Below are 55,199 nucleotides of genomic sequence, written 5' to 3'. Positions count from 1 at the left end.
GAAAAGACCAGAAAGGAATTTTCCCTTCTTCCGCAAACTTCTCAACTGACCTTCATTCACTTGGGCAGTATGTACAGGAGGGACGCCGTGACCTTTTTGAAACGGTTATTAAAGTGGAAGAATCACGCCATGAGCTTACAATTGAGGAAGCCGAAAACGATCTCGATGGCCTTAACTACCTTGCAGGCAAGTCAGTAGACTTTGTAAATAACAAAGCCTTTGAAGGAACAATGCTTGCACATACTGATGGCGGAGTGCCAAACCTAATCGTTTCCATACCAAAAATGGATGCCTACACATTTGGCTATCTGGTATACTTCTTTGAAAAAGCCTGCGCAATGAGCGGCTACCTTTTAGGAGTTAACCCATTTGACCAGCCTGGAGTGGAAGCATATAAAGTAAACATGTTTGCTTTATTAGGCAAGCCTGGATTCGAAGAGAAAAAAGCTGAACTTGAAAAGAGATTAAAGTAATAAAAGGGAAGAAGCGTCTGCCTGCGGGTAGGCGTTTTTTTCACATCATTCTGCCCAAAATTGAATTCATGATATCCCTTTCTTTGGAGAAACTAAGCAAAAAGCATGGAAAGGGGATGGATGCAGTGATTGAGATACCTTCAAAAGTGGAAGGGAAACACTTTGATCTATATAAGCTTGAACAAGCCCTAAAACCGATTGGCTATTCGATAGGCGGGAATTGGGATTATGACCATGGGGCTTTTGATTATAAAATTGACGAAGAGGTAGGCTACCAATTTTTGCGGGTTCCTTTCAGCGCGATTGATGGACAGCTGGATGATCGAAGCTGTACAGTGGAATTGGGCAGGCCGTTTTTGCTTTCCCATAAATATCAGCGCGGTCTGGACGACCACGCCTATACTGGGAATTTTACCGGCTCCTTTGACCAATTTTCAGAGCCTGTCGATAAGGATGCAAGCTTTCCGAAAGAATACATTGATCTTGGCAAATCGCTGGTCCAGGAGCTGGAATCTGTTTTATTAAGGGGCTAGCCGAGTATGACAATCAGCTGGTCCTCTTGAAGAATTTTAAAGGGCTGGGGAGGATTAACCAATGTTTCTTCCCCTCTTTTTACTCCTATTAAAAGAATGCCGTCTTTCATTAGCTCAGCGCTGAGTTCAGCAAACGTTTTATTTGCTACTTCTTCTGAAGCAGGCTGAAAGGATAATTTCCTTTTATCAAGCTGTCCGAGCAAATCCAGGAAAGAAGTAACCAATTCCTGCGAGGAAATGCTATTGATCATGACAAAGCTTGTAAGGACATTTGTCTGAACAATTTCATCTGCACCTGCTCTTTTTGCATTTGCTGCCTGCTCGGAAGTCAATATTTCTACAATACATTGAATATCCCGGTTCAATCCTTTAATAGCCAGCAGGGTCAAGATGGAATTCATATCTGCATGAAGTTCATCTTTATTCTGATCGGCTGTAATAATCACCTTTTGAGCATCCAAAATATTAGATTTGATTAATACATCATCCCGATTTGAACGGCCTCGGATAAAATGCACATTATTAAATGGGACAGGATTGGTCTTAAGTGTTTCATCTATTAAGGTGATAGAATAATTCATTCCATCCTTCCCATTCCCCAGTGCATTGATTATTTCTCTCGAACGTTCATTCCATCCAATTACAATGATATGGTCTTTGCCTTTGTACTGAACTTTCCCTTCAAGAAAATCATTTTGCCTGGTAACAGCTGCAGTAGCCAGCGATATAAAATAGGTGGACAAAAAGCCTGCACCTGTTAAGATTAATGCTATTCCAACTATGCGGCCAAAGACAGTTTCAGGGACAAAGTCGCCAAACCCAACGGTAGAAGCGGTAACAATAGCCCACCATATGCCATCAAAAATAGTTGGAAAGGTTTTTGGCTCTATGATATGAATTAATCCACCGTAAAAAAGGATAACAACAAGGGCAATAAGCAAGATCCTGATAACTAGCGGCAATCGGATAAAATTGTAATATAGCTGCTGCGGCACAATTATACACTCCCAATTACAAAGTAATTAAAAATAGGCAAGCGGCAAGTTAAACAACCTGCCGCCGCCCCCTTAATATAAAAAAAGCCATGGCAATAGTTACTCAATTAAGAATATCGTCTATTGCACGGCTCAGTAGCTGAATGTCCTTTGATATTTCGTTTTTTACGTCTTCAATCTCGCACCTTTCATATTCATCCATGAGAAGGGAGAGTTCTCTTTTTAAGATGACGGCCTCCTGTTCAAAATCCATGATGACTCCCTCCTTTAGGGATATATAGGACTATCTGCCAGATAAGTTAAAATCCGTGTTATGTTACAATTATGTTACCCTTTTTCCTTGCAATTTAAACGGTTCCGCAGAAATAATCGGATAAAATTTGAACGAATATCATTTACCCTCCTATAATGCTTCTAAACACACATTTTATACTAATCTCTGTTAAATTTGCCTGTTGATTTCCGCTGCAGCCAGTATGCCTGCATCCTGGAAGGATACATGGCGCTGATACAGAACGAATTCTGAAGGTGTACCAATCCGTCCAGCGGCTGCAAGAGCGGTTTCCGGCACAATATTCGGCTGTCCATCAATTGTATTCTTATAAATTGCGGTTGCATTTTCCCGCGCTGTACCTACTATATCCAAGTTGAAGTTTGCAATGCTCCGATCTAATTCATCTTCGCAATTGGCTTACATAATGCTCAGAACCATGCAGTCCAATTTCTCCTGCACCAACAAATGCAAATCTATTATCCTATCAGTTTTTTTTTTTTTTTTGTGAGACAAAAGGATTATTTTTCAATTGAAAGGTTAGAAAAAAGGTAGATTTATAGTACCGATTTGTACAATTTTAGAAAAAATCCGATTTAACCATGACTTTAGAACTGGATCAGAGCCACTTTTCTTAGAACTCTTTTCCAAAAACAGGCCTTTCGACTATCGAATTTTCTACAAATTTCTCCTATTCTGAAAACTATAATAAGGTTCTGATCGTTTACATAGAGGAGGAAGTCTATGAAAAAAACAGCCTTAAAAGTACTGATGACATCGGCAATCGCTTTTCCGCTGATCTCTGGCGGATCGATGTCTGCACAGGGAGAAATCGGAAAGCCAATCACTGCCTCAGCCGAGACACAAATCAAAATTAAAGATGGAATGACACAGCCTGTTTTTTCTTTAAATGAAGCCATTGTTGAAAGGGTTTTCGTAGAAACTGCGACAGACAGTGATGGAGATGGGAAACTGGATCGGGTAAGGGCGGATATTATCAGGCCGAAGGAAACAGAAGAGGGATTAAAGGTCCCAGTCATTTATGAGATGAGCCCTTACAGGTCGGGTATTAAACATGTTCCTGTCTATGACGTAGATGTGGAACTGAATTCCGTTCCGCAAAAGGGGAAGGGGCTCGGTGAAAGAGGAAAGCCGCAGGCAAATCTCCCTGGGTATTATGATGACTACTTTGTTCCAAGAGGGTATGCGGTAGTTCTTGCTGAAAGCGTCGGAACAGGACTTTCGGACGGCTGTCCAACAACTGGTGATGAGCATGAGATCCTTGGCACACGTGCAGTAATTGATTGGCTTAATGGACGTGCCAAAGCCTTTGATGCAGAAGGACAGGAAATACAAGCGGACTGGTCTACAGGGAATGTCGGCATGACAGGGGTTTCCTATAATGGAACATTGCCAAATGCGGCGGCAGCAACAGGGGTTGAAGGCCTGAAAACGATTGTGCCAATAGCTGCAATAAGCAGCTGGTATGACTACTACCGTTCAAATGGGGCTGTCATTGCTCCAGGAGGGTATCAGGGTGAGGATGCAGATAATATGGCTGAAGCCATTTTAACCAGAGAAAACCCTGAAGCGTGCAGCAATGTTATTAAGCAATTAACTGAAGGCCAGGACAGGGAAACTGGGGATTACAACGAATTTTGGAGCAAGAGAGATTATACGAAGGATGCGGATAAAGTAAAAGCCAGTGTTTTTGTAGTACACGGATTAAATGATTGGAATGTAAAAACAAAGCATTTCTCCGATTGGTGGAAAGCTCTTGGGGAAAATGATGTTCCAAGGAAAATGTGGCTCCATCAAGGCGGACATTCCAGCCCCTACAGCTTTAGGCGTGATGTTTGGCTCCCAGTTTTAAATAAATGGTTCGATTACTGGCTTTATGATATTAAAAATGATGTGATGGATGAACCGATGGTTGATATTCAGCGGGAGGATAAAACTTGGCATACAGAGGCAAACTGGCCAGCTGAAGGAACAGATGAAACGAAATTGCATTTTAACCCTGCTTCTGATGGAAGCGGTGGCAGCTTAGAACTGCAGCCGGTGCCAAACAAAAATAAGAACAATCAGCATTTCATAGACGATGCCTCTGCCAAGGCTGAGGAGCTGGCTTTAGATCCTGATTCTGCATCAGCAAATAGACTTGTCTATTTGACATCTCCTTTAGAAAAAAATGTGCGTATGAGCGGGACCCCAGAGGTTGAAATCCGTGCAAGCATTGACCGGAAAACTGCCAACTTAACTGCCCTGCTTGTTAAGTATGGGGAAGGAAAGACGGAAATTGTTACAAGAGGCTGGACGGATCCGCAAAATCTTCATGCTGAAAATAAATCTGCCAGCTTAACGCCAAACCGTGAATACACCTTTACATGGGAGATGCAGCCGGATGATTATGTATTTCAAAAAGGAGACCGGCTGGGAGTAGTGATTCTATCAAGTGATTACAATTATACACTTAGACCGGAAGCAGGCACTAAAATAACCATTGACCCTGAAAGAAGCCATATAGTCCTGCCTGTACAGGGAGGAGCAAGTGCATTACAGTAGGGAATCGGCTTTTGGTCCCCTTCTCTCCTAATATTTTAGGATAAAAGAATCATTGTCACGAATGAATATCTTGAATTAAAATTAATTCTATCTTATAAATATACAAAACTATTTCACCAGGAGGTACATAATGAATAAGAAAAAAGCTCTATCAGGTATTCTAGCAGCAGGCATTTTGGCATCTGTTCCTTTAAGTGCTGCTCATGCAATCAGCCCGAAATGGATAAATGTTAATGTCTCAGAGGAAAAGGACGGAAGTTTATTCAATAACGAAAACTATGATTTTATGAAATTCTCGGAAATAGGTCCAAAGCTTGCCGAGATTGAAAAGCAGTCAAATAGAGTGAAGGTGGAGGTAAAGGGAACTTCCGCAGATGGGTATCCTCTGTATGTCGTCACAATTGCAGACCCTGCATCACAAGGGAAGTTCGGAAAAATCCAGGCATTAAGAAAGCAAATGTTTAAAAACCCAGAAAAAGCTCAGGATTGGATTGCCAATAACCCGGACTTTAAAGTGCCAATCATGATTAACGGCTCTATCCATGGTACTGAGTTTGTGGGAAGCGACGCAGTGATGCAGCTGATTGAACGATTTGCTACGCAGAAGGACGAGGAAACTAAAAATATCCTGGAAAATAACATCCTCATCTTTAACGTGGTGCAAAATCCGGATGGACGAGTTGATGCGACACGTTTTAACGGGGAAGGAATTGACCTTAACCGTGACTTTATTACACAATCACAGCCTGAAACTCAGGAAACCGTTTCTCTAATTAAAGAGTGGAATCCTATGGTGTTCCTTGATACTCATGGGTATGTAAAAAATTATGCGCCAAATAAGCAAGGTCTGATTGAACCTTGTACACCGCCTCATAATCCTAACTATGAGTATGATTTGTACCAGAAATGGGCTTATGGCCAAGCTGAAGCGATGGAAGCCGAAATCATGGGCGACAAGGAGCAGTACACAGGCAACCTGTATAAGAACATGGAAGGCGCCTACATCCCATTGCGTGATGATTCAGCAGGCTGGGATGACTATCCGCCGATTTTCACGCCAATGTACGCTATGTATCATGGTGCCTATGGCCATACGCTTGAAGCTCCTCAGAATGACGAAGACGGGGTGCGCTGGATGTACAATGCCATTATGGGGGCATTGAAATATGCAACTGAGAATAAGGAAGAAATGATTACGGATCAAATTGAAATGTTCAAGCGCGGCATTAACTTTGATCATCCATTCCATGAAGAAGGACATTTCCCGAAAGCCTATATTCTGCCTGTGAATGAGGAAGATCCTACAGTTACGAACAAAGCTGTGAATCATTTAATTAAAAATGATATCGAAGTTGTCCAGGCCTCAAAAGCATTCGAAGCAGGCGGCAAGTCTTATCCGAAAGGAACTTATATCGTTCCGATGGATCAGGCAAAAGCCGGCCTGGCAAATACAATGCTTTGGGATGGGGAGGATATAACTAATGATACGCCTGCCATGTATGATATTTCTGCATGGAGTCTTCCTGAACTATGGGGCTTTGAGGCAATAGCGGTGCAGGACGACTTAAATACAGTTGCATCTAAAGTAAATAATGTAAAAGAACAAGGCTCTCTAAACGGAAAAGGTCCTTATGTAATTCCGAACAGTTCAGTAAAAGCAGTTCAGCTTGTAAATGTCCTTCTCAAGCAAGGGGTTGAAGTGAAACGCGACAGTGAAGGAAACTTCTATGCTGAAGCGGAATCCAGTGCCATTTCAGGTGCAGTAAAAGATTCTGGCTTGCAGATTGAGTCAGGTAAAGTGCCTGCAGATGCAGAGGCGATTGAACATGTAAATGCAGCAATTTTGAAGGATGGGGGCATAAACAAAGCGCAATCTCACTCAGGTACAAAGCTTGCCCTGAAAAGATTGGGGTTTGACGTTACTGAACTGACTCCAACTGAAGTTGCTGAGCAAGGTCTTGCTGCTTATGACGTGTTTGTTTACAGCGGATCAGAAAATTTAATTTCCCTCAATTTAAGTGCAGCCAACAAAGAATTTGGCCTGGAAAATCAGGAAAAGCTGAATGCGTTTAAAGCAAATGTAAATTCTTTTGTTAACGAAGGCGGAAAATATATTGCTGTCGGAGCAGGCGCTTCACGCGCGACAAAAACTTTAGGTCTGACAGACGATGTTATTAATACTGGGGGATCTAACAGCAATGGAATTCTTAAGGTAGATTACCAAGGATCTGGTGCAACAGCAGGCTACAGTGAAGATGACCTTGGTTTTGTTTACCGCCCGGTATGGTATACAGGCACTGATAACGACGAGGTCCTTGCCACGATTGCGGATGGGGAAGATTTCTTTGTTGCCGGACACTGGAAAAACCGAGCTGGAGCCCAGGGCCAGGCCATCATGGTGAAGGAGCAGGATAAGGATGTCACCCTAATCGGTTTGGAAGCTGGCTTCCGTGACCACACTGACTACCTGTTCCGCCTGCTTTCAAATTCAATCTTTGAAAAATAATTTGCATTTCGAGGATGTCCATATTGGGCATCCTCTTTTTGCGTGTACGTCTAGTAGTAGAAAAAAGCTGCTATCGTAAAGTTTGTTGCTTTTCGGGTGGCTAATTATGTTTAGCCAGCTGGCCTAAAAATTAGATCCTAGCAAATAGGAATGCAAAATTCAGCCAAAAATCACCCAAATTAACAATATCTAAACAGCGATCTTGCAGGCCTTCTTCAAGTAAAAGTGAACGGGTTTTGAAGGCCAATGAGGGCTAATGCCTGGAAGGAAAATAGTCTTCCGATGAAAAAATAGATCGTCACATTTGACTAAATGCCTGATGAGACCATATAATTTAATTAATAAAATAGTTCGGATTCTTCCTTAAAGGGGAGTAGCTGCTAAGTAGGGCCGTCAATACGAGATGAACATCTCCGGCTTTACTGGCAACAAACGTTGCTGGCGAGACCTTTACCATTTATTTGGTAAGGTCTCTTTTTATGTAAGAAGGGCGCTGAAACCGGATTAAATGGTTCGGCGCTTTTCGTTTTAGAGCTGGGGGAGTCCGATTGAACAGGGAGGCTTCTCGTATGAAATCTTATAAAGAGCTTGCAAAAAGCGTTAAATACTTCAGAACCCGAAATTGGACCAGGCTGCTTGAGAAGGATGATGCACTGGAATTTATCGGAGCCGGAAGAAGCGCATTTGCTTTTAGAATAAAAGAAACAGATCTCGTATTAAAAGTATTCTTTCCAGAGTTTAAAAGAATTGCACAAGAAGAAGCTGATATTTATAAAGCTCTTCCTGATCATCCGTACTTTCCGTCATTATATGACAACGGGGAAAACTATATTGTGATTGATTACGTTGAAGGCCTTACTTTATTCGATTGCCTGGCAAAAGGGATTCCCATAGAAGAGGATAAAATTAATGAAATCGATGAAGCATTAAAGCTCGCAAGGGAACAAGGCATGAACCCTTCAGATATTCATTTGCGCAATATCATTCTTACTTCTGACGGGCATATTAAAATTATTGATGTAGCCAGGTTTAAACAAACTAAGGAATGTACTCAATGGGATGACTTAAAGCATGCCTTTTATAAATTTTACAAGAAAAAATACTTTCCTAAGAAAATTCCTGTGTTCATTATGAACTTGATCGCTGCTCTTTATAAAAGAAATTTTGTCCGCCTTGGGTCATAAACAGTTCATTTGATATCGGCTTTTTCTTTTGAAATAATGGAAGAATAAATTCGCAAAAGCAGAAAGGGGCAAGATAATGAAGGTTCTAATTGTGGGAGCGAATGGCCAGATTGGGAAAAAGCTGGTTAAGCTGATCAATGAAAGCAGTGAACATACGGTACGGGCGATGATCAGAAAACGGGAACAAGCTGAAGATTTTGAGAAAATGGGTGTCGAAACTGTATTGGAAAGCCTTGAAGGTACTGTCGATGAATTGGCAGATGCTGCAAAAGGCTGTAATGCAATAGTGTTTACAGCCGGGTCTGGCGGGCATACAGGCTATGACAAAACGCTTTTAATCGATCTTGATGGTGCTGTTAAAACGATGGAGGCTGCCCAGAAGGCAGGCATTGAAAGGTTTGTCATGGTCAGCGCCATCCAGGCGAATAACCGGGAAAAATGGAGCGATGCCATTAAACCTTATTTTGTGGCCAAGCACTATGCTGACAGAATGCTGGAAAGCAGCGGTTTAAATTATACAATCGTTCGTCCTGGAGGTCTGACTGACGACCCTGGAACTGGAAAAATTAAAGCAGCAGACAATCTGGAACGGGGATTCATCCCGCGGGAAGATGTCGCGAAAACCGTTTTTGCCGTTTTAGATAAGGAGAATACCTATAAACGTTCATTTGACCTGGTTTCAGGTGATGAAGATGTGGAAACAGCCATAAATAATATTTAGTACCGATATCCCGGTGTGTTTAATGACGCCGGGATTTTTAAATGCTGGTCTTAAATTGGTAAATCATAGTATAAATTACGTCTGTTCGAACAAATTAATAAAAAATGGGTGTCAGCAATCCGGTGGCCAATCTCATATACTGTATTGGAGATACCATGACATACAGCGGAGAAGACCTTAAGCTGCTAAAAAGGGAATGGATGGCTGAGTCAGCTGGCAGAAAATCGTTTATAACTTTAATTAAAAAGATTCTTTACATATATAACGCCATTCGTGTATTTTGCACCTTTTTGGGTGTTTTTTATTTCGTTTTAACACTGCTTTAATTGGGAATTAGAAGGGTGTAAAGAAGATTTACATAAAAGATTTCTCTCACATTTTCCTCATAGAGATGTTATTAAATTGTAACGGGAGTGAGAAGGGAAATGTGGAATAATGTGATGTAGTGAGCAAATATATAGGAGTGGGCGAATGTATAAAAAACAGGAACGAATCTTAATGTGGCTGGCCTTTGCTGTAGCGTTGATCATGGGCCTTTCTTTTATAGGACGTATTTTTGCAGGATAAGAAAAGGGGAATGTTAAATGGGAAATGAAGAATCAGTTTTTTTCAGCCGGGTATTAACAGAGCTGACATTATCCTTCCATATCATATATGCAACCATTGGTGTGGGAATCCCGCTCATGATTATGATTGCCCAATGGGTGGGAATCAAAAAACAGGATGAACATTACATTTTGCTCGCAAGAAGGTGGACGAGGGGCTTTGTAATTACGGTCGCAGTCGGTGTTGTCACAGGGACTGCTATTGGGCTGCAGCTTTCACTGCTATGGCCTAATTTTATGGAGCTCGCAGGCAATGTGATTGCACTTCCGTTGTTTATGGAGACATTTGCCTTTTTCTTTGAAGCCATCTTTTTAGGCATTTATTTATATACATGGGATCGGTTTGAAAATCAAAAGAAGCACATGCTTTTATTAATTCCGGTAGCTATTGGGGCATCATTTTCAGCTATATTTATTACAATTGTGAATGCCTTTATGAATGCTCCGCAGGGCTTTGATATTGCAAATGGGCAGCTTGTTAACATTAACCCGGTTTTGGCGATGTTTACTCCAGCCATGCCAACCAAGGTGGCACACGTGCTGTCGACAGCCTATATGACAGCTGCATTTGTACTGGCATCAATTGGAGCTTATCGCCTTTTGAAAGGATCAAACCATGTGTATCACAAAAAAGCTTTATTCCTAACGATGAAAATTGGGTTAATTTTCTCCATAGCCACTGCTGTAATAGGGGATTTTTCAGGAAAATATTTAGCAGAATACCAGCCGGAAAAGCTGGCTGCTGCGGAATGGCACTTTGAAACCGAAGAGGGTGCTCCTTTAATGCTTTATGGAGTGCTCGATGATGGGGAAGTGAAGTATGCGATAAAAATTCCGTATGCGCTCAGCATTCTGGCGCACAGCAATCCTAATGCAGAGGTAATTGGATTGGATCAATTCCCGGAAGATGAAATTCCGCCGTTGTATATCCATTACTTGTTCGATATCATGGTCACAATCGGCATGTGGATGACTGCCCTTTCACTAGTCTATGTTGTCGGAACCTGGTTAAAAATGCGCTTTGTTGCCTCCAAATGGTACCGCTGGCTTATCGTATTTGGAGGTCCTTTATCAATCGTAGCAATCGAAGCTGGCTGGTGGTTTGCGGAAGTTGGGCGCCAGCCGTGGATTCTCCGAGGCATCATGCGAACGGAAGAGGCAGCAACAACAAGCGGCCAGGTGGATCTCATGCTGCTTCTTTTTGCAGGGCTGTATCTTGTTCTGGCAATCGGAAGTATCGTTGTCCTTACCCGAATGTTCCGCAAAAATCCGGTTGAGCAAGAATTGTCAGATCGTAAACTGGAGAAGGAAGGTGACCTGCAATGACATTAGAGATAATCGGAATTTCCGTACTATGGCTCTTCCTGTTTGGGTACGTCATTGTTGCCTCAATCGATTTTGGTGCCGGTTTTTTCAACGCATACAGTTTATTCCGAAGGAAACAGCATATTTTAACCCGAGTAATACAGCGCTATTTATCGCCTGTTTGGGAAGTCACTAATGTTTTCCTTGTATTCTTTTTCGTAGGAATAGTCGGATTCTTTCCGAAAACAGCCTATTATTATGGGACGATCCTACTTGTACCCGCAAGCATTGCAATTATTTTGCTGGCCATCCGCGGTTCTTATTACGCCTTTACCACCTATGGCGGGCTTAAGCAAAAAAGATGGACCTATTTATATGGACTTTCAGGGCTGTTTATTCCCGCTTCATTATCCATCGTGCTTACAATTTCCGAAGGGGGATTTGTAAGTGAAACAGCATCGGGGATTGAGCTGGATTACTGGGGGCTGTTTACCAGCCCGCTGACATGGAGCATTGTTGTGCTAAGCTTAGCGGCGGTGCTATATATTTCTGCTGTTTTTTTAACCTGGTATGCCCATAAAGCACAGGACGAACCGGCTGCAGAGCTGCTGCGGAAATATGCGCTCTTCTGGTCGCTGCCGGCCATCATTACAGCAACAGGCATTATTGTCGAGCTTCGCGGGCATAATCCAGAGCACTTCAGTCGATTAATGGAATTGTGGTGGCTGTTCGGTATCTCATTTATCTTATTTGCCGGAACCGTCTATCTGATCTGGAAGCGGAAATTATACGGAATCGCATTCGGTTTATTAACAGGGCAATTCCTGGCGGCTTTCTTTGCATATGGAATTTCGCATTATCCATATCTTTTATACCCATACCTGACCATATACGATAGCTTCACAAACGAAGCCATGGCTACAGCCCTTATCATCGCGTTTATTGCAGGGCTGGGACTGCTGCTCCCATCACTTTATCTGCTGCTGAGGCTGTTCTTGTTTAACAAAGACTATGTACAAGGAAAGCGGAATGACCATGCATAGGAGGGAAGAATCTTGGCGGAATTTATTATGTTCTACGCTCCGTTTATTGTAATTATTGGATCCATTGCTGCGGCTTTTTGGCTGGCGGGGAAGGATGAAGGGATAGGGGAGTGACGTGCAAGACCAACCCGATTATGGGTTGGTCTTTTTTGATTGCAAAAACAAAAAAGCTACAAAGCCATTTAGGCTTTGCAGCTTTTCGTTATTATGGAGAATAGGGGGCTCGAACCCCTGACCTCAACGCTGCCAGAACAACAGACGTAGCAGGAGCCAAACAGATGTTCTTGGGTAAATCCTTTTGTATCAAAGGTATTTACTGATACTTTCCTGTTCAAACCAGATAGATTTTGGTTGTTGTTGACGGTGTTCGTCAACAAAATGTCAACAACTCTATTTAGCTTTTAATTTATGAGCAAACAAGTTATCTAGTTTATTCGCAGCCTCCTGGTCTGCTTTTTGAAGAACATGTCCATAAGTATTCATCGTTATTCGAATATCTGAATGACCTAATCGCTCTGAAATAATTTTTGCATGCACACCTTGATTGATTAATAAAGTAGCTGAAGTATGACGTAGATCATGAAGAGTTATATATCTAACTCCTACCCGTTTGGTGAATCGTCTCCACCAAGTAGTTGGAGTATCTGGGTAAAAGTGAGTTCCATCCAAATTGCAAAATACCCATTGATGTTTTTCTTCTATCCAAAGTTCGTCAGACTTCATTTTTTCTTTTTTCCAATGCAGATGATAAGCTTTCATTTCTTCTACAACAGAGGATGGTAAAGAAATTATTCTCTTGGAATTTTTTGATTTAGGACCTTTGATAACAGGTCTGCCGTTTCTCCCTTTGGTAATACCTTGAACGATGTCAATTGTGCCTTTTTCTAAATCTACCCTAGACCATTCCAAACCTAAATTTTCACTTCTTCTCAATCCTGCCGCAAGAGCTAACGTCAAAAACATTCTCCAGTGAAATGGTTCGTTCTCAACTGCTTTAAACATCGCTTCGACTTCTTCCTCGTCATAAACATTAACCTCACGATCATCAGTCGCCTTTGGTTTTTTAACATTCTTAACAGGATTCGATTTTATTACTTCCCACTCGATAGCACGCTCGAAAATATTTCTTAGGGTTAAGTAGGTATCTTGTTTTGTTCGTTCGGAAATCGGTATACTACTACCATCAACTCTCTTCATCTCGTCTAACAAATTGATAATATGCATGGGCTTTATTTGGTCTAATCTTTTAGAACCGATGGCTGGCAATATATGATTCTTAATATGAGATAAATAATTTGAAAGTGTAGTCTCTTCCAACTCCTTTACTGCATATTTAGTTTCCCAATCGGTGATGAAGGTTTCTAATGTCATTTTCTCTGGTGCAATATATTCACCCGCCTCAACTTCAATTTTGAATTTGTGAAGTTCAGATTCTAAATAATCTCGTAGCTTTTTTGTAGTTTTTAACAAAGGTTTATCTTCAACTCTGATTGTTTTAGTTCTCTTTTTTCTTTTTCCTTTAGCATCATATCCTGTTTCAACAACCAAAAGAAATGAATTTTCACCTCTTCTTTGAATGCTTGCCAATTTTTACCCCCTCCTAACAAGAATGTATGTTCTTTTTTATTCCAAAAGAAAAGCCCAAGAAGGGCAATCTTACCTTTCACAAGCATAATTATCTTTGTCTCTATCCATTTTAGATTGATAAGCAGCGTGGGAGCTTGGTACACCATTAGGATAAACTTTCCTAAGTTCGGTACAATTAGCAAAATTTTCGCTCCCACCAGATGTTGTGGTTGCAGAGTTTTGATCAGAATTACTAGATGTTGAAGCATTTGAAGATCCAGAAGTGTTTGAGCTAGCTGTTGTAGATGTCGTATTTTTACTTGCCAGCTGTCCTTTTAAACTACTAACCTCATTGTCTAACGCTTTATTTTTGCTTTCTAGATCTGAAATTTGTTTAGTAAGCCCTTCTTTTTCTTTATCAAAAGCTGCTTTCTGATCGCTAAGCTCCTTTTCTGCTTTTTCGGCAGCTGCTACTTTAGCTGATACTTCCTTTAGATCTTTATCTAATTTTTCTTTTTCCTTCGTTAATTCCTCATTGCTACCTTGTAGTTCCTTTACGTCTTCCTTGAGAGTCTTAACTTCTGCGGTTAATTTTTCATTATCTGCTAATGCTTCATCTAATTGCGCCTGCACTCCTGTGTCCATATAGGAGCCACCGATTATGAATAAGAGTAATCCTCCAATAAATGATGGGTAAAAAATCTTTTTAGAAAGTGTCCGACTTCGATCCTTAAGTTTTCGAATAAAATGAAAAGCTAAGTAGATTAAAGAAAATAAAAATATTAAAAATCCAATTAAGAATATAGCGGTCATATATTACACTCCAATTGTGTTTTTTTGTAGAATAGAAAAATCCTATTTAATAATGGCAATTTTTTGGTTAAATTATCTTTCGCATGCCCAGTTATCTTTGTCACGATCATGTTTAGATGCATATGCTGGATGATCGCTTGGCACCCCATTCGGATAGACTTTTCTTAATTCTGTGCAATTTTGGAAATACTCACTTCCTCCAGAAGATGATGTGGTCGTACTAGCATCATTATTATTAGAATTGCTATTTGTATTAGCTGAACTTGAAGAACTAGAAGAACTAGAAGAACTTGAGTTGTCAGAAGCAGTTTCCACAGTATCCAAATCACCTTTTGTTGTTCCGCTGTCTCCAAATGCCCATAATCCAGTACTATTTTCACGTGCTTCTTTTGCAAACTTAACAAAATAATCACTGTACTTAACATCCGGTGGATAAGTAGAAGGTTCTGCATATCCATTTAAGACCAAATCTGCATTAAACATTTTCGAACGAATTTCTGATTCGTTCATATCGTCTGTGGGTATTGCTAACCAAATAATTCTTAAATAACGGTCATATCTGTCTGTATCAGAAACGTCTTTTTGTAACCATACTTGTTTACCTTCTAGTTTAGAAGAAGTGTAATTGCTTGCTTCCTCCCCATATTCTTCGGTCCTAGTTGTTGATTCAGGAGTATTTACTCCAATTAGACGAACTTTTCTACCATCAGAGAGCTCAATTGTATCCCCGTCAACTACTCTAGCAACAGTAACAGATTCTAATCCTAGACTTGCAGCAAGTTCTTCTTGTTTCTTTTTAGCTTCTTCTTCAGCATTAGCTTTTGCCTCAGCTTCTTGTTTAGCTTCAGCATCTGCTTTCTTCTTGGCCTCTTCCTCAGCTTTTTTCTTAGCTTCTTCTTCTTTTTCTTTTCTAGCTTGCTCGCTTGCTAACTTGTCTTCTTGTTTTGCAACTTCTTTTGTATTTTCTTCAGATGGTTCAACTAGGATCATAGATATTACTAAACTAAAAATTAGTCCAATAGCAACAAACCAACCTGGTTTAGAAAAAGTAATTTTTCCTTTTCTTTTTTGTGCGATTTGATACAATCCGAATAAAACAATTAGTACACCAATCCAGGCAACAGGAGTAATTATAGTCATCGATAATGTAAACAAAATGGCAACTATACTAAGGATCCATCTTAAAATGCCCAATTATAACACCTCACGAATTTAATAACTTTTGTTTTTCAGCTTGGAATTCTTCTTCTGTAATGATTCCTTTTTCTTTAAGGCTACCTAATTGTTCAAGTTGTTTATATTTATCCTCAGTCTTTGGTGAAGATACTTTGGATGATGGTGTTTTCCCTTGATTTTTTGAGGATGCAATTTGTTTCCTTACTTGTTCTAAGAAATGTTTAAAATTGTCATCATTTACAATATCATCGAAAACTTTTTTTCCACGAGAAAAGTTAATATGTAATTCTTTTGATAAAAGCCCATCGTTAGCTAAAGAAATCCCAACCATTTTTTTATAATCAAATGATTCAAAATGCTCTCTATTAATGGTGATTGTTCCAAAAATAAGCTTTTGATCAGTAGCAACCAATACCCCTTTAATTTCCGTTTTTTTGTTTTTGTCATATTCTGCAGGTATAGTAGCTAATACTTTTTCATCTGGAGTAAGAATATTATTTTCCAAGTATTCAAATGTTTTTTTGTAAATAGCGAAGTTTGTTTTTGCTGTAAAACCTGGATTAGGACCAAAGAATTTCTTAACCTTCTCTAGTTCTAATTCCTTCTGCTTTTCTTTTTCAGCTTTTTTTATAGCCTTTTCTCTCTCTCTTTGGTCTTTCCAGGCTTGATATTCTTTTTCCTTTTGTGCTTTTCTTTCTAAAGCTTGTTTCTCACGTCTTTCTTTTTCCTCAGGAGATAAATCTTCCTGGCCTAATAATTTTTTGAAAAAGCTCATATCTGCACCCCTTTTATAAAATTATGTAATTGTGGATAAAAAAACCAATAAAAATTAAAATTTTTTTAGGTGTGCAACTTCCTTTGGCACACCATACATTGCAGCTGTTTCATAGATAGTAGTTTGGTAGTTCTCATTAATTACAGAATCAGGAATAATAAGCTCGACAGCAAAAGTATTAGCTTCAACTTCTATACGGTTTGTAGAGTAAAGAGTGTTTTCCCTTAAAAAGGGTGTATTAACTCTAGGATGAAGCTGCGAGTGCCCTAATTCATGGGCACACACAAATCTTTGTGAAATTTCATCTAAATTACTATTAATAAAAATATACTTATTTCTTTTATCGTATTTGTAGAATCCATTAATTTCTTCATGCAAATTCCAAGGAATTATATGTACATTTTTAAACCTCGCCAGTTCAAATGGATCGTTTGTGTTATATTTGTTTTTCAGGTCTTGTACTATTTTCTTGATCCAATCCAACAAAATCGCCCCCACATCCCTAATCTTTATCTCTATATTTTTTCGGGATGTACTTTTTGTTAATCCTTTGTGTTTGGCGAAAAGCATATTCCATGGCTTCTGCTAAAGATTCAATAGCCTCTTTACTCATCGGCTCGCCATTGAAGCTTAAACCATCTTGCTTGGTTAAATCTTTTCTAAATTCCTCCATTCGTTTTGCGATATCTTTTTCGTCTTTATCAGATAGTTCAGCATTATCAATAGATGTTTTTCCTGTTATTAAGTAATCAGTAGTAACGTTATAAAATTTTGCAAGCCTTCCAAGGATCTCTGAATCTGGTTCGCTTCTTCCGGTTTCATAATGAGACAATCTCGCTCTAGAAATACCGATTTTTTTAGCGGCATCTTCTTGAGACATTTTTCCTCTTAATTTTTTTAATCTATCTCCTATCATAAAAAAATCCCTTTCCTTACCATATATACCAACATTATAGATACAAGATGTATCGAAATAAAGTCATGATAAAAAATGTATCAAAAATCAGTTGACGATACAAAACGTATCATATATAATAACATCAGAAAACGATACAAAACGTATCGTAGAGAGGTGAAACAATTGAGACAAAGACTTGTTAATGAAAGGCTTAAAAGGAACTTAACACAAAAGCAAGTCGCTGGAATATTAGATATTTCAGAAGTTTATGTTAGGAAAATTGAAAAGGGTGTACGTAATCCTGGAAGAGAAACCATGCAAAAGTTCGAACAATTATATGGTGTCTCAGACAGAAAATTGTTTCCTGAGCTTTTTCAGGTATCAATTGATACCGATTGTATCGAAATGATCTGAGGAGGCTACACCATGAACCTTACACAAAAAGTACGATGGATATTCAGATGAAGAAGTCATCGCTCATCTTTTGGGAGCTGTAGAAATTTTGGATAACACTCAACACTAGGAGGTGCTGAATTGGAACTCAAAAGACTAATTGCGCAAAAGCACTTTAAAATGCAGCGCAAAACATTAACTGCCCAAGAAGTCGCTGATTACATCGGTGTTCACATCGACACAATTTACACCATGGTCCGCGAAAAACAAATCCCTCATTTCCGAGTAAGGCGGCGCATTTTCTTTTCAATAGAAACAATTAATGCCTGGATGCGGGATCAAGAACAAAAAAGTTTGGAGGCGATGTAATGAATTCACTACAACCCATTAGCCAGGGAGGAAAGCGAGTTTTAACAACAATCCAACTGGCTGAAGCTTTTGGAACAGATGCAAAAATTATCAATCGTAATTTCCAACGAAATGCAGATCGTTATGAACAAGGTAAGCACTATTTCGCTTTATCAGGTGAAGAACTTAGAGAATTCAAAGGGTCACGTCAATTTGACGACAGCCTAAAATTCACATCAATTCTTTATCTCTGGACAGAAAAAGGAGCATGGCTCCATGCAAAATCTTTAAACACCAATCAGGCTTGGGATGCTTACGAAATGTTGGTTGATGAATACTACTCCATTAAAGAGAACGTTGTTCCTCTCTCAAAAGATCAGGCTCTTGTCACTGTCCTTAGAACAACAGCAGATTTGGTTGAGGATACTCAATCATTAAAAGCTGAACAGCATGAAATTAGAAAGCTCGTCCATGAAATTGACCATAAAGTCGAAGAGCAAATCACTCTTACCAGCGGTGAACAGCGCCGGCTTCAAAAAGGTGTAGCTCACAGGGTCTATGAATTTACGCAAGAAAAGAAAGAAGCTGCCAGGCTTTTTAGAGAACTGTATCGCGAAATCAAAGACCGTTTTGGTGTAGCAAGCTACAAAGATGTGAAGAGAAAGGAGCTTCAATCGGCTCTTCGCTACATAGAAAGCTGGATTCCTAGAAAAGTATCTTAACTAAAATATACCAATTGTCTCAGTCACAAGAATACTTGGTAATTGGTACAAAAGGAGGAACTTTATATGAAGATTGGCGCGGAGCTTGCAAAAGCTCGAAAACGCCAGGAACTCACTCAACAGCAACTGTCGTTTGAACTACCTTGTTCTCGTGAGAGTCTAGCAAAATATGAAACCGGAACTAGAAATTTACCAGAGGATATGCGCCGGCCGATTGCCCAGTCATTGGATGATGTGGAGTTTTACTTCGCCACCTGGCATGATGCGGCTGGCGAAGTCTCCATTCCGTTTTTCAATGGAGAGTATATTGATCAGCACCCAGCCAGCATGGTGTTCCTGGTGCAGGCAGAAACAAAAGAAGCTCTTGATCATCTAAGCAAGGTTTCCTGGGTGAAACCCATACATACACGAACGGAGCAGGAAAGAGAAGAAATGAAGAAAACGGTTTTTGAGATTTTGGATGCGGCAGCAAGCATGATAAATCTTGTCGCAGTTATATGCAGGGAATATCGCTTTTCAATGAAAAAGCTATTCAGAGAATGGCGATTAACTTTGAAGGCTAGGAGGATGCAGAAGTGAGTAAAAGAGAAAAGCTGGACCAATTGATAAAAAAGCTTAAAAGCCAAGGCGTAAAGATAGATTGGGCTGTAAGAATCAGTACCCCAAAGGAGGGTTAAACAGTGGATTTAGGTTATGTCTTGGCAATGATTTGCGGAACTTACTTCGTATTTATTATGGGGATTTTGATTGGGGATTTTACAGCAGAACAAAAAGAAAAGCAGTAAGCTCACCACAGCTCACTGCCACTCAACACCAGGATATATTTCTATTCTACCACCACTAGAATAGTGCGGCAAGAACCTTTGTTCCTGTCGCGATAAGTCGGAGCGGATATCTACCACCCCCACCTCTTACGTTTCGGCTTATCGCGGTGTGAACAAAGCACCAAATACATAGAGAGGAGGAGCATTATGGGAGACCACCCTTTGATCGAACAAGTTCAGCGGACAGGCTTTCCGAATATGGCTGCCCAGCCGGAACATGCGGGCATCGATTATTTTGGAGACGAAATCCTTGATGGTGATGACATAGTGGAATATGACGGTGAAATCATCTTGAAGGACAACCTGGAGCGGTTCTTAACAGAAGTCATGGAATTTGAATTCAAAAATGCATGAAAAAGACTCCTGTTGGCGCAGGAGTCAGGGGTTTAAAGAAATTTTAAAAAACAATTTTAGTACCGTCATTGTAGCATATCGCCTGATGGCGGTAAAGGGAGGACTAATAATGGCAATTAACAATGCAATTCCTACAAAGGATATGAGCCGGTTTGAATGGCTGCAAGAACGCGCAAAGGGAATAGGCGGCAGTGATGCTGGAATCATTCTTGGGGTTAATAAATACCGTACAGCATTTGAGCTTTGGCTTGAAAAAACAGGTCAGGTTGAGCCAATGGAAATTGATAATGAGGCAATTTACTGGGGCAACGAAATGGAAAATGTGGTTGCCAAGGAGTTCGAAAAGCGCACAGGCAAGAAGGTCCGACGGACAAACTTCATGTACAGCCACCGGGATTATCCTTTTATTAAAGCAAACGTGGACCGTTTAATCGTTGGGGAATCAGCCATTTTGGAATGTAAAACAGCCAGTGCTTATCTTGCCAAAGAGTGGGAAGGCGAAGAAATTCCGGCCAGCTACCTTGTACAGGTCCAGCATTATCTTGGTGTTATTGATAAAGAAAAAGGCTATATTGCAGTCCTTATTGGCGGTAACAAGTTCATCTGGAAAGAAGTCGAACGGGACCAGGAACTTATCGATATGATTTTCAACGCTGAAAAACACTTCTGGGAATATCACGTACTAGAAGGACATGCGCCGGAGCTGGATGGATCCAGCGCAGCTGAGCAGTATTTGAAAGAAAAGTATGATCGTGCCGAGAAAAATAAAGAAATTGTTTTTCCGTCTGATTACAAAGACTTGTTAGTTCAATACGAAAAAGTGAAATCGGATGAAAAGCTGATTAAAACAGCCAAGACGGAAATTGAAAACAAAATAAAAGCAGAGCTGAAGGATGCGGAAACCGGAATCACTGATCAGTTTGTTGTCACCTGGAAGAATCAGAGCCGAAATAGTGTAGATTCTAAGGCTCTTAAAGAGAAGTTCCCAGACATCTACAAAGAGGTGCTGAAAGAATCCTCGTTCCGAAAATTTGCTGTAAAGGAGATTAAATAATGCCAGCTAAAATGAGAAAATCAGAAATCGCCGGCCTCATAGAAGCGTTTTTGGACGATAACGAAGACGATTTGAGCCCAAATATGTTTGTTGCTTTAGAAGAAGTTGCTGATGAGATTGATGACCGGGTTCAGGAGTTAGAGGAAAAAATAGAAGAACTTGAAGCGAAGATGGAGGATTAAATATGGCTACAAATTCAGCTTTAAAAAATCAATTAGCCAATAAACAAGAGACGTCAGCAAAGCAAGTTTCTGCTCAGTCTCTTGGCCTTAAGGGCTTACTCAATACACCTACCATGCAAAAGAAATTTGAACAGGTTTTAGCAAAGAAGGCGCCACAATTTATGGCATCGGTTCTTAACTTATATAACGGTGATGTTGGTCTGAGAGAAGCAGAGCCGATGTCCATTGTCTCAAGTGCAATGGTTGCTGCATCCCTTGATCTACCAGTTGATAAAAACTTAGGTTATGCCTGGATTGTCGCTTTTTATGACTCAAAAAGAGGCCATAAGGCGGCACAATTCCAGCTGGGTTATAAAGGCTACATTCAGTTGGCTTTGAGAAGTGGCCAATACAAGGCCATTAACGTTATTCCGGTTTATGAAGGGGAGCTCCTTAAATGGAATCGCCTGACGGAGGAAATTGACCTTGATTTGGATGCTAAGAAGAGTGATAAGGTTATCGGTTACTGCGGTTATTTCAAACTAGTTAACGGCTTTGAAAAGACCGTGTACTGGACCAGAGATGAAGTGGAAGCTCATAGGATTAAGCACAACAAGGCAAAGGATAAGAAGTCTCTCAATAATGTCTGGCGTTCTGATTACGATGCTATGGCTATGAAAACGGTTCTGAGGAACATGTTAGGTAAATGGGGAATCTTATCTATCGATATGCAAAAAGCCTTCACAGAGGACGAGCAGGAACGTGAGGTTAAGGATATTACGGATGAGGCGAATGAATATGACGAGCCTGTCCCATTCGATTCACAGAAGCAGGAAGATCCTTCATCCAATGATGAACCTGAAATCATTGATGCAGACCCTAAGAAGAAAAAGAAAAACGACAAAAAAATGTCCGCCCAGGAATCCATGGACATAGATTTTGAAGATGCATAACAAAACAAACGTCCTCCTTCCAGCTTGGATCTGGGAGGAGGCAAAGGATAAAGAGCATTTAAAAAAGCTTGTACTACAGTATATGCGGCGCTATCCGGATTATGTTGTAAAAGGTATCAAAAACGGATTCGCTGTCTACGAGAAAAATTAATTTGATAGGAAGGAGGTACATAGGTGCAAGGCTGGATAAAGCTTCACAGAAAGATACTAGATAACGAGATATGGCATGATGTCACCACTTTTCGACTTTTCACATTGCTGCTTCTGCAGGCTGTCCATAAGGATGGAGTAAAAGTAAAGGGCATTGAACTAAAGAGAGGTCAGTACCTCCGTTCCTATTCAAAGCTCGCTGAAGATCTCGAATACAAGGAAAAAAGAGGTTATAAAAAGGTCTCAAAAAGCACAGTTTTACGTTCGGTTAAGAAATTAGTTGAAGAAGGAATGGTGTCCGTTAGCGAAACGGATTACGGAACGGTATTCACTATCCTCAAATATCACGAATACCAAGGGTTTGACGATGATAACGAAACGCTAATCGAAACGGTTAATGAACCTTTATCGGAACGAAATCGAAACGTTATCGAAACGTTATCGGAACAAGAACAAGAATTAAAGAATGTAAGAATTAAAGAATGTAAAGAAGATACTACTACTACTGCACCGGTGGAGAATCCCATTCAGCTTTTTGAAAAACTGCTCTGCCGTTTGTCCCCTAATCAGTCGCACTCCTTGTATCAGTGGGTGGATGATTTCGGAGGGAAAACAGAGATCGTTAACGAGGCAATCACAATAGCGGATAACAAAAATAAACGTTATTTCGGCTTTGTTGAATACCTCTTGAAGGAATGGACTAATAACAAGATCGATTCACTAGACCGGGTTAGAGCTTTTGAACAGGAAAAATTCAACAAGGCTAAGATCAAGCCATACCCACGAAAAGGAGCTGTAAGGACGGAAATGCTGCCAGATTGGTTTTATGAATCTAATCAACCTAAGCAGGAAAAGTCAGCAAAGCCAGAGGATGATCTAGCTCGGAAAAAGGCTGAATTACAGGAAAAGCTTAAAAAATTAAAATCGGGGACGGAGAGTTGATCATGGGGATACTTTTTGAATCTGTGAAAGATCCAAGCCTTATTAAGCAAATGATGCGAAAAAATTACCTCGAAAAACTTGAAAAGTTAGGCATCACAGAATCGAGAGACGGCACCTCCATCTATTCACTGGATAATAATTCTTTGAAAAGGGAATTGACTCTAGCCCATTTTAGAAAAACCAACATCGATCATGACAGCAATAAATGGTTCTGAAAGGAGAAAGATTATGAATATCAAAAATGTTAAACCGGCTACACGCTGCCCTAAATGTAGAGCCAATGGTACGGTGATAAGCCATCGCAATGACCTCTTATTACTTGAATGCAGAGACTGCAACCGTCGCTGGAATACCTACTCAAAAACCTGCAAGGATTGCGGAAAGCCTAATTATTACTACGTGGAGGGCCCATGTGTGAAATGTTACTCGGAAAAGCACAACGCAGTATGAATCTTAAAGCCGCAACCTTGGGCCAGTTACTCTACATAGCAAAATACGACGATAAGGATGCGGCACATACTGAACTGAGAAGGAGGATAGCACTTGGAAGCTATGACCCAACCGAAAACGATTATCTGTCCGGGTTGCAATCGGCCACTGAAGAGCAAGAAGAGCATTGCGAAGGGATAGGTCCCATCTGTGAAAGAAAGCTCGAGAAACTCAAAAATGAGCCGGATGAAGACCAGTTGAAAATGGAGTTGAAGGATCAGGAATGAGTAAGTATGGCAACAAGAAAACAATACGCGACGGCCATCAATTCGATAGCTTGGCTGAGGCGAAATATTACGAGCAGCTGAAGTGGCTTATGCAGGCTAAGCAGATAAAATCCTTCAAACTGCAGCCACGATATTTGCTCCAAGAAGGGTTTAAGAAAAACGGCAAGACTATCAGGAAAATTGAATATGTGGCTGATTTTGAAGTGAAGCATTTGGATGGATCCATTGAGGTCATCGACGTTAAGGGCGTAGAGACAGAGGCCTTTAAGCTAAAAGCGAAGCTGTTCGATAAACTTTACCTCTATAGGCTGTAGGTCATTGCCTTTGATGAGAATCTCGGATTCATCGAGCTGGATAAATTGAAAAAACTGAAAAGAAAGGCTGTGAAGAAAGGTGCAAAGCGTACTAATCGTAGACGATCGGCCAGCCTGGGTAAGGCAAGAAGATAAACTGATGGTTTGTTTTTCTCGCTGTAAACAATACAGAAAATGCTCCTCCCGGATGGGAACGGATTGCAAAAAGCTGGGTGGAGCTGAGATACCGAAACTTAGAGGTTAGGAGGATGAAAGGATGCTGCAGGGTGTTTGCATAGATGACAGCCAGTCAGCAGTACTGGAGAAAGGGAAGCAGTATTATCTCTTTCCAAACGGATCCAAACATTTTTATGTATCGAATTTTCCTAACAAAAATGCTCATACAGGTTGCTATCAGGCTGATTGGTTTGCTGTATACGAGCAAGAACTTTGGCCAGAAGAACCAGAGGTAAGGGAGATTGAACTTGATATGGAAAAATTATATAAAGCATCCCTCATCTGGAGGAGAAAAGGCTATAGATCTACCGAGCTGAAAGAATACTACATAGAGCCGAAAGAAACACACGCGTATTTCTTTCATGACCGGGAGCTTAAACGGTGTGGCGGCTGCTATCCTCTCCATTGGTTTTCGGGCTTTGTAGAAGTTGAAACTGAGCAGATAAGTGATGAGATCATACTGGAATTTGAGGAAAGTGATCACGATTATACAGAAGATGTACAGGAGTTTAACGGATATGAGCAGTTGTCATTGTTCTAAATTTATATAACAGGGGTGAGTTGAGTGGAGATAGCTGAAAAGGCTTTTGCTGAGGGCGAATGGGTTGAAATAGTTAATACAAGGTTAAAAGGCTGCACAGGGTATATTATTAGGCGCCATTTGATTGAAGACGATTTTAAGGTGCAAATTACGAAAGATTCTAAGGGGAACAAAGTTGTCCCAAATGTGAATGTATGGATTTCTTCCAAACACCTAGCAGTCTATCAAGATGTGAAAAATGAAGATGATTTGCTGTCACTTATTAACCTGGCATTAGCAACAAATGATAAGAAGTGGTTTCTGGAACTGACAGCCCAGCTGCCAGAAGAGTTACCGTTTTAGATAACTAATTTTATACTATGTTTCATAAAAACTGGAGGGATGAAGAATGAAGGTTGAAGGAACTGTTCAAATTTCTATACAAGATTTTGATGAGCTTAGAGAAAAAGCAAAATGGCTTGATCAATTAAGAAGCCAACTTCGGCTATGTACAACTGTTGATCATAAGGAAATTAATGAAGATGAATGGATTCAAATTATCAATGTTGATGCTTTGAAAATAAAAAAAATCGCAGCTGAATACTCTGATGTGGAAGAAGTTTATGAAGATGATGTAATTCAATTGATAAATATCGAAAAAACAGCCCCTGCTGTAACAGAGACCGTTGAAATAACAAATTCACAAAATAAAAAAATGACAGATCCTTATCTTTATTAGGATCTGCTGTTTAGCCAATCCCACGCGTCTTTTGGTAACCAACCATTTCGATCAGAGGTTACCATGGTAACAAATAACCAATCATTTTTATCAATTACTTTAATCAATTTATCATTTATTGAAGTGGCGTTTGGATAAGTAAAAGTGTTTACATCAACAAACCAACCAGAATCCATAAAGTGATACCAATCTCCGAGTGCCTTAATTTCTTTGTATAAGGATTCGTAGTTTTGACCACTTTTATTTAAATCGTAAGTAATTAAATATACAGCCATTTTTCCACCTCCTCTCTAAATTCATAGTTCGACAAGAATGTGGAAAATCCTACAAGAAAGTAGTCTTAAAGTAACAAAAGAATAATTTAAGTTTCCCAGGCGGTGAGGGGATGAAGCAATTAGATTTATTCTCTTTCGCCCTGGAAGATCAAATCATCGATTTAAAACAGGGCGAAGAGATGGAATTTTTAAGAGGAAAGGAACGGCTGCTGATCCGGAAGCATGAGAAGTATCAGGGCGTTTGCTCTTATCAGGGGCCAGACTTCTCTGGTTATGCCCTTCACATTGATAAAAAAGGTATATTCGGTGGATTAGATATATTTATAGCAAATATTGATAGGTGGTTGGATGGTCGAGGTTGGAATGAAACAAAAGAGTAAGGGAGTGACATTGTGAAATTTTGCAAAAAAGCATTCCAAAAGCACGCAGATAGGAATATTAAAAAGATTCTGTTGTCTCACATTGATGCTCTTGAGGGAAAAGAAGTCATTTTTAAAGAGGGTTATACAGTTGGGGAAATTCCTTTTTATGAAATCGATGGAGAATCATTTTATCTTTACCCAGTTCTGAAAGAATGGTGTACAGAAGATGAGCAAATGACGTTATTTTGAAGTAATTTGAAACAGAATTAGCATTGTGTTACAAGCAAGGGCCTATCTAGGTGCAGGTGATCAGTGGAGGGGTGGCCTTACTCGTTATAGATGTTTTCTCTTGTTAGTTTTTAAAATCTTTCGGTAATAAATGTTTAATATTTCTACGTTCGATTTCACTAAACAATAATTCTATAAATTCATTGTTTAGTTTTAATCTAACAGCATCCAAATACGCAGAAATTAATAATTTATCAGGCATTGTTTGAATCGTCATTACACTCTCCTGTATTTTTGAAAACTTGGATAAAAAAAACACACAAAGAGTATTATCTAAATTTATGCAGAAGTATGGAACAGTTTTGACAAAACTGTCACAAAAATGCCACAAAATATTTGATTAAAGGGAAGGAGTATGAATCTAGTCAAGTTGACCGATTTTTTGAAAGAGGGACATTTATTCATTCAGATGAGGTTATTCGGAGATTAATTAACAAAAGGTAGGTTTTGTTAAATAAAAAAAGACCCTATAAAGGGACCAATTATAAAATCGAGTTTATTTTGATAAGTGCACTCCATTCAATTGCAAGAATGAACAGTGCAAGTGTAAATTCAAAAGCTTTTTCGTTCAAGCTATGTACCCCCTAAGATTAATAAAAAAGCCAGGACTTCTCCCGGCCACCCAATGTTATTTTAACACATGGGAGGGGTTCCTGGTGAAAACAAATATAGAAAACATGACAGCTGAAGTCGATCTTATGAAAAACTGCTTATACGTTGTAAAGGATGGTCAAATTACTGCAGTACCCGCCCCTGTTTCTGGACACGGTGAGTACACAGCCATCTGGAAAGATGGAAAAGTGTTGGATATATTAAAAAATGAAAGAGTTCGTTTAATGGGCCAGGAAGCAATTTAATAAGTCTTACGGAAGAACCGAGGACACTGAATGAGCGCTTATGCGTTTGTTTGGTGTCCTTTTTATTTTGATTTACTCTCTGCAACCAAATTGCCCAATTTGAGCGTTTCTGGCAACTAATAATAGATGGAGGAATATAAGATGAAAACATGGGTTGAAAATATGATTAAAGAATACAATGTCGGCAAAAAAGCCTTAGAGGATTACAGGGAAAAATTGAATTTAGACATCCCATCAGATGCAGAAGAACATAAAGTTGTTAGTGAAATGATCTCTGATATGCAGTATGCGTTGGAATGGATGAGAAAAGGGCGACGCCCAGGAAATAGGAGAGGGATTGATCGAAGGGCGATATATCAGAGAACAACCCTTATGAACATGGATATTTTCCCTGAAATCAATTTAGAGCAGCCGAAGCGTTCTCTAGATGATGAAGAAAAACTAATAATTGTTGAGGTTCTTATGGATCTATCTGCTCGTGAAAGACAGTGCTATTTATTGCATATGGCTCAAGGGAAAAGTTACGCGCAAATTGCTGCTGAAATAGGCATCTCCAGACGTACTGTCCAACAATATGTTGAGAGGGCAAAGAAAAAAGTACAAAATTTTGCAGCTTAATTTATTTTCTTGACGTGCAAAAGACGTACAGTTGCCACTTATTAATGAATAGGTAATGCAGGAAAATATACCCTCTTATCGAAAGTTTAGGTAAGGGGGTGATTAGTTTGAAAGATCCAGTATGTTATTTAAAAGAAAATGGCTGGCATAAGGCAGATTTTATTTTTATCAGTAGGGATTCTAAAGATGAATATAAAGACCAGGAGTTGGATTGGTTTTATGACCACCCAATTCATATCCCAACGATTAAATTAGTTGAAGAAAGTAATGAAGAAGCAATTTTTACAGGAAACTACATCATTGCAGCAGCCATTGTTGGACCAGGGCAAGAAACGCCTGCTATAACAAAAGAGGACTCAGAGGTTAGGATTATCTTTCGAAAGTGTGAATAAAGATATTACCTCAACCTAAGAGGTTTATTTTGAAGGAAAATATCTCCTTTTGTCGAATTAATAGGCGAAAGGAGGGAGGACATGGAGACGTTCTATATTAAGTTTTACATGAATAACGGAGAACGAGTAGACATTGAAGAAAAACAGGATCCTAGCTTTGATTTCTCTGTAACCTTAAACAATAGCGATAAATGGTTTAAGCATAATGATAAGATTATTAATTTGGACAACGTATCATATGTTTCAATCGAGACCGAGACACAAAGACAAAAAATTAATGATGACCTGCAAGCTACAGCAAGAGCTTGGAATTTATGATGTTAGCATCCTTCGGGGTGCTTTTTCTTTTGCGAAAAATTATAAGGAGGTAGGTGCCATGTAATGAACTGGGATGAAATTAGAAAAGAATTTGAGACCTCTAAGATCACATTAAAGGCACTTGCTGAAAAGCACGATATCAAAATCGGGACATTAAAAAGCAGAAAAAGCCGAGAGGGATGGTCAAGGGATCCAACTAAAAAGGATGCAACCAAAAAGCAAAAGGTTGCAACCCTAAAAAATAAGGATGCGCCTAGGAATAGAAGCGGAAACCCAAATCCAAACAATCAATTTACAAAACGGAACAAGGCAGCTGAAAAACATGGCATGTTTTCTAAGTTCCTCCCAGATGAAACACTTGAGATTATGGAGCAGATGCAGGAACACTCCCCTGCTGATTTAATCTGGGACCAAATACAGATTCAATATGCTGCCATCATTCGAGCTCAGAGAATTATGTTTGTTGAGAGTAAACTAGAAATGATTAAAGAGTTAAAGAAAGCAAAACATGAGTATTATCCACGGTCAGAAGAGGATGGTGGCGGAGTAGAGCAGTCTGTTATTGAGGAAGAGTATGAATTTCAGTTTGCTTGGGATCGCCATGCAACTTTTTTAAATGCCCAGTCCAGGGCAATGGGTGAGCTTAGAAGCTTGATAAAACAGTTTGAGGAGATGACGTCAATGGATGATGAAAGACGTCTGAAGCTCGAGCAATTACAAACAGGCATCCAAAAAGTAAAAAAAGAAACAGAATTCATTGAGGAACGCACCAAGCTGCTTAAAGGAACCAAGAAAGATACTGGATTGCTTGAATCACTTATTGATGCATTTAATGGTGAGAACAAATGAACATAGTTTATTCTCCTAAACAACGTGAAGTTATTACTGCTCCTTTTACCCATACGCTTGAAGTTAATGAAGGTACGCCCAGAAGCGGAAAGACAACCGCCGGTCATTTTAGATATGCTCTTTATTTGACGTTAACACCTGATGAAAATCATTTGATTACAGCTTATAACCAAGAACAGGCTTATAGGCTTTTTGTTGATGGCGATGGAACAGGCCTAAAACATATCTTTGGTGATTTATCTAAGGTTAAACATGATGAGCTTGGAGACCATTTAGAAATTCATACTCCAAGTGGGATTAAAAAGGTTTATTACAAAGGTGGCGGTAAGGTTGATAGTGTAAAAGCTATTACCGGTATGTCGCTAGGCTCTGTAGTATTTTGTGAAATAAATTTGTTGCATATGGATATGATTCAAGAGTGTTTCAGACGTACCTTTGCTGCAAGAATGAGATATCATCTTGCTGATCTAAACCCACCGGCACCTAACCATCCAGTTATCGAAAAGGTGTTTGATGTTCAAAACACTAAATGGAGACATTGGACCATTCATGATAATCCAATTCTTACAAAGGAACGGAAACAAGAGATTTATGAAACTCTCTCAAAAAACCCTTATCTCCTTCAGCGGGACTGGCAAGGGAAGCGGGTAATCCCTGATGGTGTTATTTATGGCATGTTCGATATGGACAAGCACATTAAGCCTGCTCTGCTTGGTGAACCATATGAAATGTTTTTCACTGCCGACGGTGGACAATCTGACGCTACATCATGCAGCTGCAATATTGTTACTCGATATACGGATGAAGAAGGGGTAACAAAGTTTAGATTGAACCGAATGGCTAATTTTTACCACTCAGGAAAAGAAACCGGCCAGGTCAAAGCCATGTCTGTGTATGCAAAAGAGATACAGGAGTTTGTAAAATGGTGTACAGAAAAATTCCAGATGCGCTATACAGAGTTTTTCGTGGATCCGGCCTGTAAATCTTTGCGTGAAGAGTTGAGATTAATTGGCATACCTACATCAGGAGCTGACAACAATTCAAAAGATGTTAAAGGCACAGTAAAAGGGATTGAGGTCGGGATTGAACGTGCTCAAAACTCATTAACCAATAAGCAATTCTTTCTTGTGGAAAATGAAAAATACGGGCATTACCACTTTATAAAAGAGGTTGGAATGTACGCCAGAGACGAAAACGGCAAGCCAATTGATGATTTCAACCATGCTTTGGATGAATTCAGATACAGCAATAACTATTTTTATAAACGATATGTAATTTAGGACGATATGTAATTTAGGCGGTGACAACCGATGTTTAAAAACATGCTGGCCCGCATAAGGCAGGTGATGTACAAAATGGGACTGATAAAAGGGATCCGTAAGCTTTCAGAAAATCGAGATATCCCCGTGAATGATGAAATGTATGATCGCATAGAAATGTGGCAGGCCATATATACGGGATATTTCAAAGATTGGCATGATACGTCTTATATGACCATAAACGGCAAGAAGCAGCGTAAGAGAGCATCTATGCGAATGGCGAAAGTAGCTTCACAAAAAATGGCTACACTGATCTTCAATGAAAAGTGTGAGATTAATATTTCTGAAGAATCTCTTGAAAAAACGATCAAAGAAATTCTAAAGGAAAATAAGTTTAACAGAGAGTTTCGGCGCTACCTGGAATACGGCTTTGCTCTTGGTGGCATGGTTATGAAAGCATACTTTGATGATGAAAAGATAAAGGTCTCCTATACAACAGCAGACTGCTTCATCCCCTTAGCATGGGATAATTTCAGAATTACTGAGGGCGTTTTTGTGAGCACGTTCAGAAAAGGAAATAACCGTTACACACATCTTGAATGGCACTTGTGGGAAGATGGAGAATACGTCATCAAAAATGAGCTGTATGAATCAAAGAGTGACAATGAAATAGGTGTGAAAGTACCTCTGTCTACCCATTTCAAGGGCCTGGAAGAGGAGATCATTTTCCATACAATCAAGAAAACGATTTTCGTATATTTTAAACCTAATATTGCAAATAACTTTGAAACGAATTCTCCTTTAGGGATTTCCATTTTTGCTAATGCTTTAGACACCCTCAAAACATTAGATATCGCTTTTGACAGTTTCCAGAGGGAATTTGCATTAGGTAAGAAGCGAATCATTGTTCCTGCTTCAGCAATAAAGACAGTTGTTGACCCTAATACTGGTCAGGTATCTCGGTATTTTGATGCAGATGATGAGGTCTATGAGTCAATGCCTCTTGGTGACGTAATGGATGCGGAGAAGGTTCATGATATTTCCGTTGAATTACGTGTAACGGAACATGTTGCTGCTATCAATGCACTGCTAAATATTTTCGCCATGCAGATTGGTTTCAATGCCGGGACCTTCACTTTTGATGGTGTAGGGGTGAAAACAGCGACTGAGGTTGTCAGTGAAAATAGCGAAACTTTCCGGACAAAGCAGGACCATGAAACAAATGTAGAGGCAGTTATTCAGGAGCTCGTTGACGCCATTGTAGAGATTGCTGATGCTTTTAATGTTTTTCCTCGCCCGGCTGATTATGAAGTAACTGTGGCCTTTGATGACTCAATAGCCCAGGACAAAGACGCGGATATTAACGAGCAGATCAAGCTCCTCACCAATGGACTACAATTACGCAAGAATGCACTTATGAAAATACACGGGCTCACCGAAAAAGAAGCTGAGGACATGCTGAAACAAATCCAGGCCGAGCAAGCAACTGCAACTGCCGAAGCTATAGACTTCTTCGGTGTAAATCGAAATAGGCAGGATGTTTAAGTAATGGATCCACTCAAACAGCAGCAATTAGCTATACCAACCGTGGAAGTTTTTCTGTCGATAGAGGAGCAGCTGCTTATCAATATAGCCAAACAGCTAAAAAAACATCGGTCTTTGTTCGATGAGGATAACATTGTATCCTGGCAAACAGAGCAACTTTCCATGTTAGGGCAGCTTACCCAGCAAAACATAATTACAATTGCTAAGCATTCAGGTCTTGCAGTTAATGAGGTTTCCAAGGCTCTTGAGCAGGCAGGCTTTAGTACAGTGGCAGAATATGAAGTTGTTCTTCAGGAAGCTGTTCAGATGGGGTTGCTTATTCAGCCCCCCAGTATTGAAGCAAGCCAGGCTTTACAAGGCGTGTTAGCTACTTACCAAAGACAAGCTCTTGATGTTTTCAATTTAGTAAACACGACTCTTTTGGAGCAGGCTCAGCAGGTCTATTTAGACATTATTAATCAAACGGTGGGTAAGGTATTGGCTGGCACCGTAACGCCTCAGCAGGCTCTTAGAGAGTATGCCAGCAAAGCTGCTGAAAAGGGAGTTCCTGCACTTATCGATAAAGCAGGAAAACGATGGTCCACTGAAGCCTATATGAACATGGTAATGAGGTCTACAGTTAATAATGTGGCCAATGATATGCAAGATGCCCGAATGGATGATTACGGTGTAGACCTACTGGAAGTATCAAGCCACTTGGGAGCGCGCCCTGGCTGTGCACCATATCAAGGTCGTATCTACTCAAGAAGCGGCACACATCCTAAATATCCAGCCTTTGCAACAACGTCCTATGGGAATCCAGCGGGCTTATTTGGTGTTAATTGCCGACATATTAAGTACCCATTCATTGAGGGGCTATCTCACAAAACCTACAAGCCATATAACGAAAAAGAGAACCGGCAGGCCTACGAGGAAAGCCAACAGCAGCGGCACTTGGAAAGAAACATCCGGAAAGCAAAGAGAGAGCTTGCTATGATGATGGAAATGAAAGACCCATATGGCGTAAATGATGCTGAGGAGAAATTGAAGGAAGCTCAACACCAAATGAGGCAATTTATTAAGAATACAGGAAGAACCCGGAATAGACAGCGTGAAAAAATATATTAGGAGGATTAGCCATGAAAAAGTATCAAAAAACAGCTTTATTGGAAGTAGTGGAAAGGACGAAATGTGGAGGGTATCTAGTGCAGAATGAAGGAGACCCTTCTGATAGATGGGTGATTCCTCAAGAAACATTTGAAGCCACTTATAAAGAGGTTCCTGGTAGTGAGATGTTATGTTCAACAGAGGGCTTAGTTCATGAGAACGCTGAATTCGGGTTTGATATTGCTATTTGCTTGTTAAAAGAAGGGGAAAGAGTTGCCCGCAAAGGCTGGAATGGTAAAGGAATGTTTGCTGTTTATCAAAAAGGATATCCCGATGGAATTCCTTGCAATAAACAAACTGCGGAGGCGTGGGGATATAAAGAAGGAGATTTATTTAAAGTAAGACCTTATTTACAACTCAAAACAGCTCAAGGAGACCATGCAATGTGGACGCCTTCTACCAGTGATGTATTAGCGGATGATTGGGTGGTAGTGTACTAATGTTCGTCTCCAAAAAAGAATATGAAGAGTTAAAAAACAAAGTCGAGCAGCAAGATAAACTTCTTCACGAAATGATATATCACATTACTGATCTTGCGAAGGAAGTAAATGAATTGAAAAAGCCAAAGGAGCCTAACTATTTCGGTTAAGGCTTTTTATTTTGTGTCTTTTTAAGGGTTAGACGCTATAAAGAAACGGGACCTTTTGCGTGAGGTGTGACACGCTAAAAAACATTAAAAAGGAGAGGTTAAGATGGATTTAAAAGAATTGCTGGGTGAGGACTTATATAACCAGGTCATGCAGAAAGCAGGGGAAAACAAAATTGCTATTGTTTCTGACGGCAATTGGTTTCCAAAAGAGAAGTTCAACCAGGTGAACAATGACAATAAGGACCTTAAGAAACAGCTTAAAGATCGTGATGATCAGTTGTCTGACTTAAAAACAAAGGCGGCTGGTAACGAGGAGCTTACTAAGCAAATTAACGATCTGACTGAGTTGAACAAAAAGACTGCTGCTGATTATCAGGCCAAGTTGGACCAACAGGCTTTTGATTTTGCCTTAAAGGATGCACTTTCTGTTGCCAAGGCTAAAAATCCAAAAGCAGTTGAAGCTCTACTAAATAAGGAAGCTATCAAGCTGGATGGAGATAAGCTTTTAGGTCTAGAGGAGCAATTAAAAGCAATCAAAGAAAGTGATTCATATTTGTTTGAGCTAGAACAACAGCAACAGCAGCAAGGCTCAGGGGTTAAATTCACAACCGGTCAGCATCAGAAGCAATCAGGTGGGGAACCGGGAAGTCTCGCAGAAGCTTTAGCACAAAAATTTTCAACAACAAATTAATTAGGAGATGATTATTAATGCCAATCACATTAGCACAAGCAAAGGTCGGAATGGCAGATCATGTTGACCAACAGGTAATTGATGAATTCCGCCGTGCATCTTTCTTACTCGATGCTCTAACTTTCGATAATGCTGTTTCCCCTGGTACAGGGGGTTCCACTTTAACTTATGGATATACTCGTTTGAAAACACCTTCAACTGCTGGGTTCCGATCAATCAACAACGAATACACAGCAAACGAAGCAGAACGTGAGAAGTTAACGGTTGACCTAAAAATCTTTGGTGGAACGTTTAAGATTGACCGTGTAATTCAAGATACTTCCGGTCAGATCAACGAAATGAACTTCCAACTGCAACAAAAGATTCTCGGTGCATCAAACCTCTTCCATAACACAGTTATTAACGGTGATGAGGCGGTTGACTCCAATGCTTTTGACGGATTGGATAAGGCACTTACTGGTTCAAACACAGAAATAAACACAGATGCTGTAATTGATCTTTCCACTGAATCCGGATTAGAAAGCAACAAGTTTGCATTCCTTGACCAGTTGGATAATTTCCTTGCTGAACTCGATGGACGTCCTACAATGCTCATGGGTAACAGCAAACTAATCACAAAAATTAAATCAATCGCTCGTCGTGCTGGATATGCTACAAAGTCTGAGGATGGATTCGGGCGTCCAGTCACTGGCTATGATGGTATTCCTATGATTGACATGGGATACTTCTACAACGGTGCTGCTACTGTCCCAATTGTTCCGATAGAAGACCGGACAGTTGGAACTGCGCAAACAGGACTTACGGACCTTTATGCAGTCTCTCTTGGCATGGATGGTTTTCATGGTGTTTCCCCTACAGGAAATTCTGTAATTCAGACATTTTTACCTGATTTTAAAGCACCTGGAGCGGTGAAAACAGGTGAAGTGGAAATGGTTGCCGCGGTAGCTCTAAAAGCTACTCGAAAAGCTGGAGTACTTCGAAACGTCAAAGTTCAGTAATGAAGGGAGTTTTTTGGATGGCTAATAAGGTTAAAATTAAAAGCCCTAACCCTAAATATACTGGGGTTAGTGCTTCCCTTCAGTTTGTTAATGGGGAAGCTGAAACAGAAGATACATGGCTAATTGAATGGTTTAAGAATAGAGGTTATAAGGTGGAAGAACCTGCTGATAATCCAGTAGAGAACAAACAGTTAGAAGACAAGGAACCCGATGCAGAGCCGAAAAAGTCTGAGATAAATAAAAAATCAGGAAAGACAAAAGCAAAAGAGTCAGATGACAAAAAGGATGAGTAATCATGCCTTACATTGACCAAACATTCTATACTGACGTATACAAGGGTGCCCCAATAGATGCGGGTGCCTTTCCTCGTTTATTGGAGAGGGCGAGTGACTCCATTGATCATATTACTAATTATGCTCTTGTTGGTCTTGATCTTGATACTATGCATCAAGTAATTCAGCTGAATGTGAAAAAGGCTGTAGCTGCTCAGTTAGAGTACCTATCAATTGCAGGGGAAGGTGCAGTACATGGAGAGTCATCACCTACTAATGTCTCTATTGGGAACTTCAGTTATTCGGACGGTCAAAGGCAAAACGGATTATCTCGAGAAGAACGGAGAATTAGTCCGGCGGCTGTTTCTTATTTAAGGGCTACAGGTTTCCTAAACGGAGGAGTGACAGTCCGTGGTTAAACCTATCCCCAAGCATGTATTGATCCACACTGTCACGTATGAGGAATGGCAGGAGGGTGACGGGATAACGACAGAAAGTGGTTTTCTACCTCCTATCACCCTTACTAACGTTCGGGTCCAATCCTTATCAAACATTCGGAAGAATACTAACTCAGAGGAGCTCCTGTACGAAGCGATGCTTTTTTATGATATGGTGAATTCGTCCTCTAGTGGCCCTTTTGAATTTGTTGAAAAATCAAAAGTAACGTTTGCAGGAAAGACGATGCATGTTAAGAAAGTGAACCCAGTTGAGGCACTGGCACTCCATCATTATGAGATTGGATTGACTTAAATGCTTAACTTTAATGTCAGGGTAAATTTCGATGAAACGGATCTTCAGCGGAGGTTTGATAATGCAAGGGATCAGGCTCAGCTTGCTTTAGATACCCAGGTGTTAAAGGATAGTAATTTCTTTATCCCTAAACGAGAAAGGTATTTAGAAAGTTCCGGAGTCCTCCACAGCCGTTTAGGTGAAGGGCATATTGAATGGAGAACTCCTTATGCCAGGCGGTTGTATTACAATCCTCAATATAATTTCTCAAAAGATGTAAACCCCAATGCTCAAGGATTATGGTTTGAAGCTGCCAAAGCAGCATATCTAAGGAGATGGGAAGAAATCGCTGGGGTGCCTTACAGCAGATTTTTTAATGGGAGAAGGTGACTAAGTGGATTTTATTAAGCAAGTATCCAATTATCTTACGAAAAATGTTTCACTGAATGCTCCAATTACTTCACCTATTTTAAGTAGTGATCCTAGTTCAGTGGCAATGCGTGAGGTTCCTTCTTCTATTGGTTCCAGGTATATTAACACTGGGAAAACACTTCAATTCCAGTTTCAAATATTGGTTAAGGATCCGAGCGTAATAAAAGCTAGGGGTACGATTAACTCCATATTCAAATTATTAGATGGACTGTCATCAGCTGCCATAACAAGCACTGACGGCAGTTTTTTAATGACTAAATGCGAATGCTCCACTCTGCCTAGCTGGGTGGAAACAAATGAACGCAATGAACATATATATACTGCTATTTTTGTAGCTGAATTAGAGCAAGGAGGGAATTAATAATGTCCTTTGATTTAATGAACAGTCATTCTTTCATGATTAAAACGGGCACAGATACTACAGCAGGCACAGACATTATGTCTCTGATTGCAAAAGGCATCACAAATGTTGAACCGAGCAACAATGAGGAACTTTCTCAGGATAAATACTTGGATGGGGATGGTTATGGAGAAACAGATGTAATTGGTGCTCAAACTGTTTTAGCCTTTACTGGTCATCGTTTTTATGGTGATCCAGCACAAGACTTTATTTTTAGCAAAACTCTTGAATTAGGTTCAGCTCGCAGAACTACTTTTGAGTGGACCGAACCAGATGGAGGAAAGTTTACGGGGGCTTGTACCATTGCTAATATTTCTGGTCCATCCGGTGCAGCCGGTGCAAAAGGTGAGATTTCATTTGAAATTCACTTTAACGGAAAACCGGCGTATACTCCACCTGCAGCTACCTAAATACAGAATAGAGCCGTTCCCTCGGCTCTTTTTTTAAATTTGAAAGGATGATATTATGCGTAAGTTTGAGTTTAAGAAGTCCTATGAAGAAATAGAGATCGCTGGAAAAGTCTATAAGGTTAGTCTAACAGACGAGGACCGCAAGAAATATAGCGAGCAGCTGAAGAAGTTTTATGACTTGGTTAACAAAGTGAATGTCGTTGACGCGGATAAAATAGCTATTGAGGAAGCGCTGAACCTTGAGGAAGAATTCAAAGTGATTACATTAGAAACATTAGATGTTTTATTTGGGGATCATGCAGGAGAAGAGCTTTATAAGACTTCAGATGAACAGACCGAGGAGTTAATTCCAATTGTTTTTGCTGTAGCCGAAATTATCAATGAGCGCAGGCAAGAAAAACTCAGTAAGTACACTAAAAAGAAAAAAGTGAAGTAGTATGGGTTTTACCTTAACTATGTCATTTGACGAAGACCACTTCGAATATAAAGAAAAGGTCTACAATGTTGATATGGCATTCGATAACATTTTGCTATTCTTAGAAATGTTTGATGATAAAGAAGTCGAGTTTGTAGAAAAGATTTTTCTTGGCCTTCAATTGCTAATAAACGAATATGACGAGTTAATACTTGAATCTTTCGAAGAAGCTTATGAGTTGTTCAAATTTGTATTAAGAGAGTTTCTTGGATTCGATTTGGACGAAAAGAATGAGGGCGGAGAGACCCAAATAAAAACACATGATTATTCAAAAGACGCTGAGTTAATATATGCGTCTTTTTTTGCTGCCTATAAATTGGATCTTTTTGATCTTAAAGGCAAACTTCATTGGAAAAAATTCCAGGCACTGCTTAATAATCTAGACGACAATTCACCATTTAAGCAAGTCATTGGCTATCGGATCATGAAGGTACCTTCTGAAAAGGAATCATCGAAAGAATACCGTCAGCACGTTTTGAAAATGAAACAGCAATATTCACTTGAAGATGGACCAAGAGACGTAACCAGCGTATTTAATTCGCTTGCCAATACCTTTAAATCCCAAGCGAAAGGGGTGAGGGATAGTGGCTGATGGAAGAGTTGTTATAGAAAGCCAAATTGACGATGACGGCATTAATAGGGGATTAAGGAGAATCCAGTCAAGATTAGCAAGCCTTAATGTTTCTTTACTTAAAACGGCTGCATTAGGGTCTGCAATCACCTTAGGTACTTCCTTTGTTCCTGCTGCAGCCGCGGCAACAGGTGCAGTTCTTGCATTAAGTTCTTCCCTAAGCGCAGCTGGGATAGGAGCAGTAGCGTTTGGTGCTGTAACTGTTTCAGCCTTAGGTCAGGTGTTTGAAGCAGCAGACGAGGTTGCACAGCTTGAAGAAAAGATCGCCAATGCAGACACTGCCAAGGAACGAATCGCTGCACAAAAAGAATTAGCTGCATTGTATGCTGATATGAGCAAGGCTCAACGAGAAGCTTTAAAAGATCTTCAGAGCTTCAAGTCCTTTTGGTCTGACTTCGTAAAACAATTCGAAGATCCGATTTTTGAAGCGTTTAGCTCTAGCCTTTCCTTTACTAAAAACTTATTGCAAGGCCTTGCTCCAACGATTACGAACGTGGCAGATGTAATCAATGAACTTCTTGATGAAATGAATAGTTTTGGTGAAGATGGGGGATTCCAGGAATTTTTTGAGTGGTTAGAGACTAATGCAGCTGAAGCACTTTATAACTTTGCCCACATTGCAGGAAATACAATGCAAGGCTTTTTCAGCTTATTGCAAGCTTTTACCCCTTTAGGTGTAACTATGGAAGAGGGATTGCTCAACCTAACTGAACGATTTAAAGAATGGGCTGCATCATTAAGCAGTTCAACAGCATTTCAGGATTTTATTGCATATGTTCAGGAAAATGGGCCGGTATTGTTAGAGACGATTGGGAATATTGCAGAAGTTTTTAAAAATTTGGTTACTGACTTGGCTCCTTTAGGTTCAACCGTCCTTGAAGGAATTCAATCATTTACAAGCTTAATTGCCGATAATTGGCCAGGGATCCGGGAGACTGTCATCGGAGTAGCAACTGCTGTTGGATCATTTCTTGCAATTATGAAAGGATTACAAATCATTGGAGTTATAAATACATTAATGCTTGCTTATAGATCAGGGACATTGTTAGCCACACTTGCCCAATATGGTTTGAATGCAGCAATGCTTGCTAATCCTATTACCTGGATTGTCGCTTTAATCGCTGGACTAATCGCAATAGGCGTCTTGTTATATCGTAACTGGGATACCGTTAAAGCGAAGGCGAAGGAATTATGGAGTGATATTAAAGAAAAGTGGGAGGCCATTAAGCAAGCAACCATCTTAGTATGGGGAATTTTAAAAGACGTAATATCGGAAAAGATCTCGGATGCAAAGACTGCAGTTGTAAATAAAGCCAATGAATTAGCATCTGGAGCCAAGGGGAAATTCCAAGACTTAGTTAATGGAACAAAAGAAAAATTCAATTTAATCAAAACTACTGTGTCGAATAAGATTTCCGAAGCGAAAACCGCGGCAGTTAATAAGATTCAAGAACTTGCTACAGAAGCAAAAAACAAATTTCAGGATTTACTAAATGGGGCGAAGGAAAAATTTTCAAACCTTAAATCGACTATATCTAATGAAATTTCTGAAGCCAAAACTGCAACAATAAACAGAGCTCAGGAGCTCGCATCAGGAGCCAAAAATAAATTTCAAGATGTAGTTAATAGTGCTAGAGAAAAATTCAATTCAGTAAAAGAGAAAATAACTAGTCCTATTCAAACAGCTAAAGAGAAAATCAAGGGATTTATAGAGGATATAAAAGGATTCTTTTCTAATTTAAAACTCAAACTTCCTGATATATCATTACCTAAACTTCCTAAATTCTCTCTCAGCACAGGTAGTAAAACGATATTGGGGAAAACAATTACTTATCCAACTGGGTTTGATGTTGATTGGTTTGCCGAGGGTGGTTTATTCCCGGCTAATAGCCCTCGTCTTATTGGGGTGGGAGATAACAAGAGTTATCAGGAAGCGGCATTACCATTATCTCCATCAGTTTTAGGAATGATTGGACAGAAGATCGTAGATAACATGCCTAGCGGAAATCAAGGGAAAGGATTCTCTCCGCAAATAACAAATTATTTTACACCAGCTGAGTCGACACCTTCCCAGAGTGCAAGAAAACAGGAGCAAATGTTGCAAAGATTAGGAATGGAATATGGAATGAGGTAATGTAATTGAGTAAGCTTATTTTCATTAATTCAAGAGGGGGTATCATTGAATTACATGGGCCTCCTTTTCATTTGATTAAAGTAGATGGCCTTGGTGATGTAGAGGCTGAAATTCAAACACAAAAATCACCATACCAAGATGGAAGTGACTATATCGATTCCTACCTTGAAGAAAGGCCAATAACAATAGAGCTGAAGATTAGGGGTTCCGACCCAGAAGACCTAATTCAAAAACGCCGGGAGTTATCAGCTATATTTAATCCAAAATTGGGTTTAGGCCTCCTCCAGTATATTGATGAAACAGGGATTAAAGAAATAAGGGGAGTCGCTGAGAGTGTTCCGTTTTTCCCATCGGGCATTGAAAACAGAGGGGCAACCTATCAAAAGTCCCTTATTCACCTAAAGTGCCCCAATCCATTCTGGAAGCAAGTAAATGATATTAATGAGTCTCTCTCAGCCTGGATAGGTAAATTCGAATTCCCCTTTGAGTTTCCGGTAGAATTCGGAGAAAAGGCCAACCGGGCAACCATTTTAAATGATGGTGATGTAGCAACCCCGGTAATTATCGATTTCTATGGTCCGGCCATTAACCCGACCGTTACGAATGAGACTACCGGCCAGAAAATCAGAATAAAAAGGACATTATCGGCCACAGATCGCCTTGAAGTGAGCACTGAATTTGGCAATAAGTATGTAGAAATTGTGGCAGCTGACGGTACCAGGACAAATGCATTTCACTGGATTGACCTTTCAGCGGATCCTATTCTTTTTCAACTAGAGCTTGGGGAGAACGTCATTTCCTTCTCTTCTGATGATCCAAATAGTACTGGTTCGGTAAAAATTAGATATAAAAAGCGCTATGTGGCTGTATAGGAGGTGCTACTTTGGAAAAATTTTATTTCTTTGATTCAAATACAGCTATTGGAGACCGTCGAATATATTCTGCAGCCGATTGGTCAAAAGTTTTAGCGAAGTTTTTGGAAAATGGAATATACAAAGAGGGAAGCGATCTTAATGTAACCACTACAGGAACAGATATGACTGTAACTGTTGGCACAGGGGTTGCTTTTTTAGATGGGCATATGTATGAAAATGACAGTGCTCTTACTTTAAATGTGGATGCTGCTGAGGCTACTCTTGACCGAATTGATCTAGTAGTATTGAGGCTTGATTTAACAGAGCAAAACAGATTTATAAGGGTATTTGTAAAAAAAGGAGTTGCTGCTTCCTCTCCAGTGGCTCCATCAGTTGAAGAAACAACTTTTATAAAAGAAATCGCTCTTGCTGAAGTAAGGGTTTTAAAAGGTCAATCTACTATTGCCCAGTCGCAGATAACTGACAAACGGCCTGCAGATTTTGTGGATCCGTTTGTGGATGGATCCAGGATTACCACGCTTGAGGAAGTTACAGTTCCTCAAGCAAAAGAAGATGTTATGAATTGGGTTAAGGGGTTTGGATTAGGACATACGCCTAAAGCATTGGGAAATATAGATTTAAATAGTATTCGTTGGAATAATGGATATCAAACTGGATTTTACTCAGTTTCAAGTGGGGCATTAAACACCCCTTTATCAAACTTTAGTTTCTTCTTACAACTGATTGCAGAAAGCAGTGATACCACTATACAAATTGCTTTTATGAACAGTACAAATACAAGAATTTTTTGGCGGAGGCATACAACCTCTACAGGTTGGAATGCTTGGTCTGAAATCGTAACAACTGACAGAGCACAAATTCATAAGTTGACAAATGATGATGGAGTGGCCATTAACTTTTCAGGCGACTTAAATACCCTTACAACACCGGGACGGTATTACATTAACGGTACCGCGACAAACAGGCCAGATTCACTGCAAGGGCTTTGTGTTGTAGACAGGCTTATATCATCAAACGGCTATATGCAAATGTTTATAGCAGGGACAACAGGAAGGCAATTGTTTAGATATTATAGCAGCGGTGTATGGGGGCCCTGGACAGAATACGCAGCATTTGGTGCATTGAAAAATAGAACCTATATCAGAGCAACTACGAGCCAAGGGCAGACCATCGCTGCCGACGGACTTGTAAAGTTGACTTTTCCGGTAGAAGTTGTTGATCGTCTGAACGAATTCTCTAATAGCACTTTTACCGCAAAAGAAGAGGGTGTTTATCAAATCAATGTAACAATGAAAAACGCAAGCTACAGCACTACAGCAGAAGGAGGAAACCTCCGAATACACAAAAACGGGACTTTCCTCTTAACAATTGCAAGCGGAAGTATGGCGCATGGGGTATTTGGGTCAATAGCGCTTGATCTAGTTACAGGAGATTACATTGATGTGTATGTACTATCAGAGAGCAATTCCAGTGAGTCTGTCTTTAATGAAATCAGCATTGCAAGAGTATTATAGAGAGAAGGTGCATATTTTGCTATCTTTATCCCAAAAAATTAATTTAATATTTCCGGATGCAAAACAAATGGTTGACTTTGTGGCTCGAGACGATTCGGATGGAAAGGGCGAGTATATAGCTGAGTGGAATCTCGATGCGCCACAACCAACAATCGAGGAACTAGAAGCGGCTTGGGCAGAATACCAGGCTAACCCGCCGGCACAGCCTTTGACGGATGCGCAGCGCATAGCAAACCTTATGCTGCAGAGCGCGGAAAAGGACGCACAAATAAAAACACTGGAACAGAAGGACTCGGAAAACTTAATGCAGCTGGCAGACAAAGAAATAAGGTTGAAAATGGTAGAAAGCCAAAATGCAAACATCATGTTAAAACTAGCCTTAAACGGCATCAAATAAGGGGGCTTTTCAGAATGTACGCAGACGTTAAATATTATTATGATCGAGGCTTTTACACTAATGACAATGTAAAAGTATTTGTCCGGGCAGAGTGGATTACACCAGAACAATATCAGGAAATCACAAATGAACCATATGTTCTATAGGTTCTTTTTTGTGCCGGAAGGAGGTAGCTTATGCAGCCTATCCGAATTATTACATTAGGGTTTGAGTTGAAGGGTGAAATCGATAACTATGAATCGATGTGGTTCACCCGTTCCTGGAGCGGAATTGGCCAGATTGAATTGCGGATCAATAGATATAAAAGGCATGTTGAGCACTTAATTAAAAACAATCTGATCATGATAAATCCCAAGAAAGTTTTTATTATCAAACACAGGGAAATAGAGCTCGATGAGAACGGAAAGGCCACAGAGAATTGGCTGATTAAAGGTTTATCTTTAAAAGCGTTAACCAGCCAAAGGCAAACCCTGCCTCCTTCTCATACAGCATATGACAATAAACAGGGGAATACAGAAACGGTTTTAAAACACTATGTTGACCGGAATATTGTAAATCCTGCTGATATAAGGAGAAGAATGGACCAGGTTATCTTAGCTGAAAATCAGAATAGAGGCCCTTCAATATCTTGGCAGTCCCGGTTTAAAAATCTTGCTGAGGAGCTTTCTGAGATTTCGTTAATTACCGGAACAGGGTGGGATATTTCAGTAGATTTTACTTTAAATAAATTTGTTTTCGATACACAGGAAGGAAATAATCTCACAGCAGGTCAAGTGGTGCTTCCTCCGGTAATTTTCAGTCCGCAATTTGAATCTTTGCAATCCCTTCATTACACAGAGAGTGAGCTTAATTATAAAAACGCTGCTTATGTTGGGGGGCAGGGTGAGGGTGTTGATCGTCGGATTGTCGAGATAGGTGATGCTTCCGGCATTGATAGACATGAAATCTTTATCGATGCCCGAGATGTAGAGGAAAAAGACGAAAATGAACAGCCAATACCAGAATCACAGGTTATCCAAACTCTTACTGACAGAGGAAATCATCAGTTGAGCGAGCTTCTCCAGGAGGAATACTTAGAAGGGCAGGTTCTGACGAAAAGTCCCTTTAAATATGAAGAGGACTATGACCTGGGCGATATCGTCACAATCCAAAGCGTTGATTGGGGTGTGACAATGGATACCCGGATCACAGAGGTAAAAGAGATATATGAAACAGGCGGATATAAGCTCGAGGCCACCTTCGGGAACAATCGGCCGACTTTAATAAAAAAGATAAAGCAGGAATTATCGCAAATTAGCGGGGAAGTCCGAAGGTAGGGCTTTTTATTTTGCCTTCAAGGGGGGATTGTGAGTGACACAGGAGGCGACAGCAGTGAATGAACAAGAAAGAGAAATAACCAAGATGGAAAGCAGAGTATATAATCTGGAAACTCGAGTAACTAATTTGGAGAGAACCACAGATAAACACGATCAGCAAATATTCTCTATTAATGAGAAGCTTAATAAGATTGATGAAAACACGACTTGGATAAAGCGGACAATTACCGGTGCCATTATTACTGCGATGTGCACGGGGATTATTGGTGGAAGTATAGCGATTATATTCACAGTTTTTAAAGGAGGAAGTTAAAAATGAAAAAAGATATTGCAACACTTTTAGGAGGGTTCCTTACAGCCCTTCTTTTTTTCTTGTCTACGGTTGGAATTGCATTTGACTGGTTTACTGAAGAAAGTATTAACGCATTTGTGGTATTAGTATCAGCAGCCTTTGCCCTTTTAGTTAACCTGTATGCTGTGTGGAAAAACACCTATGCCAGCAAGAAAGCGCAGCTGCAGAAAAAGGCTCTTCAGGCACAAGGGTTGATGAAAAAAGATAATACAGTAAAAGCATTTAGTTCAACCAAAGCTTTTGAAGATGACGGTAAATAAGCTGCCCTTTTGGGCGGCTTTTATTTTTTTATAAAGGAGAGGTTAATATGACTTACGCATTTGAAAAATTGCCTCAGCTGGTTGATATGAGAGGGAAGCTTCCGAAAAAAGGTTCGTATTCAAAAAGGACCAAAAAGATCACTGATCGGGTTTGGCATCATTCATTAACTTTAAGTCATTTAGCAGGATCAACAGCTGAAGCATTCGCGAAATATCATGTATCGCTTGGATGGCCAGGTGTTGGTTATCATTTAGTTATTGAACCTAAGCGTATTGTAATGACACCTAAAGGTGCTCGAGCTCAAATCGTTTACGCCAATGATATTCATTTAAGAACATATCATGTTGGTAACAGCAACCAGTACTCATTAGGCATTTGCGTTACTGGTGATTATCGAAAAGAAAAACTGGATGATGCCACAAAGGCTACAATTGATGAGCTACAGGCAGCATTAGTTAAAGACGGCATCGGCCAGCGCGATAAATCACACCAAGAGATGCCGGGGTATTCTTGGAAGGCATGCTGCGTGTTTGATTATCAGAAAGTATTTAAGTTCCTTGATGGGAAAATCACTCCAAAACCTTCTCCAGGCACGTATATAATTCAGCAAGGAGACACGTTCTGGGGGCTTGCAAACAATAATGACGGCATCACTGTAAATGATTTGATTGTGGCTAACCCTGGAGTGGATCCTAACAAACTAATGATTGGCCAAAAGGTTATTTTAGGTAAAGCCAAGAATGCATATACTCCTAAGCCAAATACACCTAAGAAGCCTCAATCCTCATACAAGTATCCTCTTCCATCTGGTGTTCTTAGAGAAGGAAGCAGAGGTGTTCGTGTTAATCAGCTAATACGTGCATTGAATGCTGTTTACTTCAAATGTGGTACTGCTGATGGGATCTATGGACCTAAAGTTAAGGATGCCGTAAGACGCTTCCAAATGGTCTATCTTCCTTATGAAGTAGATGGAGTTTATGGTCCTAATACTCGTAAGAAGTTGCAGGCTGTTTTGAAGTCAAATGGATATTAAAAAAATAAGCCCTTCCGGTTGGGAGGGCTTAATCTCTTCCTAAATATAAAATATACCTGTAAAGAATTGAAACATTCCTTACCGATAAAAATAGACTGTATAAAATAATTGTCAGCCACAGAGCCCCAAAAATTGAAAGAGTAATCGATGGAATAAGTGGGGTTTTAATTGGCGATAGATCATAAAGGATACTAAAATTTGAAGATAATATAACGATTAAAGTTCCAAAGATCAGGATAATTATTTGGGTTAGTATTGAGTATGCAAAAAAAGTCACAAGTTGTTTAAGTACACTTGATCTTTGAGCATCTTGGCCAGCTTGGTTAAGTGCTCTCAATGTGTCACGGTTAGCTGCTGCTATAACAGATAGACTTGTAGTGTTAAAACCGGCTAAAATAGCTAAAACTGATAATGAAATTGAATTAATATTTAAGATAATATCTAATATTTTCTTTCCTGAAGGCTCAATAATACCAATACCAAGAAATACTATAACAGATATTGCAAGAGGCCAAAGAAAGTCGTTTCTCTTTTCTGCGGCAGTAGAATATGCGAAGTAATCTTTAATTATTGCTTTTATATGCTTATTTACTGAGTTTCTCTCTCTAGTCTCTTCAGTGGGCCTAATTCTCTCCATTCTTGGTCGCCTAATCGTCAATATTTTCACCTACTTGTATTATAGGTTCAACCCCCTGGTTTTTATTAATAATCGGGTTGTCAAACTTAGAAATTCTTACCATGTGTCTTATTATTTGTGAGCCATCAGGTATCCCGTTCTCATTAACATAAACTTCTTCGTAGTAAGCATGTGGAATTTTAGCCATACTTATTGTTTTAGATTTGCCGGATGGTAAATGACCTGATACCCCGTAATTATCGTACTTATCAAGATCTGATAGATGTTTTAAAAATTGTTTTACTTGCTTAATTCCACCTTTTGAAACTTTATTGCGATAAGTTATTTTCATTTCCTGAAAGTCTTCCATGTTTTGTTCATGAGCTTCATTTGTTAAATACTCGATGCCTTCGTTATTTATATTTCCTTCCACATCAACCATAACGAAAGCTTCTTTAATACGAACAAAATCATCAAGAGCATTAAAAAATTCCTGAGAAGGTAAGGCGATAACCTTAACAAATGATCTCTTCATTATTTTCGCTTTTGGATTAATGGTATTGAATGCCTCCCTATACGATTCAGCTAAATCAGAATGGTGATTTAGGAATCTGTGAATCATATCTCTTCCGACGACACCTTCCCTGTCATGTTGAACCAAAATGAGACCATTCCTTTTATCAAGTACAAATTTTATTTCATTCTTTACACCATGTTCTTTTTCTTTATCTCCAGTTTTGGATTGTGTATATACGTCAATAATCTCTTGTTTTTGCCCATATTTTGCTGAAGTAAAAGTTCCTTCGATAAAATCGGTATCATCTGAGGTTTGGAAGTTGATTAGATTAATCATTTTCCCTTTTCTATGAAATGCACGATTTTGTATAGGGATAGTTGTAATTTTGTTTAAAAGGTATTCAATTTGCTCATGGTCATACCTGTCCTTGGAATAGTAATCACCAAAAAACTTTGGTGTACAGAATTCAAAAGCATTAATCTTAATATATTCATTTCTCCCTGCCATATTTACCTCCAAAAGCAGGTCCCCAAAAAAATTTCGCTTTTTTTATTTATATGCCATATAATAAAGATAACCAAATCTTTAAAGGACATGTCGGGGTAACCTGCATGTCTTTTTTTACTAATTATAATCTAAATGCTACATTTTGGCGATATTTGTAAAAAAAGCTGCCCCTTTTTCAAATTAGGTTTTTAAAAAGGCAAATCATCCCTCACAACTGGTCTAATTTTTCTTCACATCTTCAGTAACTGTTTTCATCATTTTTTTAAAACGCTTATACAGATAGTACTCCAACAACTCTTGCACTTTATTCCTGATTCGTGGATTAAAGTAATTGTGCTGTTCCTCAAACCCTTTATAGATAAATAAAAACATCGTAAATGCTTCATCTCGAGCAACCTGCTCAACCTTCATCTGCCCTTTCCTCATGGCTTGTTTAGCTTCCTTTAAATCTTTTTGTACAGCTTTTATTGTTTCCTCAATTAACTGAAGATAAGGCTCTTTTAGCTTAAATCCTGCCTTATCAATAACGATCAGATCACGTTCAAGAATAGTCAGCAGCATAGGTAGATACATTGCTTGTTCTATAATATCCCGGTCTTTTTCTGGAATCCTTGTCATCTTTAAATCCTCTCAACAGCCGTAATTTCTTCAATCCTGATTCTTCTTTTTCCTTCATCAGATTCAAATAGTATGCACTTCATTAGCGTATCCACTTTGTCAACAATTCCAGTTGTAGCCTGGAAAAAACCATCCTTCCAGACTGTCACTTTGATTGGGACAGTGTAATTTAATGATTCCATGACAATAAATCCAATTTCCTCATATTCCTGTTCATCCAGCTGTGGCTTTTTTTGTTTGTTCTCATCGATGGTTATTTGTTTTAGCATTTTTACATGCTCAGGCATAAAGAAAGCAGTTTGCCATTTCATTTTTCCTCGGTCACAGATCATCCTTTTTCATCTCCTTATATTATAAATTATACAAACGTTTGTTCGTAAATCAACTTGAAATCGAACGTACGTTTGTATAAAATGATGAAAAAGGGGGTTCAATCGATGAAAGGTCTTTTATTAAGGGCTCATGAGTCCGGAGAGCAGCTTGAAATAATTTACCATAGTGGCTCTGGTGAGATCAGTCAGAGAGTAGTAAAAATATTAGAGGTCCAGTCTGATTCCATTAAAGCATTTTGCTTACTCAGGAAAATGCCAAGGGTCTTCAGGAGAGAGAACATTTTATCAATTGGACCAATAAATAGACATAGAAGAGGCGCATGAAATTTATTTTCATCAGAAGGAAGAGTTTTATTATTTAATTTATTAAATTTTCAGTAATTTTCCATTAAATATGTTCAATTCTCTTTAATTAGGTTATATTATGGTTAAACGGAGTTTAATTACGTTAAAACGTAGAAATATTATCTATAATAATAAAAACTAGGAGGAATTTATAATGGCATATGAGACCCAAGATGTCGTTAACTGGTTCCTAGCTAAAGAAGCAATGACACCGAAAAAACTTCAAAAAATATTATATTATGCTTATTCTTGGACTCTTACATTAGAAAACGATGATGTTAGAAATCTGGATAATAAATTATTTGAAGCTGATTTTGAAGCATGGGTGCATGGTCCAGTCATAAGGGAAGTATACGAATATTTTCGGGAATATGGATATCGTGAAATTGAGAAATATGAAGGGGAAATCCCAGAGTTTTCTCATGATATAGAAGGAATTCTTGAAGATGTGTGGGAAGAATACGGTTCATATACAGGCAATGAGTTGGAATCGATTACACATCAAGAAGCACCTTGGTTAAAAGCACGAGAGGGATATAGTCCCCTTGAAAGATGCACAGAAGTAATCACTGATGAATCCATTTTTAGTTACTACATTCAAAGAGTGGTGTAGGAAATTTAATGGCTAGAGAGAAACAGAAAAAAGTAAGGAAATCAAAAGGAACAGAGCCAAAGAAAGCTGTAATAAGGGGGACTGATCCGAACTGGACAGATTCCCCTTTAACTTTTGATTTATCTCATAAAGAATGGTTAAAGGGTGTATCTTTTCGTGATTTTACGAATAAGTTTGATGACGAGACTATGTTTGCGCAGTACCTGTTTGAATTATTCCATAAAGTAATTCCTACTATTCAGCAAAACTGGAAGGACATCGTTCAGGGCCAGGGAAAAGGCAGCTGGCGTCATTGCCGACCTGTAAGTGAGGAAAAACTAGATTTTGTCTTGGGGATTATAGAAAAAACACACAGTCACACATTTAAAGATAAAATAGGTGTGGGGTCTTCTTTATGGCAGTTGGGGTTCACTCAAAATATTAGACTTATCGCAATCTATGATTATAGAAACAACTCTTTAACACCTGTTTTTGTGGATTATCATCATTTGGTGCACCCAGATAAGAACTTCAATCAGCCCGATTATAAAAGATTTGGGTTTTGCCCGGTTTGTGAATATGCATGCTAAGAAATTAAAAAACCGCCTCTTAAGGAGACGGTTTTTTAATTATTCATCATGAAACGTAACCTAGATTCTTAATTTATTTTAATGTGCTAAAACAGGTCAAAAATGCGGTGTGAAATCGATAAAAAATTTCATTTCGTCAACAATTCGTCAACAAGTATCAGTTCATACTAATAATTAGGTATGAGGAAAACAAAAAAAGCCTTGATATACAAGGCTTTTTCTTATGGAGAATAGGGGGCTCGAACCCCTGACCTCAACGCTGCCAGCGTTGCGCTCTCCCAGCTGAGCTAATCCCCCAAGTGGTGGTACAAGAAAAATTATAACCACATAGGGGATTTGATGCAAGAGGAATTTTAAAAAAAATTTCGCTTAATGAAGGCTTTCAATCTCCATGCATTGAACACCATTGATATTTGATACGCTGTAATAGACATCAGTGGTCCTTCTTTTGTAATCTACAGCAACGATAAGCTGTACAAGATGCTGCTGTTCTTCCTCCAGGTCTTTAATCCGGATGTGTTTGATGGAAATATCGAGTTCTTTAATGGCCGGGATGATGTCTGCGATATTTTCTTTATCTTTTACTTTTAGCTGAAGAGTAATTTCCTTTTCCCTTAATTGACGCGGACCGATGAATCCCATTAATAATGGGATAACTTCAACGGAGATAATCAATAAAGCCACACCGGCCATTGCTTCAATATAGAATCCTGCTCCAACCGCAATCCCGATTCCCGCTGCTCCCCATATTAAAGCAGCGGTTGTTAGCCCTGATATGCTGTCATTTCCTCTTCTTAAAATTACGCCCGCCCCCAGGAAGCCGATCCCTGAAACAATCTGGGCTGCTAAACGAAGAGGATCCATCGTAATATTGATTTCATCATTTCCAGGAAACATATAAGCTGATTCAATGGAAACAATCGTCAACAAACAGCTGACAATCGAAATAACCAAACTGGTTTTTAAACCGACAGGCTTTCTTTTTAATTCCCTCTCGAGGCCAATAACCAGACCCAAAACAGCTGAGATCCCCAATTTCATTAAGATTTCAATTTCTAGACTGCTCATAATATCTCCCGCTTTTTTAAAGTATTATATATCCATTATCACTTTGTATAAATCATTAGACATAAAATTATAAAAATATAGTAAAAATTCATTGGTACGTTGTAAAATAGTATATACCCTAAAATTTAGTATATAGAAACAAGGAGTAAATAAAAATGTCAGATGCAAGAATAAATCCTTATGTAGCCCTTGCCATTGGAGTCATTTCCGTCTCTACCTCAGCAATTCTTGTAAAAGTATCCAGCGCTCCATCAGGAGTCATTGCCTTTTATCGGCTCTTTTTTTCTGTTCTTTTCATGATGCCTGTATTTCTTATAAAGTATGTTTCCGAACTTCATCTTATTACAAGGCGGGATTGGATCTATTCTTTCGTAGCCGGTGTTTTTTTGGCATTCCATTTTATTCTTTGGTTTGAGTCACTAAATTACACATCAGTAGCTAGTTCTACCGTCCTTGTTACACTGCAGCCCTTATTTGCTTTTGCGGGTACGTATTACTTTTTTAAGGAAAAGTTTTCCTGGAAGGCCATTTTGAGCGGACTATTGGCAATAGGCGGGAGCGTCATTATTAGCTGGGGGGATTTTAAAATCAGCGGTTCTGCTTTATTCGGGGATATTCTGGCACTTATTGCCTGTGCACTTGTAACAGCGTACTTAATGTTTGGCCAAACTGTCAGGAAAAGGCTGTCGCTCATCACTTACACCTTTGTTGTATACAGCATAAGCACGGTCACATTGTTGATCTATGTACTTATCGTACAAGAGCCTTTACTGCCATATGGAAAGAGTGACTGGGTCTATTTTATTTTGCTGGCACTTATTCCAACCCTGCTTGGGCACACATTATTTAATTGGTCATTAAAGTGGCTGAGTACTTCAACCATCTCCATGGCTATTCTATTTGAGCCAGTCGGTGCTGCCATCTTAGCTTATTATCTCCTGCAGGAAACAGTTGTTTGGACGCAGGCTCTTGGCGGAGCAATCGTAATTGGCGGGATTTCACTTTTCTTATTAGATGAAAGAAGAATCCGTATGAAGGAATTAAAGAAAAAAACAACGATTTCCGGTTGAAGGGGGAACAATGGTGAATATTAGAACTGCAAAGCTGGAGGATGCACGAGCTATTGCTGAAGTACATGTGAAAAGCTGGCAGGAAGCATATCAAGGGATTTTGGATCAGCGCTTTTTGGATAATCTTAAAATTGAAAACAGGGAACAGCTTTGGCTGGAAAACCTAAGTTCCAAGAGTGAGACTGAACCTGTTTTTGTGGCTGTAACCCAAGAAGGCGGTATTATTGGATTTGCTTCCTTCGGACCGGAGCGCACCAAAAAGTTTTGCGCTGATGGAGAATTATATGCGATCTATCTATTGGGGGAATACCAGGGCAAGCAGGCAGGAACCAAGCTGTTCTTAACAGGGGTAAAGGAGCTTTTCAAAGCAGGTTTCAGCTCTGTCCTTGTGTGGGTGCTGGCAAATAATAAAAACAGGCAGTTTTATGAAAAATTGCAGCCTGTGAAAGCTGCTGAAGAGTATATAAATATCGCTGGCACACATTATGTTGAAATTGCTTATGTATGGAAAGATATTAAAGACCTTATTATAAATTTAGAAAAACGTATTCAATAAAATCAAAAAAACTCCCGCAAATTGGGAGATTTTTTATATAAATACATAGGTGAATCCGGAAAAAATAAATCCAGCAGTAACTGAAATTATGAAGGTGCCTCCATAGACCTCTTCTTCTGAATTCGCTATTTTAATACCTTCTGCATACGCATAAGCAAACAAAAATACTGCCATGATTACTGATAGATATAGTGCTACGGTTTCCAGCATGATTCACACCTTCCGATTAATTAGTAGAGTTAATAGATTTTATGAAAAACAAACTAAAACTATTACTAATTTCTTTTTAAAGAACTTTTGAGAGGTCACAAGTAAAATCAATTGTGGAAAAAGTGCGAAAATTTATCCACATCCTGTGTGTAACTTTGTTGACAACTTGTATTTAAGGACATTGAATAGTGGATAAGTTTGTGGGTATGTAAATGAGGGATGGCTGAAATGTGTTTTTAATATAATAAAAATAGGGAATCTTGGATGAGAAATGAAAGACTTTAGCTTAAATAGGAGAGAAGCAATTGAAGGATAATTGAGAAATGTATTACGAACAACTATTATATAGAGAAAAAGTTTCTTTATACCCAAAATAAAGGATGAACAAACTTTTTTTAAAATTATATTGCAAACATTTAATTGGCATGGTATATTAATTCTTGTCCTCAACGAGGGAAGTAAACAGCAAAAAAACATTTAAAAAAATGTTGACTTGATTAAGAGGTATGTGTTATATTAATAAAGTCGCCTCTGAGCGAAAAGGTAAAATATAACATGGAGAAATTGATCTTTGAAAACTGAACGAACAAAAACGTCAACGTTAATTCTTTAGTCTTTTTTGAAAAGACANCAGCGGATNGTCGATTAAGTACGCCACGTCCTGTGGCAACATCGACGCCAACACATCCGTGTGTAAGTGAGCTTAATCAACTCTTATATGGAGAGTTTGATCCTGGCTCAGGACGAACGCTGGCGGCGTGCCTAATACATGCAAGTCGAGCGGACGGATGGGAGCTTGCTCCCAGACCGTCAGCGGCGGACGGGTGAGTAACACGTGGGCAACCTGCCTGTAAGACTGGGATAACTCCGGGAAACCGGGGCTAATACCGGATAATTCTTTCCCTCACATGAGGGAAAGCTGAAA

At 39.4% G+C, this 55,199-nt stretch carries 75 protein-coding genes, 1 tRNA gene, 1 rRNA gene and 2 pseudogenes (1 of these 79 running past the window's edge); 61 read left to right on the top strand and 18 right to left on the bottom strand.

The features are described from left to right. Both L634_RS0109050 and L634_RS0109045 read left to right on the top strand, forming a co-directional pair. Positions 1-473, top strand: partial view of a glucose-6-phosphate isomerase gene (locus L634_RS0109050; protein ID WP_026582170.1) — the final stretch only. The gene continues 877 nt to the left of window position 1, outside the view; 473 of the gene's 1,350 nt are visible here — the last part of the coding sequence; the start codon falls outside the window, past its left edge; its stop codon occupies positions 471-473. A 125-nt stretch (positions 474-598) separates the two neighbouring features. Further along, on the top strand, positions 599-1,006 hold the full coding sequence (locus tag L634_RS0109045) for a YugN-like family protein (protein ID WP_026582169.1): 408 nt from the start codon (positions 599-601) through the stop codon (positions 1,004-1,006). On the opposite strand, the gene L634_RS0109040 is transcribed toward L634_RS0109045, so the two are convergent. The 3 genes from L634_RS0109040 to L634_RS34260 all read right to left on the bottom strand — a co-directional run bounded on the left by L634_RS0109040 (position 1,003) and on the right by L634_RS34260 (position 2,647). After that, complete coding sequence (locus L634_RS0109040) at positions 1,003-2,001, bottom strand: potassium channel family protein (protein WP_026582168.1); 999 nt, start codon at positions 1,999-2,001, stop codon at positions 1,003-1,005. The genes L634_RS0109045 and L634_RS0109040 overlap by 4 nt on opposite strands. A gap of 103 nt (positions 2,002-2,104) precedes the next feature. After that, positions 2,105-2,254 carry a hypothetical protein gene (locus L634_RS33800; protein ID WP_198029736.1) on the bottom strand — a complete coding sequence of 50 codons (150 nt, stop codon included), beginning with the start codon at positions 2,252-2,254 and terminating at the stop codon, positions 2,105-2,107. A gap of 189 nt (positions 2,255-2,443) precedes the next feature. Next, on the bottom strand, positions 2,444-2,647 hold the full coding sequence (locus L634_RS34260; RefSeq protein ID WP_026582167.1) for a hypothetical protein: 204 nt from the start codon (positions 2,645-2,647) through the stop codon (positions 2,444-2,446). 369 nt (positions 2,648-3,016) lie between these two features. On the opposite strand from L634_RS34260, the gene L634_RS0109025 reads away from it, so the two are divergent. From L634_RS0109025 to cydS, 7 genes are all read left to right on the top strand, one after another. Then, on the top strand, positions 3,017-4,837 hold the full coding sequence (locus L634_RS0109025; RefSeq protein WP_026582166.1) for a Xaa-Pro dipeptidyl-peptidase: 1,821 nt from the start codon (positions 3,017-3,019) through the stop codon (positions 4,835-4,837). Between the two features lie 130 nt (positions 4,838-4,967). Continuing rightward, positions 4,968-7,343 carry a M14 family zinc carboxypeptidase gene (locus tag L634_RS0109020; protein ID WP_026582165.1) on the top strand — a complete coding sequence of 792 codons (2,376 nt, stop codon included), beginning with the start codon at positions 4,968-4,970 and terminating at the stop codon, positions 7,341-7,343. A gap of 569 nt (positions 7,344-7,912) precedes the next feature. Further along, entirely contained in the window at positions 7,913-8,527 is a 615-nt protein-coding gene (locus L634_RS0109015; protein ID WP_026582164.1) for a lipopolysaccharide core heptose(II) kinase RfaY, read from the top strand. A 76-nt stretch (positions 8,528-8,603) separates the two neighbouring features. After that, complete coding sequence (locus L634_RS0109010; protein WP_026582163.1) at positions 8,604-9,248, top strand: SDR family oxidoreductase; 645 nt, start codon at positions 8,604-8,606, stop codon at positions 9,246-9,248. Between the two features lie 584 nt (positions 9,249-9,832). Further along, entirely contained in the window at positions 9,833-11,179 is a 1,347-nt protein-coding gene (locus L634_RS0108995; RefSeq protein WP_026582162.1) for a cytochrome ubiquinol oxidase subunit I, read from the top strand. Further along, on the top strand, positions 11,176-12,201 hold the full coding sequence (locus L634_RS0108990) for a cytochrome d ubiquinol oxidase subunit II (RefSeq protein WP_026582161.1): 1,026 nt from the start codon (positions 11,176-11,178) through the stop codon (positions 12,199-12,201). The genes L634_RS0108995 and L634_RS0108990 overlap by 4 nt, the downstream gene beginning before the upstream one ends. A 12-nt stretch (positions 12,202-12,213) precedes the next feature. After that, a complete protein-coding gene (cydS, locus tag L634_RS34905) occupies positions 12,214-12,315 on the top strand; it encodes a cytochrome bd oxidase small subunit CydS (RefSeq protein WP_442852694.1) in 102 nt (33 codons plus the stop codon). Between the two features lie 276 nt (positions 12,316-12,591). Here cydS and L634_RS0108975 read toward each other — a convergent pair whose 3' ends face one another. The 6 genes and pseudogenes from L634_RS0108975 to L634_RS0108950 all read right to left on the bottom strand — a co-directional run bounded on the left by L634_RS0108975 (position 12,592) and on the right by L634_RS0108950 (position 17,447). After that, the gene (locus L634_RS0108975; RefSeq protein WP_026582160.1) at positions 12,592-13,788 is read right to left on the bottom strand and encodes a tyrosine-type recombinase/integrase; all 1,197 of its coding nucleotides are present in this window, start codon (positions 13,786-13,788) and stop codon (positions 12,592-12,594) included. A 69-nt stretch (positions 13,789-13,857) separates the two neighbouring features. Continuing rightward, positions 13,858-13,992: pseudogene (locus L634_RS34900) on the bottom strand (excalibur calcium-binding domain-containing protein); the annotation flags it as partial. Between the two features lie 660 nt (positions 13,993-14,652). Continuing rightward, entirely contained in the window at positions 14,653-15,774 is a 1,122-nt protein-coding gene (locus L634_RS0108965; RefSeq protein ID WP_026582158.1) for a thermonuclease family protein, read from the bottom strand. Positions 15,775-15,784: 10 nt separating this feature from the next. Continuing rightward, positions 15,785-16,531 (bottom strand): SHOCT domain-containing protein, encoded by a 747-nt coding sequence (locus L634_RS32255; protein ID WP_051428295.1) that lies wholly within the window; start codon positions 16,529-16,531, stop codon positions 15,785-15,787. Positions 16,532-16,585: 54 nt separating this feature from the next. Further along, positions 16,586-17,014 (bottom strand): ImmA/IrrE family metallo-endopeptidase, encoded by a 429-nt coding sequence (locus L634_RS0108955; protein WP_026582157.1) that lies wholly within the window; start codon positions 17,012-17,014, stop codon positions 16,586-16,588. 19 nt (positions 17,015-17,033) lie between these two features. Next, positions 17,034-17,447, bottom strand: coding sequence for a helix-turn-helix domain-containing protein (locus L634_RS0108950; protein WP_026582156.1), 414 nt, complete (start codon positions 17,445-17,447; stop codon positions 17,034-17,036). Positions 17,448-17,612: 165 nt separating this feature from the next. On the opposite strand from L634_RS0108950, the gene L634_RS0108945 reads away from it, so the two are divergent. The 15 genes and pseudogenes from L634_RS0108945 to L634_RS0108855 all read left to right on the top strand — a co-directional run bounded on the left by L634_RS0108945 (position 17,613) and on the right by L634_RS0108855 (position 25,835). Then, the gene (locus tag L634_RS0108945; RefSeq protein WP_026582155.1) at positions 17,613-17,843 is read left to right on the top strand and encodes a helix-turn-helix domain-containing protein; all 231 of its coding nucleotides are present in this window, start codon (positions 17,613-17,615) and stop codon (positions 17,841-17,843) included. Positions 17,844-18,002: 159 nt separating this feature from the next. Then, a complete protein-coding gene (locus L634_RS0108940) occupies positions 18,003-18,191 on the top strand; it encodes a helix-turn-helix domain-containing protein (protein WP_026582154.1) in 189 nt (62 codons plus the stop codon). Beyond that, entirely contained in the window at positions 18,191-18,892 is a 702-nt protein-coding gene (locus tag L634_RS0108935) for an ORF6N domain-containing protein (RefSeq protein ID WP_026582153.1), read from the top strand. Before L634_RS0108940 ends, L634_RS0108935 begins: the two co-directional genes overlap by 1 nt. Before the next feature lie 66 nt (positions 18,893-18,958). Next, a complete protein-coding gene (locus L634_RS0108930; protein WP_026582152.1) occupies positions 18,959-19,471 on the top strand; it encodes a helix-turn-helix domain-containing protein in 513 nt (170 codons plus the stop codon). Between the two features lie 314 nt (positions 19,472-19,785). Further along, a complete protein-coding gene (locus L634_RS0108915; protein WP_269521505.1) occupies positions 19,786-20,070 on the top strand; it encodes a YqaI family protein in 285 nt (94 codons plus the stop codon). 85 nt (positions 20,071-20,155) lie between these two features. Continuing rightward, complete coding sequence (locus L634_RS0108910) at positions 20,156-21,124, top strand: YqaJ viral recombinase family nuclease (protein ID WP_442852695.1); 969 nt, start codon at positions 20,156-20,158, stop codon at positions 21,122-21,124. Then, complete coding sequence (locus L634_RS0108905) at positions 21,124-21,306, top strand: hypothetical protein (protein ID WP_026582149.1); 183 nt, start codon at positions 21,124-21,126, stop codon at positions 21,304-21,306. The genes L634_RS0108910 and L634_RS0108905 overlap by 1 nt, the downstream gene beginning before the upstream one ends. Positions 21,307-21,308: 2 nt before the next feature. After that, on the top strand, positions 21,309-22,238 hold the full coding sequence (locus L634_RS0108900; protein ID WP_026582148.1) for a recombinase RecT: 930 nt from the start codon (positions 21,309-21,311) through the stop codon (positions 22,236-22,238). Positions 22,239-22,412: 174 nt separating this feature from the next. After that, on the top strand, positions 22,413-23,330 hold the full coding sequence (locus L634_RS0108890; RefSeq protein ID WP_026582147.1) for a DnaD domain protein: 918 nt from the start codon (positions 22,413-22,415) through the stop codon (positions 23,328-23,330). Positions 23,331-23,332: 2 nt separating this feature from the next. After that, on the top strand, positions 23,333-23,545 hold the full coding sequence (locus L634_RS0108885; protein WP_026582146.1) for a hypothetical protein: 213 nt from the start codon (positions 23,333-23,335) through the stop codon (positions 23,543-23,545). 195 nt (positions 23,546-23,740) lie between these two features. Beyond that, positions 23,741-24,046 carry a hypothetical protein gene (locus tag L634_RS0108880; RefSeq protein WP_026582145.1) on the top strand — a complete coding sequence of 102 codons (306 nt, stop codon included), beginning with the start codon at positions 23,741-23,743 and terminating at the stop codon, positions 24,044-24,046. After that, positions 24,043-24,495: pseudogene (locus L634_RS30880) on the top strand (DUF1064 domain-containing protein). The gene L634_RS0108880 and the pseudogene L634_RS30880 overlap by 4 nt, the downstream one beginning before the upstream one ends. Positions 24,496-24,616: 121 nt before the next feature. Continuing rightward, positions 24,617-25,117: a hypothetical protein gene (locus tag L634_RS0108865; RefSeq protein WP_034262320.1), complete on the top strand. Its 501-nt coding sequence runs from the start codon at positions 24,617-24,619 to the stop codon at positions 25,115-25,117. Between the two features lie 24 nt (positions 25,118-25,141). Next, positions 25,142-25,459, top strand: coding sequence for an IDEAL domain-containing protein (locus L634_RS0108860; protein ID WP_026582143.1), 318 nt, complete (start codon positions 25,142-25,144; stop codon positions 25,457-25,459). 46 nt (positions 25,460-25,505) lie between these two features. After that, complete coding sequence (locus tag L634_RS0108855; RefSeq protein WP_026582142.1) at positions 25,506-25,835, top strand: hypothetical protein; 330 nt, start codon at positions 25,506-25,508, stop codon at positions 25,833-25,835. Here L634_RS0108855 and L634_RS0108850 read toward each other — a convergent pair. Continuing rightward, on the bottom strand, positions 25,832-26,110 hold the full coding sequence (locus L634_RS0108850; RefSeq protein ID WP_026582141.1) for a hypothetical protein: 279 nt from the start codon (positions 26,108-26,110) through the stop codon (positions 25,832-25,834). The genes L634_RS0108855 and L634_RS0108850 overlap by 4 nt on opposite strands. Before the next feature lie 110 nt (positions 26,111-26,220). Between L634_RS0108850 and L634_RS0108845 the strand changes: the two genes are divergently transcribed. Further along, entirely contained in the window at positions 26,221-26,490 is a 270-nt protein-coding gene (locus L634_RS0108845; RefSeq protein ID WP_026582140.1) for a hypothetical protein, read from the top strand. A gap of 12 nt (positions 26,491-26,502) precedes the next feature. Next, complete coding sequence (locus L634_RS0108840; RefSeq protein ID WP_026582139.1) at positions 26,503-26,721, top strand: hypothetical protein; 219 nt, start codon at positions 26,503-26,505, stop codon at positions 26,719-26,721. A gap of 103 nt (positions 26,722-26,824) precedes the next feature. Here the strand turns inward: L634_RS0108840 and sda are convergent, their stop codons facing one another. After that, on the bottom strand, positions 26,825-26,977 hold the full coding sequence (gene sda, locus L634_RS32600; protein ID WP_084028872.1) for a sporulation histidine kinase inhibitor Sda: 153 nt from the start codon (positions 26,975-26,977) through the stop codon (positions 26,825-26,827). Between the two features lie 439 nt (positions 26,978-27,416). On the opposite strand from sda, the gene L634_RS32595 reads away from it, so the two are divergent. The 29 genes from L634_RS32595 to L634_RS32240 all read left to right on the top strand — a co-directional run bounded on the left by L634_RS32595 (position 27,417) and on the right by L634_RS32240 (position 47,253). Next, entirely contained in the window at positions 27,417-27,617 is a 201-nt protein-coding gene (locus tag L634_RS32595; RefSeq protein WP_026582138.1) for a DUF3954 domain-containing protein, read from the top strand. 141 nt (positions 27,618-27,758) lie between these two features. Next, on the top strand, positions 27,759-28,235 hold the full coding sequence (locus L634_RS0108820) for a sigma-70 family RNA polymerase sigma factor (protein WP_051428294.1): 477 nt from the start codon (positions 27,759-27,761) through the stop codon (positions 28,233-28,235). Between the two features lie 107 nt (positions 28,236-28,342). Further along, entirely contained in the window at positions 28,343-28,627 is a 285-nt protein-coding gene (locus L634_RS0108815) for a hypothetical protein (protein WP_026582136.1), read from the top strand. A gap of 81 nt (positions 28,628-28,708) precedes the next feature. Continuing rightward, positions 28,709-28,945: a hypothetical protein gene (locus L634_RS30875; RefSeq protein WP_034262317.1), complete on the top strand. Its 237-nt coding sequence runs from the start codon at positions 28,709-28,711 to the stop codon at positions 28,943-28,945. Between the two features lie 63 nt (positions 28,946-29,008). Beyond that, positions 29,009-29,794 (top strand): phage terminase small subunit, encoded by a 786-nt coding sequence (gene terS / locus L634_RS0108805; RefSeq protein WP_026582135.1) that lies wholly within the window; start codon positions 29,009-29,011, stop codon positions 29,792-29,794. After that, on the top strand, positions 29,791-31,074 hold the full coding sequence (locus L634_RS0108800; RefSeq protein WP_026582134.1) for a PBSX family phage terminase large subunit: 1,284 nt from the start codon (positions 29,791-29,793) through the stop codon (positions 31,072-31,074). The genes terS and L634_RS0108800 overlap by 4 nt, the downstream gene beginning before the upstream one ends. 30 nt (positions 31,075-31,104) lie before the next feature. Next, positions 31,105-32,598 carry a phage portal protein gene (locus L634_RS0108795; RefSeq protein WP_026582133.1) on the top strand — a complete coding sequence of 498 codons (1,494 nt, stop codon included), beginning with the start codon at positions 31,105-31,107 and terminating at the stop codon, positions 32,596-32,598. Positions 32,599-32,601: 3 nt separating this feature from the next. Beyond that, the gene (locus L634_RS0108790) at positions 32,602-33,705 is read left to right on the top strand and encodes a phage minor capsid protein (RefSeq protein WP_026582132.1); all 1,104 of its coding nucleotides are present in this window, start codon (positions 32,602-32,604) and stop codon (positions 33,703-33,705) included. Positions 33,706-33,869: 164 nt separating this feature from the next. After that, complete coding sequence (locus tag L634_RS0108785) at positions 33,870-34,184, top strand: DUF2829 domain-containing protein (RefSeq protein WP_051428297.1); 315 nt, start codon at positions 33,870-33,872, stop codon at positions 34,182-34,184. Continuing rightward, positions 34,184-34,333 carry a hypothetical protein gene (locus tag L634_RS33340; RefSeq protein ID WP_157452377.1) on the top strand — a complete coding sequence of 50 codons (150 nt, stop codon included), beginning with the start codon at positions 34,184-34,186 and terminating at the stop codon, positions 34,331-34,333. Before L634_RS0108785 ends, L634_RS33340 begins: the two co-directional genes overlap by 1 nt. A gap of 103 nt (positions 34,334-34,436) precedes the next feature. After that, on the top strand, positions 34,437-35,024 hold the full coding sequence (locus L634_RS0108775) for a phage scaffolding protein (RefSeq protein ID WP_026582130.1): 588 nt from the start codon (positions 34,437-34,439) through the stop codon (positions 35,022-35,024). 17 nt (positions 35,025-35,041) lie between these two features. After that, a complete protein-coding gene (locus L634_RS0108770; RefSeq protein WP_026582129.1) occupies positions 35,042-36,022 on the top strand; it encodes a major capsid protein in 981 nt (326 codons plus the stop codon). A gap of 17 nt (positions 36,023-36,039) precedes the next feature. Continuing rightward, positions 36,040-36,315: a hypothetical protein gene (locus L634_RS30870; protein ID WP_034262314.1), complete on the top strand. Its 276-nt coding sequence runs from the start codon at positions 36,040-36,042 to the stop codon at positions 36,313-36,315. 2 nt (positions 36,316-36,317) lie between these two features. Further along, positions 36,318-36,713 (top strand): hypothetical protein, encoded by a 396-nt coding sequence (locus L634_RS0108760; RefSeq protein WP_026582128.1) that lies wholly within the window; start codon positions 36,318-36,320, stop codon positions 36,711-36,713. Continuing rightward, positions 36,706-37,044 carry a putative minor capsid protein gene (locus L634_RS0108755; protein ID WP_026582127.1) on the top strand — a complete coding sequence of 113 codons (339 nt, stop codon included), beginning with the start codon at positions 36,706-36,708 and terminating at the stop codon, positions 37,042-37,044. Before L634_RS0108760 ends, L634_RS0108755 begins: the two co-directional genes overlap by 8 nt. Continuing rightward, positions 37,045-37,413 carry a minor capsid protein gene (locus tag L634_RS0108750; RefSeq protein WP_026582126.1) on the top strand — a complete coding sequence of 123 codons (369 nt, stop codon included), beginning with the start codon at positions 37,045-37,047 and terminating at the stop codon, positions 37,411-37,413. A 4-nt stretch (positions 37,414-37,417) separates the two neighbouring features. Beyond that, on the top strand, positions 37,418-37,816 hold the full coding sequence (locus tag L634_RS0108745) for a phage tail terminator protein (RefSeq protein WP_026582125.1): 399 nt from the start codon (positions 37,418-37,420) through the stop codon (positions 37,814-37,816). A gap of 2 nt (positions 37,817-37,818) precedes the next feature. Continuing rightward, positions 37,819-38,265: a phage tail tube protein gene (locus L634_RS0108740; protein ID WP_026582124.1), complete on the top strand. Its 447-nt coding sequence runs from the start codon at positions 37,819-37,821 to the stop codon at positions 38,263-38,265. A gap of 55 nt (positions 38,266-38,320) precedes the next feature. After that, positions 38,321-38,701, top strand: a complete 381-nt coding sequence (locus L634_RS0108735) for a hypothetical protein (protein WP_026582123.1) — start codon at positions 38,321-38,323, stop codon at positions 38,699-38,701. 1 nt (position 38,702) lies between these two features. Then, positions 38,703-39,332: a Gp15 family bacteriophage protein gene (locus L634_RS32250; RefSeq protein ID WP_051428293.1), complete on the top strand. Its 630-nt coding sequence runs from the start codon at positions 38,703-38,705 to the stop codon at positions 39,330-39,332. Continuing rightward, the gene (locus tag L634_RS0108725) at positions 39,325-41,505 is read left to right on the top strand and encodes a hypothetical protein (RefSeq protein WP_026582122.1); all 2,181 of its coding nucleotides are present in this window, start codon (positions 39,325-39,327) and stop codon (positions 41,503-41,505) included. The genes L634_RS32250 and L634_RS0108725 overlap by 8 nt, the downstream gene beginning before the upstream one ends. A 5-nt stretch (positions 41,506-41,510) precedes the next feature. Further along, positions 41,511-42,377, top strand: coding sequence for a phage tail family protein (locus tag L634_RS0108720; RefSeq protein ID WP_026582121.1), 867 nt, complete (start codon positions 41,511-41,513; stop codon positions 42,375-42,377). Positions 42,378-42,388: 11 nt separating this feature from the next. After that, positions 42,389-43,894 carry a pyocin knob domain-containing protein gene (locus L634_RS32245; RefSeq protein ID WP_026582120.1) on the top strand — a complete coding sequence of 502 codons (1,506 nt, stop codon included), beginning with the start codon at positions 42,389-42,391 and terminating at the stop codon, positions 43,892-43,894. Beyond that, entirely contained in the window at positions 43,866-44,291 is a 426-nt protein-coding gene (locus L634_RS30855; protein ID WP_198029732.1) for an XkdW family protein, read from the top strand. Before L634_RS32245 ends, L634_RS30855 begins: the two co-directional genes overlap by 29 nt. Positions 44,292-44,305: 14 nt before the next feature. Then, the gene (locus L634_RS32590) at positions 44,306-44,437 is read left to right on the top strand and encodes an XkdX family protein (protein ID WP_084028869.1); all 132 of its coding nucleotides are present in this window, start codon (positions 44,306-44,308) and stop codon (positions 44,435-44,437) included. A gap of 30 nt (positions 44,438-44,467) precedes the next feature. Continuing rightward, positions 44,468-45,607 carry a siphovirus ReqiPepy6 Gp37-like family protein gene (locus L634_RS0108700; protein WP_026582119.1) on the top strand — a complete coding sequence of 380 codons (1,140 nt, stop codon included), beginning with the start codon at positions 44,468-44,470 and terminating at the stop codon, positions 45,605-45,607. A 34-nt stretch (positions 45,608-45,641) separates the two neighbouring features. Then, the gene (locus L634_RS0108695) at positions 45,642-45,920 is read left to right on the top strand and encodes a hemolysin XhlA family protein (protein WP_026582118.1); all 279 of its coding nucleotides are present in this window, start codon (positions 45,642-45,644) and stop codon (positions 45,918-45,920) included. A 2-nt stretch (positions 45,921-45,922) separates the two neighbouring features. Then, positions 45,923-46,219: a phage holin gene (locus tag L634_RS30850; RefSeq protein WP_051428291.1), complete on the top strand. Its 297-nt coding sequence runs from the start codon at positions 45,923-45,925 to the stop codon at positions 46,217-46,219. Positions 46,220-46,266: 47 nt separating this feature from the next. Continuing rightward, positions 46,267-47,253: a peptidoglycan-binding protein gene (locus tag L634_RS32240; RefSeq protein ID WP_051428290.1), complete on the top strand. Its 987-nt coding sequence runs from the start codon at positions 46,267-46,269 to the stop codon at positions 47,251-47,253. Between the two features lie 28 nt (positions 47,254-47,281). On the opposite strand, the gene L634_RS0108675 is transcribed toward L634_RS32240, so the two are convergent. The 4 genes from L634_RS0108675 to L634_RS30835 all read right to left on the bottom strand — a co-directional run bounded on the left by L634_RS0108675 (position 47,282) and on the right by L634_RS30835 (position 49,843). Then, positions 47,282-47,890: a hypothetical protein gene (locus tag L634_RS0108675; RefSeq protein WP_026582117.1), complete on the bottom strand. Its 609-nt coding sequence runs from the start codon at positions 47,888-47,890 to the stop codon at positions 47,282-47,284. A gap of 10 nt (positions 47,891-47,900) precedes the next feature. Continuing rightward, positions 47,901-48,893: a hypothetical protein gene (locus L634_RS0108670; RefSeq protein WP_026582116.1), complete on the bottom strand. Its 993-nt coding sequence runs from the start codon at positions 48,891-48,893 to the stop codon at positions 47,901-47,903. Between the two features lie 219 nt (positions 48,894-49,112). After that, positions 49,113-49,511 (bottom strand): hypothetical protein, encoded by a 399-nt coding sequence (locus tag L634_RS0108665; protein ID WP_026582115.1) that lies wholly within the window; start codon positions 49,509-49,511, stop codon positions 49,113-49,115. Between the two features lie 2 nt (positions 49,512-49,513). Beyond that, on the bottom strand, positions 49,514-49,843 hold the full coding sequence (locus L634_RS30835) for a YolD-like family protein (protein ID WP_084028868.1): 330 nt from the start codon (positions 49,841-49,843) through the stop codon (positions 49,514-49,516). 105 nt (positions 49,844-49,948) lie between these two features. Between L634_RS30835 and L634_RS0108655 the strand changes: the two genes are divergently transcribed. From L634_RS0108655 to L634_RS0108645, 3 genes are all read left to right on the top strand, one after another. After that, the gene (locus tag L634_RS0108655) at positions 49,949-50,167 is read left to right on the top strand and encodes a hypothetical protein (protein ID WP_026582114.1); all 219 of its coding nucleotides are present in this window, start codon (positions 49,949-49,951) and stop codon (positions 50,165-50,167) included. 175 nt (positions 50,168-50,342) lie between these two features. Beyond that, complete coding sequence (locus L634_RS0108650; RefSeq protein ID WP_026582113.1) at positions 50,343-50,801, top strand: Panacea domain-containing protein; 459 nt, start codon at positions 50,343-50,345, stop codon at positions 50,799-50,801. An 8-nt stretch (positions 50,802-50,809) separates the two neighbouring features. Continuing rightward, positions 50,810-51,370 carry a hypothetical protein gene (locus L634_RS0108645; protein WP_026582112.1) on the top strand — a complete coding sequence of 187 codons (561 nt, stop codon included), beginning with the start codon at positions 50,810-50,812 and terminating at the stop codon, positions 51,368-51,370. A 224-nt stretch (positions 51,371-51,594) separates the two neighbouring features. On the opposite strand, the gene L634_RS0108640 is transcribed toward L634_RS0108645, so the two are convergent. Together L634_RS0108640 and L634_RS0108635 are read right to left on the bottom strand one after the other, a co-directional pair. Beyond that, positions 51,595-51,667: transfer RNA gene (locus L634_RS0108640), tRNA-Ala, on the bottom strand. 72 nt (positions 51,668-51,739) lie between these two features. Continuing rightward, positions 51,740-52,438 (bottom strand): MgtC/SapB family protein, encoded by a 699-nt coding sequence (locus tag L634_RS0108635; protein WP_026582111.1) that lies wholly within the window; start codon positions 52,436-52,438, stop codon positions 51,740-51,742. 155 nt (positions 52,439-52,593) lie between these two features. Here L634_RS0108635 and L634_RS0108630 point away from each other — a divergent pair, with 155 nt between their 5' ends. Together L634_RS0108630 and L634_RS0108625 are read left to right on the top strand one after the other, a co-directional pair. Next, positions 52,594-53,508 carry a DMT family transporter gene (locus L634_RS0108630; RefSeq protein ID WP_026582110.1) on the top strand — a complete coding sequence of 305 codons (915 nt, stop codon included), beginning with the start codon at positions 52,594-52,596 and terminating at the stop codon, positions 53,506-53,508. 10 nt (positions 53,509-53,518) lie between these two features. Then, a complete protein-coding gene (locus L634_RS0108625; RefSeq protein WP_026582109.1) occupies positions 53,519-54,064 on the top strand; it encodes a GNAT family N-acetyltransferase in 546 nt (181 codons plus the stop codon). A 33-nt stretch (positions 54,065-54,097) separates the two neighbouring features. On the opposite strand, the gene L634_RS0108620 is transcribed toward L634_RS0108625, so the two are convergent. Next, positions 54,098-54,274, bottom strand: a complete 177-nt coding sequence (locus L634_RS0108620; RefSeq protein WP_198029730.1) for a hypothetical protein — start codon at positions 54,272-54,274, stop codon at positions 54,098-54,100. A gap of 715 nt (positions 54,275-54,989) precedes the next feature. Between L634_RS0108620 and L634_RS0108615 the strand changes: the two genes are divergently transcribed. Beyond that, positions 54,990-55,199, top strand: a 16S ribosomal RNA gene (locus L634_RS0108615); the annotation flags it as partial.

It is taken from the genome of Bacillus sp. J33, from assembly GCF_000518885.1.
Taxonomy (GTDB): domain Bacteria; phylum Bacillota; class Bacilli; order Bacillales; family Cytobacillaceae; genus Cytobacillus.
Note: the sequence above shows the minus strand (reverse complement) of the source record. Positions and strands in the feature narration are given on the sequence as shown.

Bases quoted from the DNA above. Each gene is read 5' to 3' on its own strand.
- L634_RS30875 (WP_034262317.1), top strand. From the start codon at position 28,709: ATGGAGACGTTCTATATTAAGTTTTACATGAATAACGGAGAACGAGTA.
- L634_RS0108930 (WP_026582152.1), top strand. From the start codon at position 18,959: ATGAAGATTGGCGCGGAGCTTGCAAAAGCTCGAAAACGCCAGGAACTC.
- L634_RS0108885 (WP_026582146.1), top strand. From the start codon at position 23,333: ATGGGGATACTTTTTGAATCTGTGAAAGATCCAAGCCTTATTAAGCAA.
- L634_RS0108800 (WP_026582134.1), top strand. From the start codon at position 29,791: ATGAACATAGTTTATTCTCCTAAACAACGTGAAGTTATTACTGCTCCT.
- L634_RS0109020 (WP_026582165.1), top strand. From the start codon at position 4,968: ATGAATAAGAAAAAAGCTCTATCAGGTATTCTAGCAGCAGGCATTTTG.
- L634_RS0108935 (WP_026582153.1), top strand. From the start codon at position 18,191: ATGAATTCACTACAACCCATTAGCCAGGGAGGAAAGCGAGTTTTAACA.
- sda (WP_084028872.1), bottom strand. From the start codon at position 26,977: ATGACGATTCAAACAATGCCTGATAAATTATTAATTTCTGCGTATTTG.
- L634_RS0108900 (WP_026582148.1), top strand. From the start codon at position 21,309: ATGGCTACAAATTCAGCTTTAAAAAATCAATTAGCCAATAAACAAGAG.
- L634_RS32255 (WP_051428295.1), bottom strand. From the start codon at position 16,531: ATGAGCTTTTTCAAAAAATTATTAGGCCAGGAAGATTTATCTCCTGAG.
- L634_RS0108785 (WP_051428297.1), top strand. From the start codon at position 33,870: ATGTTATGTTCAACAGAGGGCTTAGTTCATGAGAACGCTGAATTCGGG.
- L634_RS0108655 (WP_026582114.1), top strand. From the start codon at position 49,949: ATGAAAGGTCTTTTATTAAGGGCTCATGAGTCCGGAGAGCAGCTTGAA.
- L634_RS0108665 (WP_026582115.1), bottom strand. From the start codon at position 49,511: ATGACAAGGATTCCAGAAAAAGACCGGGATATTATAGAACAAGCAATG.
- L634_RS0108635 (WP_026582111.1), bottom strand. From the start codon at position 52,438: ATGAGCAGTCTAGAAATTGAAATCTTAATGAAATTGGGGATCTCAGCT.
- L634_RS0108675 (WP_026582117.1), bottom strand. From the start codon at position 47,890: ATGGAGAGAATTAGGCCCACTGAAGAGACTAGAGAGAGAAACTCAGTA.
- L634_RS0108820 (WP_051428294.1), top strand. From the start codon at position 27,759: ATGAAAACATGGGTTGAAAATATGATTAAAGAATACAATGTCGGCAAA.
- L634_RS0108670 (WP_026582116.1), bottom strand. From the start codon at position 48,893: ATGGCAGGGAGAAATGAATATATTAAGATTAATGCTTTTGAATTCTGT.
- L634_RS0109010 (WP_026582163.1), top strand. From the start codon at position 8,604: ATGAAGGTTCTAATTGTGGGAGCGAATGGCCAGATTGGGAAAAAGCTG.
- L634_RS30855 (WP_198029732.1), top strand. From the start codon at position 43,866: ATGAAATCAGCATTGCAAGAGTATTATAGAGAGAAGGTGCATATTTTG.
- L634_RS0108865 (WP_034262320.1), top strand. From the start codon at position 24,617: ATGCTGCAGGGTGTTTGCATAGATGACAGCCAGTCAGCAGTACTGGAG.
- L634_RS0108795 (WP_026582133.1), top strand. From the start codon at position 31,105: ATGTTTAAAAACATGCTGGCCCGCATAAGGCAGGTGATGTACAAAATG.
- L634_RS0108850 (WP_026582141.1), bottom strand. From the start codon at position 26,110: ATGGCTGTATATTTAATTACTTACGATTTAAATAAAAGTGGTCAAAAC.
- L634_RS0108940 (WP_026582154.1), top strand. From the start codon at position 18,003: ATGCAGCGCAAAACATTAACTGCCCAAGAAGTCGCTGATTACATCGGT.
- L634_RS33340 (WP_157452377.1), top strand. From the start codon at position 34,184: ATGTTCGTCTCCAAAAAAGAATATGAAGAGTTAAAAAACAAAGTCGAG.
- L634_RS0108700 (WP_026582119.1), top strand. From the start codon at position 44,468: ATGCAGCCTATCCGAATTATTACATTAGGGTTTGAGTTGAAGGGTGAA.
- L634_RS0108740 (WP_026582124.1), top strand. From the start codon at position 37,819: ATGTCCTTTGATTTAATGAACAGTCATTCTTTCATGATTAAAACGGGC.
- L634_RS32590 (WP_084028869.1), top strand. From the start codon at position 44,306: ATGTACGCAGACGTTAAATATTATTATGATCGAGGCTTTTACACTAAT.
- L634_RS0108775 (WP_026582130.1), top strand. From the start codon at position 34,437: ATGGATTTAAAAGAATTGCTGGGTGAGGACTTATATAACCAGGTCATG.
- L634_RS0108790 (WP_026582132.1), top strand. From the start codon at position 32,602: ATGGATCCACTCAAACAGCAGCAATTAGCTATACCAACCGTGGAAGTT.
- L634_RS0108995 (WP_026582162.1), top strand. From the start codon at position 9,833: ATGGGAAATGAAGAATCAGTTTTTTTCAGCCGGGTATTAACAGAGCTG.
- L634_RS0108950 (WP_026582156.1), bottom strand. From the start codon at position 17,447: ATGATAGGAGATAGATTAAAAAAATTAAGAGGAAAAATGTCTCAAGAA.
- L634_RS0108735 (WP_026582123.1), top strand. From the start codon at position 38,321: ATGCGTAAGTTTGAGTTTAAGAAGTCCTATGAAGAAATAGAGATCGCT.
- L634_RS30835 (WP_084028868.1), bottom strand. From the start codon at position 49,843: ATGATCTGTGACCGAGGAAAAATGAAATGGCAAACTGCTTTCTTTATG.
- L634_RS0108650 (WP_026582113.1), top strand. From the start codon at position 50,343: ATGGCATATGAGACCCAAGATGTCGTTAACTGGTTCCTAGCTAAAGAA.
- L634_RS0109015 (WP_026582164.1), top strand. From the start codon at position 7,913: ATGAAATCTTATAAAGAGCTTGCAAAAAGCGTTAAATACTTCAGAACC.
- L634_RS32250 (WP_051428293.1), top strand. From the start codon at position 38,703: ATGGGTTTTACCTTAACTATGTCATTTGACGAAGACCACTTCGAATAT.
- L634_RS30870 (WP_034262314.1), top strand. From the start codon at position 36,040: ATGGCTAATAAGGTTAAAATTAAAAGCCCTAACCCTAAATATACTGGG.
- L634_RS0108880 (WP_026582145.1), top strand. From the start codon at position 23,741: ATGTGTGAAATGTTACTCGGAAAAGCACAACGCAGTATGAATCTTAAA.
- L634_RS0108855 (WP_026582142.1), top strand. From the start codon at position 25,506: ATGAAGGTTGAAGGAACTGTTCAAATTTCTATACAAGATTTTGATGAG.
- L634_RS0108910 (WP_442852695.1), top strand. From the start codon at position 20,156: ATGGCGGTAAAGGGAGGACTAATAATGGCAATTAACAATGCAATTCCT.
- L634_RS0108905 (WP_026582149.1), top strand. From the start codon at position 21,124: ATGCCAGCTAAAATGAGAAAATCAGAAATCGCCGGCCTCATAGAAGCG.
- L634_RS0108620 (WP_198029730.1), bottom strand. From the start codon at position 54,274: ATGCTGGAAACCGTAGCACTATATCTATCAGTAATCATGGCAGTATTT.
- L634_RS0108770 (WP_026582129.1), top strand. From the start codon at position 35,042: ATGCCAATCACATTAGCACAAGCAAAGGTCGGAATGGCAGATCATGTT.
- L634_RS0108750 (WP_026582126.1), top strand. From the start codon at position 37,045: ATGCTTAACTTTAATGTCAGGGTAAATTTCGATGAAACGGATCTTCAG.
- L634_RS0108760 (WP_026582128.1), top strand. From the start codon at position 36,318: ATGCCTTACATTGACCAAACATTCTATACTGACGTATACAAGGGTGCC.
- L634_RS0109025 (WP_026582166.1), top strand. From the start codon at position 3,017: ATGAAAAAAACAGCCTTAAAAGTACTGATGACATCGGCAATCGCTTTT.
- L634_RS0108990 (WP_026582161.1), top strand. From the start codon at position 11,176: ATGACATTAGAGATAATCGGAATTTCCGTACTATGGCTCTTCCTGTTT.
- L634_RS0108625 (WP_026582109.1), top strand. From the start codon at position 53,519: ATGGTGAATATTAGAACTGCAAAGCTGGAGGATGCACGAGCTATTGCT.
- L634_RS30850 (WP_051428291.1), top strand. From the start codon at position 45,923: ATGAAAAAAGATATTGCAACACTTTTAGGAGGGTTCCTTACAGCCCTT.
- L634_RS0108845 (WP_026582140.1), top strand. From the start codon at position 26,221: ATGAAGCAATTAGATTTATTCTCTTTCGCCCTGGAAGATCAAATCATC.
- L634_RS32240 (WP_051428290.1), top strand. From the start codon at position 46,267: ATGACTTACGCATTTGAAAAATTGCCTCAGCTGGTTGATATGAGAGGG.
- L634_RS0108645 (WP_026582112.1), top strand. From the start codon at position 50,810: ATGGCTAGAGAGAAACAGAAAAAAGTAAGGAAATCAAAAGGAACAGAG.
- L634_RS0108630 (WP_026582110.1), top strand. From the start codon at position 52,594: ATGTCAGATGCAAGAATAAATCCTTATGTAGCCCTTGCCATTGGAGTC.
- terS (WP_026582135.1), top strand. From the start codon at position 29,009: ATGAACTGGGATGAAATTAGAAAAGAATTTGAGACCTCTAAGATCACA.
- L634_RS33800 (WP_198029736.1), bottom strand. From the start codon at position 2,254: ATGGATTTTGAACAGGAGGCCGTCATCTTAAAAAGAGAACTCTCCCTT.